The 48,865-nt window shown below is 74.1% G+C and carries 51 protein-coding genes and 1 pseudogene; 27 read left to right on the top strand and 25 right to left on the bottom strand.

Annotated elements, in window-relative coordinates:
* The 8 genes from VGL20_06230 to VGL20_06195 form a co-directional block, all read left to right on the top strand.
* On the top strand, window positions 1-258 hold a 258-nt coding region (locus tag VGL20_06230; GenBank protein ID HEY2703270.1), incomplete at its 5' end, for an amidohydrolase family protein.
* 10 nt (window positions 259-268) lie between these two features.
* Complete coding sequence (locus tag VGL20_06225; GenBank protein ID HEY2703269.1) at window positions 269-967, top strand: iron-sulfur cluster assembly protein; 699 nt, start codon at window positions 269-271, stop codon at window positions 965-967.
* Window positions 964-2,052, top strand: coding sequence for an NAD(P)-dependent alcohol dehydrogenase (locus VGL20_06220; protein ID HEY2703268.1), 1,089 nt, complete (start codon window positions 964-966; stop codon window positions 2,050-2,052). Before VGL20_06225 ends, VGL20_06220 begins: the two co-directional genes overlap by 4 nt.
* A 64-nt stretch (window positions 2,053-2,116) precedes the next feature.
* Window positions 2,117-3,007, top strand: a complete 891-nt coding sequence (locus VGL20_06215; protein HEY2703267.1) for a methane monooxygenase/ammonia monooxygenase subunit C — start codon at window positions 2,117-2,119, stop codon at window positions 3,005-3,007.
* Window positions 3,008-3,010: 3 nt separating this feature from the next.
* Entirely contained in the window at window positions 3,011-3,784 is a 774-nt protein-coding gene (locus VGL20_06210; GenBank protein ID HEY2703266.1) for a methane monooxygenase/ammonia monooxygenase subunit A, read from the top strand.
* Between the two features lie 16 nt (window positions 3,785-3,800).
* A complete protein-coding gene (locus VGL20_06205) occupies window positions 3,801-5,045 on the top strand; it encodes a methane monooxygenase/ammonia monooxygenase subunit B (protein HEY2703265.1) in 1,245 nt (414 codons plus the stop codon).
* Window positions 5,046-5,083: 38 nt separating this feature from the next.
* On the top strand, window positions 5,084-5,377 hold the full coding sequence (locus VGL20_06200; GenBank protein HEY2703264.1) for a hypothetical protein: 294 nt from the start codon (window positions 5,084-5,086) through the stop codon (window positions 5,375-5,377).
* A gap of 17 nt (window positions 5,378-5,394) precedes the next feature.
* Window positions 5,395-6,312 carry an alpha/beta hydrolase gene (locus VGL20_06195; protein HEY2703263.1) on the top strand — a complete coding sequence of 306 codons (918 nt, stop codon included), beginning with the start codon at window positions 5,395-5,397 and terminating at the stop codon, window positions 6,310-6,312.
* Window positions 6,313-6,319: 7 nt separating this feature from the next.
* On the opposite strand, the gene VGL20_06190 is transcribed toward VGL20_06195, so the two are convergent.
* From VGL20_06190 to VGL20_06170, 5 genes are read right to left on the bottom strand one after another with little or no spacing between them, the layout of a single operon-like run.
* The gene (locus VGL20_06190) at window positions 6,320-7,210 is read right to left on the bottom strand and encodes a DedA family protein (protein HEY2703262.1); all 891 of its coding nucleotides are present in this window, start codon (window positions 7,208-7,210) and stop codon (window positions 6,320-6,322) included.
* A 33-nt stretch (window positions 7,211-7,243) separates the two neighbouring features.
* Entirely contained in the window at window positions 7,244-9,904 is a 2,661-nt protein-coding gene (locus VGL20_06185) for an FtsX-like permease family protein (GenBank protein ID HEY2703261.1), read from the bottom strand.
* Window positions 9,904-10,584, bottom strand: coding sequence for an ABC transporter ATP-binding protein (locus tag VGL20_06180; GenBank protein HEY2703260.1), 681 nt, complete (start codon window positions 10,582-10,584; stop codon window positions 9,904-9,906). Before VGL20_06180 ends, VGL20_06185 begins: the two co-directional genes overlap by 1 nt.
* Window positions 10,581-11,246: an ATP-binding cassette domain-containing protein gene (locus VGL20_06175; protein HEY2703259.1), complete on the bottom strand. Its 666-nt coding sequence runs from the start codon at window positions 11,244-11,246 to the stop codon at window positions 10,581-10,583. Before VGL20_06175 ends, VGL20_06180 begins: the two co-directional genes overlap by 4 nt.
* Window positions 11,243-11,914: a hypothetical protein gene (locus tag VGL20_06170; GenBank protein HEY2703258.1), complete on the bottom strand. Its 672-nt coding sequence runs from the start codon at window positions 11,912-11,914 to the stop codon at window positions 11,243-11,245. The genes VGL20_06175 and VGL20_06170 overlap by 4 nt, the downstream gene beginning before the upstream one ends.
* 91 nt (window positions 11,915-12,005) lie before the next feature.
* Between VGL20_06170 and VGL20_06165 the strand changes: the two genes are divergently transcribed.
* Both VGL20_06165 and VGL20_06160 read left to right on the top strand, forming a co-directional pair.
* Complete coding sequence (locus tag VGL20_06165; protein HEY2703257.1) at window positions 12,006-12,689, top strand: response regulator transcription factor; 684 nt, start codon at window positions 12,006-12,008, stop codon at window positions 12,687-12,689.
* The gene (locus VGL20_06160) at window positions 12,686-13,969 is read left to right on the top strand and encodes a HAMP domain-containing sensor histidine kinase (GenBank protein HEY2703256.1); all 1,284 of its coding nucleotides are present in this window, start codon (window positions 12,686-12,688) and stop codon (window positions 13,967-13,969) included. The genes VGL20_06165 and VGL20_06160 overlap by 4 nt, the downstream gene beginning before the upstream one ends.
* Window positions 13,970-13,993: 24 nt before the next feature.
* On the opposite strand, the gene VGL20_06155 is transcribed toward VGL20_06160, so the two are convergent.
* Entirely contained in the window at window positions 13,994-15,598 is a 1,605-nt protein-coding gene (locus VGL20_06155; GenBank protein HEY2703255.1) for a universal stress protein, read from the bottom strand.
* A 102-nt stretch (window positions 15,599-15,700) separates the two neighbouring features.
* Here VGL20_06155 and VGL20_06150 point away from each other — a divergent pair, with 102 nt between their 5' ends.
* Entirely contained in the window at window positions 15,701-17,842 is a 2,142-nt protein-coding gene (locus VGL20_06150) for an APC family permease (protein ID HEY2703254.1), read from the top strand.
* Between the two features lie 11 nt (window positions 17,843-17,853).
* Window positions 17,854-19,002 (top strand): HAMP domain-containing sensor histidine kinase, encoded by a 1,149-nt coding sequence (locus VGL20_06145; GenBank protein HEY2703253.1) that lies wholly within the window; start codon window positions 17,854-17,856, stop codon window positions 19,000-19,002.
* On the opposite strand, the gene VGL20_06140 is transcribed toward VGL20_06145, so the two are convergent.
* Window positions 18,980-19,780, bottom strand: coding sequence for a response regulator transcription factor (locus VGL20_06140; protein HEY2703252.1), 801 nt, complete (start codon window positions 19,778-19,780; stop codon window positions 18,980-18,982). The genes VGL20_06145 and VGL20_06140 overlap by 23 nt on opposite strands.
* 230 nt (window positions 19,781-20,010) lie before the next feature.
* Complete coding sequence (locus tag VGL20_06135) at window positions 20,011-20,247, bottom strand: hypothetical protein (protein HEY2703251.1); 237 nt, start codon at window positions 20,245-20,247, stop codon at window positions 20,011-20,013.
* On the opposite strand from VGL20_06135, the gene VGL20_06130 reads away from it, so the two are divergent.
* From VGL20_06130 to VGL20_06115, 4 genes are all read left to right on the top strand, one after another.
* Window positions 20,237-21,232, top strand: a complete 996-nt coding sequence (locus VGL20_06130; GenBank protein HEY2703250.1) for a S8 family serine peptidase — start codon at window positions 20,237-20,239, stop codon at window positions 21,230-21,232. The genes VGL20_06135 and VGL20_06130 overlap by 11 nt on opposite strands.
* A 95-nt stretch (window positions 21,233-21,327) precedes the next feature.
* Window positions 21,328-21,534: a hypothetical protein gene (locus tag VGL20_06125; GenBank protein HEY2703249.1), complete on the top strand. Its 207-nt coding sequence runs from the start codon at window positions 21,328-21,330 to the stop codon at window positions 21,532-21,534.
* A 43-nt stretch (window positions 21,535-21,577) separates the two neighbouring features.
* Window positions 21,578-25,252, top strand: a complete 3,675-nt coding sequence (locus VGL20_06120) for a DNA polymerase III subunit alpha (GenBank protein ID HEY2703248.1) — start codon at window positions 21,578-21,580, stop codon at window positions 25,250-25,252.
* Window positions 25,252-26,166 (top strand): HAD family hydrolase, encoded by a 915-nt coding sequence (locus VGL20_06115; GenBank protein HEY2703247.1) that lies wholly within the window; start codon window positions 25,252-25,254, stop codon window positions 26,164-26,166. Before VGL20_06120 ends, VGL20_06115 begins: the two co-directional genes overlap by 1 nt.
* Window positions 26,167-26,227: 61 nt before the next feature.
* Here the strand turns inward: VGL20_06115 and VGL20_06110 are convergent, their stop codons facing one another.
* Window positions 26,228-26,809, bottom strand: coding sequence for a YggT family protein (locus tag VGL20_06110; GenBank protein HEY2703246.1), 582 nt, complete (start codon window positions 26,807-26,809; stop codon window positions 26,228-26,230).
* Window positions 26,810-26,849: 40 nt separating this feature from the next.
* Window positions 26,850-27,749, bottom strand: coding sequence for a prolipoprotein diacylglyceryl transferase (gene lgt, locus VGL20_06105; GenBank protein ID HEY2703245.1), 900 nt, complete (start codon window positions 27,747-27,749; stop codon window positions 26,850-26,852).
* A gap of 119 nt (window positions 27,750-27,868) precedes the next feature.
* On the opposite strand from lgt, the gene VGL20_06100 reads away from it, so the two are divergent.
* Window positions 27,869-28,300 carry a hypothetical protein gene (locus VGL20_06100; protein HEY2703244.1) on the top strand — a complete coding sequence of 144 codons (432 nt, stop codon included), beginning with the start codon at window positions 27,869-27,871 and terminating at the stop codon, window positions 28,298-28,300.
* A 6-nt stretch (window positions 28,301-28,306) separates the two neighbouring features.
* On the opposite strand, the gene VGL20_06095 is transcribed toward VGL20_06100, so the two are convergent.
* Window positions 28,307-29,266 (bottom strand): DedA family protein, encoded by a 960-nt coding sequence (locus VGL20_06095; protein ID HEY2703243.1) that lies wholly within the window; start codon window positions 29,264-29,266, stop codon window positions 28,307-28,309.
* Window positions 29,267-29,459: 193 nt separating this feature from the next.
* Here VGL20_06095 and VGL20_06090 point away from each other — a divergent pair, with 193 nt between their 5' ends.
* Window positions 29,460-31,214: a DUF4214 domain-containing protein gene (locus VGL20_06090; protein ID HEY2703242.1), complete on the top strand. Its 1,755-nt coding sequence runs from the start codon at window positions 29,460-29,462 to the stop codon at window positions 31,212-31,214.
* A 122-nt stretch (window positions 31,215-31,336) separates the two neighbouring features.
* On the opposite strand, the gene VGL20_06085 is transcribed toward VGL20_06090, so the two are convergent.
* The 6 genes from VGL20_06085 to VGL20_06060 all read right to left on the bottom strand — a co-directional run bounded on the left by VGL20_06085 (window position 31,337) and on the right by VGL20_06060 (window position 35,837).
* Complete coding sequence (locus VGL20_06085) at window positions 31,337-32,020, bottom strand: 7-carboxy-7-deazaguanine synthase QueE (protein ID HEY2703241.1); 684 nt, start codon at window positions 32,018-32,020, stop codon at window positions 31,337-31,339.
* A 2-nt stretch (window positions 32,021-32,022) separates the two neighbouring features.
* Window positions 32,023-32,748 (bottom strand): 7-cyano-7-deazaguanine synthase QueC, encoded by a 726-nt coding sequence (gene queC, locus VGL20_06080; protein ID HEY2703240.1) that lies wholly within the window; start codon window positions 32,746-32,748, stop codon window positions 32,023-32,025.
* On the bottom strand, window positions 32,745-33,578 hold the full coding sequence (locus VGL20_06075) for a site-specific DNA-methyltransferase (protein HEY2703239.1): 834 nt from the start codon (window positions 33,576-33,578) through the stop codon (window positions 32,745-32,747). The genes queC and VGL20_06075 overlap by 4 nt, the downstream gene beginning before the upstream one ends.
* A 74-nt stretch (window positions 33,579-33,652) precedes the next feature.
* On the bottom strand, window positions 33,653-34,660 hold the full coding sequence (locus VGL20_06070; GenBank protein HEY2703238.1) for a 2-hydroxyacid dehydrogenase: 1,008 nt from the start codon (window positions 34,658-34,660) through the stop codon (window positions 33,653-33,655).
* A 36-nt stretch (window positions 34,661-34,696) separates the two neighbouring features.
* Window positions 34,697-35,512, bottom strand: a complete 816-nt coding sequence (locus tag VGL20_06065; protein HEY2703237.1) for an alpha/beta hydrolase — start codon at window positions 35,510-35,512, stop codon at window positions 34,697-34,699.
* Between the two features lie 13 nt (window positions 35,513-35,525).
* Window positions 35,526-35,837 (bottom strand): SHOCT domain-containing protein, encoded by a 312-nt coding sequence (locus VGL20_06060; protein ID HEY2703236.1) that lies wholly within the window; start codon window positions 35,835-35,837, stop codon window positions 35,526-35,528.
* Between the two features lie 277 nt (window positions 35,838-36,114).
* Here VGL20_06060 and VGL20_06055 point away from each other — a divergent pair.
* From VGL20_06055 to VGL20_06045, 3 genes and pseudogenes are all read left to right on the top strand, one after another.
* Window positions 36,115-36,927: pseudogene (locus tag VGL20_06055) on the top strand (alpha/beta hydrolase).
* A 69-nt stretch (window positions 36,928-36,996) separates the two neighbouring features.
* Window positions 36,997-38,529: an NAD(P)/FAD-dependent oxidoreductase gene (locus tag VGL20_06050; GenBank protein ID HEY2703235.1), complete on the top strand. Its 1,533-nt coding sequence runs from the start codon at window positions 36,997-36,999 to the stop codon at window positions 38,527-38,529.
* On the top strand, window positions 38,526-39,401 hold the full coding sequence (locus VGL20_06045) for a short-chain dehydrogenase/reductase (GenBank protein HEY2703234.1): 876 nt from the start codon (window positions 38,526-38,528) through the stop codon (window positions 39,399-39,401). The genes VGL20_06050 and VGL20_06045 overlap by 4 nt, the downstream gene beginning before the upstream one ends.
* Window positions 39,402-39,408: 7 nt before the next feature.
* On the opposite strand, the gene VGL20_06040 is transcribed toward VGL20_06045, so the two are convergent.
* A complete protein-coding gene (locus VGL20_06040; protein ID HEY2703233.1) occupies window positions 39,409-39,690 on the bottom strand; it encodes a hypothetical protein in 282 nt (93 codons plus the stop codon).
* Between the two features lie 60 nt (window positions 39,691-39,750).
* Here VGL20_06040 and upp point away from each other — a divergent pair, with 60 nt between their 5' ends.
* On the top strand, window positions 39,751-40,377 hold the full coding sequence (gene upp, locus VGL20_06035) for a uracil phosphoribosyltransferase (protein HEY2703232.1): 627 nt from the start codon (window positions 39,751-39,753) through the stop codon (window positions 40,375-40,377).
* Here upp and VGL20_06030 read toward each other — a convergent pair.
* Entirely contained in the window at window positions 40,317-40,964 is a 648-nt protein-coding gene (locus VGL20_06030; GenBank protein HEY2703231.1) for a TetR/AcrR family transcriptional regulator, read from the bottom strand. The two genes, upp and VGL20_06030, sit on opposite strands and share 61 nt — an antisense overlap.
* A gap of 45 nt (window positions 40,965-41,009) precedes the next feature.
* Here VGL20_06030 and VGL20_06025 point away from each other — a divergent pair, with 45 nt between their 5' ends.
* From VGL20_06025 to VGL20_06005, 5 genes are all read left to right on the top strand, one after another.
* A complete protein-coding gene (locus tag VGL20_06025) occupies window positions 41,010-41,582 on the top strand; it encodes a class I SAM-dependent methyltransferase (protein ID HEY2703230.1) in 573 nt (190 codons plus the stop codon).
* 94 nt (window positions 41,583-41,676) lie between these two features.
* Window positions 41,677-42,036: a metalloregulator ArsR/SmtB family transcription factor gene (locus VGL20_06020; protein HEY2703229.1), complete on the top strand. Its 360-nt coding sequence runs from the start codon at window positions 41,677-41,679 to the stop codon at window positions 42,034-42,036.
* On the top strand, window positions 42,017-42,493 hold the full coding sequence (locus VGL20_06015) for an SRPBCC domain-containing protein (protein ID HEY2703228.1): 477 nt from the start codon (window positions 42,017-42,019) through the stop codon (window positions 42,491-42,493). Before VGL20_06020 ends, VGL20_06015 begins: the two co-directional genes overlap by 20 nt.
* Window positions 42,490-43,209 carry a thioredoxin family protein gene (locus VGL20_06010; protein ID HEY2703227.1) on the top strand — a complete coding sequence of 240 codons (720 nt, stop codon included), beginning with the start codon at window positions 42,490-42,492 and terminating at the stop codon, window positions 43,207-43,209. Before VGL20_06015 ends, VGL20_06010 begins: the two co-directional genes overlap by 4 nt.
* Before the next feature lie 93 nt (window positions 43,210-43,302).
* On the top strand, window positions 43,303-44,124 hold the full coding sequence (locus VGL20_06005; GenBank protein ID HEY2703226.1) for an LLM class flavin-dependent oxidoreductase: 822 nt from the start codon (window positions 43,303-43,305) through the stop codon (window positions 44,122-44,124).
* 4 nt (window positions 44,125-44,128) lie between these two features.
* Here VGL20_06005 and VGL20_06000 read toward each other — a convergent pair whose 3' ends face one another.
* From VGL20_06000 to VGL20_05975, 6 genes are all read right to left on the bottom strand, one after another.
* Window positions 44,129-45,373 (bottom strand): sugar ABC transporter permease, encoded by a 1,245-nt coding sequence (locus VGL20_06000; GenBank protein HEY2703225.1) that lies wholly within the window; start codon window positions 45,371-45,373, stop codon window positions 44,129-44,131.
* Complete coding sequence (locus tag VGL20_05995) at window positions 45,370-46,218, bottom strand: ATP-binding cassette domain-containing protein (GenBank protein HEY2703224.1); 849 nt, start codon at window positions 46,216-46,218, stop codon at window positions 45,370-45,372. The genes VGL20_06000 and VGL20_05995 overlap by 4 nt, the downstream gene beginning before the upstream one ends.
* Before the next feature lie 5 nt (window positions 46,219-46,223).
* The gene (locus tag VGL20_05990; GenBank protein ID HEY2703223.1) at window positions 46,224-47,333 is read right to left on the bottom strand and encodes a sugar ABC transporter substrate-binding protein; all 1,110 of its coding nucleotides are present in this window, start codon (window positions 47,331-47,333) and stop codon (window positions 46,224-46,226) included.
* Between the two features lie 234 nt (window positions 47,334-47,567).
* The gene (locus tag VGL20_05985) at window positions 47,568-47,747 is read right to left on the bottom strand and encodes a hypothetical protein (GenBank protein HEY2703222.1); all 180 of its coding nucleotides are present in this window, start codon (window positions 47,745-47,747) and stop codon (window positions 47,568-47,570) included.
* Complete coding sequence (locus tag VGL20_05980; protein HEY2703221.1) at window positions 47,744-48,517, bottom strand: hypothetical protein; 774 nt, start codon at window positions 48,515-48,517, stop codon at window positions 47,744-47,746. Before VGL20_05980 ends, VGL20_05985 begins: the two co-directional genes overlap by 4 nt.
* Window positions 48,514-48,865, bottom strand: a 352-nt coding sequence (locus tag VGL20_05975; GenBank protein ID HEY2703220.1) for a hypothetical protein, incomplete at its 5' end; no start/stop codon positions are given. The genes VGL20_05980 and VGL20_05975, both read right to left, overlap by 4 nt.

The following is a 48,865-nucleotide window of genomic DNA, read 5'->3' as shown; positions in this document are numbered from 1 at the left end:
GAGGTGCTGAGCGAGCTGCTCTGGTGGGTCGGCGAGGACCGGCTGACCTTCGCCTCCGACTACGCCCTGTGGAGCCCGCGCTGGATCGTCGAGAAGTTCGTCGACTTCCAGATGCCCGAGGACATCAAGGAGCAGAAGGGGGTCGACCTGACCATCGAGGGCAAGCGCAAGATCCTCGGCCTCAACGCCGCCAAGCTCTACGACCTCGAGGTCCCGGCCGACCTGCAGCTGGCCGCCGCGGCGCCGGCTGCGGTGTGAGGACACGGGGGTGGCCAGCGACCTGACGGCGAGCGTCACCGGGGCGCTCGACTCTGTCACCGACCCCGAGCTCGACCGGTCGGTGGTCGAGCTCGGATTCGCCCGGGCGGCCGTCGACGACGCCGGCCGCGCCCTGGTGGAGCTGCGCCTGCCCACCTTCTGGTGTGCGGCCAACTTCGCCTACCTGATGGCGGCGGACGCCCGCGACGCCGTCGCCGCGGTGCCCGGGGTGCGCTCGGTCACCGTCCGCCTCGTCGACCACTTCGTCGCCGACGAGGTGACCGCCAGCGTCAACGCCGGGCGCTCCTTCGACGAGGCCTTTCCCGAGCACACCGACGGCGCCGGGCTCGAGGCGCTGCGGCGCTTCTTCTGGGTCAAGGCCTTCACCGCCCGCCAGGAGGTGCTGCTCCACCGGCTGCTCGCCGAGGGGCGCTCCGACGGCGACGTGTGCGCGCTGCGGGTCGGCGACCTCGACACCGCCGACCCCGAGACCGGGGCGTACCTGGAGCGGCGGGTGCGGCTCGGCATCTCCACCGCGGCGGAGGCGCCGGTCGCCGTCCATCCCAACGGCCAGCCGATCGCGGTGGAGCGGCTCGACTCGTATCTCACCCGTGCCCGCATGACCCGGGTGTGCATGGAGGCCAACGGCAGCCTGTGCGGAGGCCTCCACGCCACCCGCTACCCCCGACACGAGGAGACCCCGGTATGAGGGCGGCCCGGCTCCACGCCTACAACCAGCCACTCCAGGTCGACGAGGTGGCGGCGCCCGAGCTCAGCGGGCCCCACGACGTGATCGTCCGGATCGGCGGCGCCGGGCTGTGCCGGACCGACCTCCACATCATCGAGGGCATCTGGCAGCGCAAGGTCGAGGTCGAGCTGCCCTACACCCTCGGCCACGAGAACGCCGGCTGGGTGGAGGCGATCGGCAGTGCCGTCACCAGCGTGCGCGAGGGCGAGGCGGTCATCGTCCACCCGCTCGTCACCTGCGGGTACTGCGAGGCCTGCCGCCGGGGCGAGGACATGTACTGCGCCAGCGGCAGCTTCCCCGGGATCAACGCCGAGGGCGGCTTCGCCGACTACCTGCGCACCTCCGACCGCGCTCTCGTCAAGCTGGCCGAGGGCATCGACCCGATCGACGTCGCCCCCTACGCCGACGCCGGCATCACCGCGTTCCGGGCGGCGAGGAAGGCGGCCGGGCTGCTGCGCCCCGGCAACTGGGCGGTGGTGATCGGCATCGGCGGGCTCGGTCACATCGCCATGCAGTGCGTCCAGAACCTCTGCGCCGCCGGTGTCATCGCCGTCGATCCCTCCCCCACCGCCCAGGCGCTGGCGCGCGAGCTGGGGGCCGACGAGGTGGTGGGGGCGGTCGGCGCGGAGGCGGTGGAGGCGGTCCACGAGCTCACCGGCGGCGGCGCCCACGTCGTCCTCGACTTCGTCGGGGAGCGTGGCGCCGAGAGGGACGCGGTGGCGATGCTGCGGCAGGGCGGCACCAACATCGTGATCGGCTACGGCGGCCGGGTGGAGGTGCCGACCATCGACGTGATCTTCTCGGAGATCGCGATCGTCGGCAGCCTGGTGGGCAACCACACCGAGCTGTCCGAGCTGATGACCCTCCAGGCGCAGGGCAGGGTGAAGCTGCACACGCAGCGGTACGCCCTCGATGACATCGGCACCGCGATCGACGACCTCGACCACGGCCGCATCGCCGGCCGCGGCGTGGTGCTGCCGGCGGCGAACGGCGCCGCCTCGACCGCGGCGGCCGGGTCCACCGAGTACAGCACGGCGATGCCGTGAGCACGGCGACGGCACAGGGGGGCGGTGACCGCCTCACGGAGGAGAGGTACTTGGAGATGGAGACGTGACCGAGCAAGTGGCAACACCCGAATTGCACGGGGCGCCGGAGCGCGTCGCCCCCGCCGTCTACGACCCGCCGGACATCCCGGGCAGGGGCCCGATCGATTGGCTGGGGGGGTGGAAGTGGGGCCTCATCTCCCCGCTGATCCTGCTGGGACTGGCCATCGCCATCCGCATCTATCAGGCGTTCGCCGTCTTCCCCTGGGGGCTCGACTCCTCGACCACCCAGTTCTTCTGGATGTGGCGGATGCTGGTCGTCGCCTTCCTGCTGGGGGTCGGCATCTTCACCGTGCTGTGGTGGCGATGGATCCTCCAGAGCGCGAGGAGCCTACCCCAGCGCATCAGCCGCCGCGAGGAGGTACGGCGCATCGCCGTCTTCTGGGGGTTGATCGGCGCCACCAGCGTCAACCTGTACATCGAGGCCAGCTTCTGGCCCAACCAGGACGGCGCCTTCCACCAGACCCTGGTGCGGGACACCGCGTTCACCGTCTCGCACATCCCGATGTTCTACCTGTTCTTCCCGCTGGGGGTCACCCTCGCGGTCGGCACCTACCTCTACGGGCGCACCCGGATCCCCGCGGTCTACGGCCCCGACAAGGGCTTCCCGTGGTCGTTCTTCCTGCTCATCTCCGCGACCGTCACCGAGGTGGCGCAGGTGGCGATGAACGAGTGGGGCCACAGCGTGAACCTGGGCAACGCCGGCGCCGAGGAGTTCTTCGCGGTCTGGTTCCACTGGCCGTTCGTGCTCTACGGCTGGCTGGCCAGCGGCATCTTCGCCCTCTGGGGGGAGACGATCCTGCGTCTCTACCAGATCGAGGACGAGGAGGCGGCCGATGCGCGCGACACCGCGCCCGCGGCCGTGCCCACCAGCGGCGCGCCGGTCGGCGGGGGCTGACCAATGGCAACCGCGACCATCGACCTCGAGGCGCTGCGGCTCCGGGAGATCGCCGAGCGCAGGTACAAGTTCATCGACCGCAAGTGGGACCTGATGTTCTGGGTGACCGCCGGCTTCGTGGTCGGCGCCGCCGCCAACATCACCCACCTGCTCTTCGCTGGTGACTGGGACTTCTGGACCGACTGGAAGGACCGTCAGTGGTGGATGACGATCACGCCGTTCGCCACCATCATCATCCCCTCCGCCCTGCAGTACATCCAGTGGAGAGCGTGGAGGTTCCCCACCGGGGCCACCTACACGGCGGTCTGTCTCTTCTTCTGCACCTGGATCGGCCGGCTGCTGCAGTGGAAGTACTTCATCAACATGCCGATCAACTTCGTCTGGTCGGCGACCTGGATCCCCGCGGGCATCCTCACCGACTACGTGCTGCTGAAGTCGCGGAGCTTCATCCTCACCTCGCTGATCGGCTCCGCGGTCTGGACGATGGGCTTCTGGATGTCCAACTACATCATGCAGCTGCCCTACCTCCAGCCGACCCGGTTCATGGGGCACACCCTGACCGTTGCCGACGTCCAGGGCATCGGCTACATCCGGGCGCAGACCCCCGAGTACCTCCGCATCATCGAGCACGGCTCGCTGCGCACCTTCCTGCAGGAGACCCAGTACGTGTCGCTCGCGTTCGGCACCACCCTCTGTGTCTTCGGCTACTGGGTGGGGCAGTTCCTGGGGAGACGGCTGGCGGTGTGGCCGATCTTCAAATACCTCAAGCAGTACTGAGGAGGGGAGAGCAGCGATGAGACGGTTCATCCTCATTGCCCTCGTCGCCCTCCTCGGAGCGGCGGCGATGACCGGGCTGCGCACCACCTCGGTGTCCGCCCACGGCGAGATCGCCCAGGAGGGGTTCGTCCGCATGGAGGCGGTCGGCTGGTGGGACGTCAAGTTCTCGAAGTCCGACCTCACCCAGAACGACAACATGGTCATCAGCGGCACCACCAAGCTGCTGGAGACCTGGCCGTCGAACATGAGCAACGGCAACCCCGAGGTCTGCTACCTCACGGTGGTCGAGCCGGGGGCGCGGTTCGTGCTCGTCGACCGCAAGATCAACGGCATGGAGTCGCCGCAGTCCTTCTTCTGCAGCAAGGGCAGCGTCTACAACTTCTCGATGACCCTCCGCGCCCGTGACCCGGGGAACTGGCACGTCCACCCGGCGCTCGCGGTCAAGGAGTCGGGCACCCTCATCGGCCCCGGCCAGTACGTCAACATCAGCTCGAGCCCGTCCGGGTTCAGCTTCCCGATCACCCTGCTGAACGGCAAGAACATCGACGTCGAGGGCTACGGCACCTGGCTGGTGCTCGGCTTCTCGGCGGTCACGCTGGTGCTGGGGATGTGGTGGATGCTGTACTGGACGGTGCCGGGCGGCATCAAGCGCACCATCACCCGGCTGCGGGTCGCCAACGAGCTGCCGCTCAACCAGGACGGCGGCCCCGCGGTGGGCATCATCACCCGTCGCGACCACCGCCACATGGCCTACATCACCGGCGCGACGGTGGTGCTGGTGGGGGTGGGCTTCGTCTGGGCCTCGAGCCACTACTCGGGGAACATCCCGCTGCAGGTGCAGTGGGTGAAGCCGCCGGCCCCGCCGGTGGAGGCGCAGCTCGCCGTCGCGCAGGCCACCGACGCCATCTACAACCCGGCCACCGACACCCTCGACATCGTCACCACGGTGACCAACACCGCCAAGACCCCGCTCACGGTGCGCGCCTTCAGGACCGGCAACCTCACCTTCCTCAACCCGCTCGCCGGGCTGCCGCACGGCGACTACGAGTACCAGATGAAGGTGAACCCCGAGGCCGCCATCGACCCCGGCCAGACCGCGAAGGTCACCCTCAGCATCCCCGGATCGGTGCTCAAGCAACAGGAGCTGCTCCCGCTGGGCCAGGCGCAGTACGTCGTCGCCGGCGTGGTGGAGCTCACCGACACGGAGGGCAACCGCAACTTCGACACCATCAACACGTCGCTCAACCCGACGTCCACGTGAGCTGACATGACACGGCCGCCGGATCGCCGGAGAACGTGATGCAGGAGGTCCTGGCGCGAGCCGTCCTCGCGCACAGCATGGCGCAGAGCATCTGGGAGATCCTCGCGCTCATCGGGCCCTTCGCCATCGTCTTCGGCGCCGGCGCCGTGCTCGTCATCGGGCCGATCGTGCGCACCCAGGGTGAGCGGTACCAGCACCACCCCATCCGCGGCGACGAGACCCGGGCGAACACCAACGGCAGCACCAAACCCTCCCGGGCGGCGGCCTCCTCCGGGCCCCCTGAGAGCCAGGCCGCCGCCTCCACCGGGACTCCGCCCGAGGAGCCCGACTAGACCCGCAGCCACCCCGCATGGCCCACGACGCATTTCTCGACCTGCCCCCGAGTGACCCGGCCTGGGGTCACGGGCTCTGCACCGACCGGCAGGGCCACCGGGTGCACTACGTCCGCAGCGGCGGCGGTGCCCCGGTGGTGCTCCTCCACGGGTGGCCGGGGTTCTGGTACGACAACCGGCGCGTCATTCCCACACTCGGCGCCGAGGTCGACGTGGTCGCTCCCGACCTGCGCGGCTTCGGCGCCTCCGACGCCCCCGACCTGCCCGCCGCGACCGGCTACGGCCGCGAGGCCCAGGCCCGGGTGGTGCTCGACCTCATGGACGCGCTCGACCTCGAGCGCGCCGTCCTCGCCGGCTATGACGTCGGCTCCGCGGTCGCCCAGACGGTGGCCCGGCTCGCCCCCGGGCGGGTCCGCGGCCTCGTGCTCGGCGCCCCGCTGCACCCCGGCTCGGGCGCCCGCGCGCTGCTGCCCGTCCACCAGCGGGAGTTCTGGTACCAGGACTTCCACCGCCTCCCCCTCGCGGTCGAGCTCGCCGGCCGCGACCGCACCTCGGTGGAGACCTATCTCCGCCACTTCTACCGGCACTGGACCGGACGCCAGGAGGCGGTGCGCGAGGCCGAGCTCGCCGCCATCGTCGACGTCTACGCGGTGCCGGGCGCGCTCGACGCCAGCCTGAACTGGTACCGGTCGGGCGCCGGAACCCTGGAGACGGCACGCCACGCCGCCGCCGAGCCCGCACCCGCCCCGCCGCCGCTGCCGCACCCCACCGAGGTGCTCTGGGGCGAGGCCGACCCGCTCTTCCCCCCCGACTGGGCGGAGGGGCTGGACCGCACCCTCGGCGCCCACCGGCTGCGGGTGCTGCCGGGGGTGGGCCACTTCATCCCCCTCGAGGCGCCCGGGGCGCTGGTGGACGCGGTGCGCTCGCTGCTCTAATCGCCGGCTACCCGGCGCGAAGCCGCGGGCTCCGCCGCGCCCGGTAGGTGACCCGGAAGAGCGCCTCGCCGAGGGTGGTGCGGCTCAGGGTGCGGGAGAGGGCGAGGTAGACGGCCACCGAGACCGCCACCTGGACGCTGAGCAGGACCGACTCGTTGACCTGCCTGCCGGCGCCGAGGACCCCGTCGACGATGCTGTCGAGCCCGTTGACGATGAGCGCGATCGCCGACAGGTCGACGACCACGGCGAGCACGAGCCGGAGCGCGTGGAAGCGGCGCGGCGGCGGCGCCTCCTCGCCGGGGGCGTCGGGGATGGGGATGTGGCGCACCGCCAGGTAGCCGGCGAGGCCGATGAGGATGAACACGGCGCCGCGCAGCATCAGGTGCTCGAGGCGGCCGAGGTAGTGCTCGACGGGCGTGCCGACGGCGGCGCCGAGGCCGACGAACACCACCTCCCAGATGAGGATCGACGGGATCAGGCCGGCGAGGAAGGTGCGCCGCGGCACCTGGAGCGCACCCGCCATGAGGTTGGTGTTGATCCGCAGGCCGGGGATGAGGCGGGCGACCAGGATCGTCCAGGGGCCGGCGTTGCGCAGCCGTTCGGCGGCCCGCTCGAGGTGCCGGCCGGCGCCCAGCCGCTCGGCGAGCGACGAGAGCGCCCGGGCGCCGAGGGCGCGGGTCCAGGTGTAGGCGACCATCGCCCCGCTCAGCGACGCGAGGAAGGCGAGGGGGAGGAAGGTGACCGGGTCGAGGCCGCCGGTGGAGATCAGCACCCCGGCGCCGACCAGCAGCAGGTCGCCGGGGGCCATCGGCAGGGGCACCCCCGCCTCCTCCACGAAGATGAGGCTGCACAGCACGATCAGCGCGGACCAGCCGTGGACGGCGTTGAGCAGGCTCACCTGGCAAGCCTACGGCGGCCGCACCGGGGTGGCTCAGAGCTCGCGGAGCATCGCCCCGGTGAGCCGGGTCAGCCGGCGGCTGAACACCAGCACCACCGCGGCCACGGCGAGCACCGCCACCGCGGTCGCCGACCCCAGGTAGAGCCCGGGGACGCGCAGCGCCGCCGGCGGCGGGTCGAACACCCCGGAGAGCACCGCCACGAGCATCCGCGAGAGCGCCCACCCGGCGAGCGCGCCGGCGGCGAGACCGCCGGCCACGACGATGCCCGCCTCCGCCCAGAGGAAGGCGGCGAGCTGCCGGGGCCTCGCCCCCAGCGCGGCGGCGAGGGCGAAGGTGCGCCGCCGCTCGATCACCCCGAGGGCGAGCAGCAGCCCGGTCGAGGCGGCGCCGAAGATCAGCGCGAAGGCGAGCTCGACTCGGGTGAGGCCGTCGAGGTCGACGGCGGTGAGGCTGGAGCCGACCACCCGGCGGGTGGTGGTGATGTCGGTGACCACCGGTCCCACCCCGAGCACCCCGCGGGCCGCCGCCGCCACCCCGGCGGGCGGGGTGCCGGTGGTGTCGACCAGGTAGGTGGAGGCCGACGGGTCGCCGGTCATCGCCCCGATGTACGAGGCGTTGGCGACGAGGAAGCTGTCCCGCGGGGCGGTGGGGAACTCGGAGGCGATCCCGGCATACCGGAACGTGACCGGGACGAGCGCCTGGCTGCGCCGGTCCTGGAGGCGCAGGGTGAGGTGGTCGCCGGGCTGGAGCTGGAAGTCCTTCACGGTCTCGGCGCTGACCAGGATGGCGTCCTGCTGGGCGGCGAGCCGCCCCATCAGCTGGGCGGCGGTGGCACCCATGAAGTAGGCGTCCTGGAGGCTGGCGGCGGCGGTGATCGTCCCCGGGCGGACCCCGAAGATGTCCTGGAGGTCGGCGCCCACGTAGGCGAAGCGGTGCACCAGGGGCTCGACCGCCCGCACCCCGGCGAGGGCGGCGAGGCGGGCCTCCGTGCCGTTCGCGGCGGGTGCGCCCGGGGGCTCGGTGACGGTGACGTCGGCGCCGTTGGTGAGCCGGGCGTCGACCTCGGCCTGCTGGGCATAGGTGGCGTTGAAGACCGAGGTGGAGGCGGCGAAGGCGGCGGTCAGGCCGACCAGCACCAGCCCGGGCGCGAGCAGGCGGCGCTGCCGGCTCAGCGATGCGGACACGCTGGAGGCGAGCGGGCCGGCGAGCGGCCGCACCGCCCGGGTGAGGAGGCCGCGGCCGCGGCGCAGCAGCAGCTCGGCGAGGCTCCAGGTGATCAGCGCGGTGGCCAGCCAGAGGCTGGCGGGCCCGGCGAGGGCGAGGTGGTCGACGGAGATGCTCGGCACCCCCTCGGGCGCGAGCACCAGGGTGTAGCCCTGCCGGCTGGTGACCAGGTACGTCGCCACCGCGATTCCGAGCAGGACCACGCCGGCGGCCGCGGGCGGCCAGATCGGGCGGTCGCGGCGGCCCTCGACCCGGCGGGCGCCGGCGACGCTGAGGCGGCGGGCGTCGCGCATCGCCGGGACCGCGACCACCAGGGCGGCGATGAGCAGGCCGGCGCCCACCGCGAGCGCGTCCCACAGCGCGGTGGCGGCGTCGCCGCCGAACCCGGCGCCGCCGAAGGCCAGCCGGCCGGTGAGCGCGGCGAGCAGCAGCCCGGCGGCCCCCCCCACCGCGCCCGCCGCCAGCGCCTCGAGCAGCGCCAGCGCGACCAGGGTGCGGGTGCCGGCGCCGCGGGCGCGGAGCAGCGCCTGGTCGCGGCGGCGGCGGTCGGCGCCGGTGCCGGCCACCACCGCGGTGAGCAGGCCGGCGAGCACCGCCCCGGGGAGGCCGAGGAAGAGGAAGAGCACGGTGGCGTAGGCGGCGTCGCCGCGGGCGGCGTCGAGGGCGGCGCCGAGGTTGTCGCCGACCAGGCCGGCGCCGGTCAGCCGGCTCTCGAGGTTGCGGGCCAGGCCGGTGACCCGGTCGAAGGCGTCGCCGGGGGCGGCGGGGAGGGCGCGGTCGAGGTGGACGTGCACCTGCTGGCGCACCTGCTCGGGCCGGGCGGCGGCGACCGGGTCGAAGAGCTGGTGCCAGGTGGCCAGCGGCACCAGCAGGACGTTGTCCGGCGGTGCGCTCGGCTGCGAGCCGCGGGCCGCGCCCACCTTCTGGAACAGGCTGTCGGCGTGGGGCAGGTCGACCACTCCGTCCACGGTCAGGGTGGCCGCGGGCGAGCCGGCGCGCCCGACGCTCACGGTGTCACCGGGGCGGACGTGGAGGTTGGCGGCGGTCTGCTGGGCGACCAGCACCCCGGTCGCCGCGCCCACCAGCGGGCGGATCTCGCCGCCGAACCGGGCCGCGTAGCCGTCCGGGAGGCCCACCGCGACCCCGGCGCCGGTGGTCTGGGTGGTGCCGCCGGTCTCGGCGGTGAGGCCGGTCGTGGTCGCCATCCCCACCGGCAGCGCGACCGTCACCGTCGGGGTGGCCCGCACCGCGGCGAGCACCGCGGCGGGGTCGGCGCCGGGCTGGGTCTCGACCTGCCAGTCGACGGGGACGTTGGCGGCGGTGCGCCGGGTCATCGTCGCCGACGAGCTGCTGAGGAATGCGCCGATCGAGGCGAGCAGGGCCACCGCCATGGCGATGCCCGTGGCGGTGGCGAGGAGCCGGCCGCGGCGGCGGGCGAGCAGCCCGCGCATCCAGAGCACGCCGAGCATCACGCCGCCCCGGTCAGGCGGCCGTCGGCCATCGTCCAGGCGGTGTCGAAGCGGGCGGCGACGCGGCGGTCGTGGGTGGTGAGCACGAGCGCCGCCCCGAGGCGGGCGACCGCCTCGTCGAGCACGTCGAGCATCTGGGTCCCGGTGGCGCCGTCGAGCTGGCCGGTGGGCTCGTCGGCGAGCACCAGCCGGGGGGAGCCGGCGAGCACCCTGGCAACCGCCACCCGCTGCGCCTGGCCGCCGGAGATCTCCTCGGGGAGGCGGCCGGAGAGCGACCCGAGCCCCAGGGCCTCGAGCGCGGCGGCGGCGGCGGCGAGCGCCCGGGCCTCGGCCATGCCGCCGAGCATCAGCGGCAGGGCCACGTTCTCGAGCACGTCGAGCGGCGGCAGCAGGCTGGGACCCTGGAGGATGGTGGCGACGGCGAGCGGCCGGAGCCGGTCCCGCGGCCCGATGGCAGGCCAGTCGACGACCCCTTCGGAGGGGGTCTCCAGGCCGGCGAGGAGGTGGAGCAGGGTCGACTTCCCCGAGCCGGAGGGCCCGGTGACGACGATCCGCTCGCCGGCGCGCACGGCGCACGAGGCCCGCTGCAGCGCCACCACGGCGCCGGCGCCGGAGCCGTAGCAGCGGCCGGCGGCCTCGCAGCGCGCCACGACCTCGGCGCCCACCCCGGGCGCGCTCACCCGACCACCCGGCCGTCGGCGAGGGCGACCACCCGGTCCGCGGCCGCCGCCACCACCTCGCTGTGGGTGACCACCACCACCGCGACGCCGCGGCGGGCGCGGTCCTCGAGCAGGTCGAGCACCCGCTGGCCGGTCACCGAGTCGACCTCGCCGGTGGGCTCGTCGGCGAGCAGCACGGTGGGATCGTTGGCGACCGCGACCGCGATCCCGGCGCGGCAGAGCTCGCCGCCGCTCAGCCGGCCGGGGAGGGCGCCGGCGCGGGCGGTGAGGCCGAGCTCCTCGAGCACGGCGGCGGCCCGGCGCGGGTCGCGGCGCCCGGCGAGGCGCTGGGCGAGGTCGACGTTCTCGGTCACGGTGAGGTGGTCGAGGAGGTTGCCGCTCTGGAAGAGCATGCCGATGTGACGGCCGCGCAGCGCCCGCCGCTCCCGCTCGGGGCGGCGGGAGAGCCGCTCGCCGCCGACGTGGACGGTGCCGCCGTCGGGGTCGTCCATCCCCGCCAGGCAGGCGAGCAGGGTCGACTTGCCGGACCCGGAGGGCCCGACCACCGCCACGATCTCGCCGGCCTCGACCCGCAGCGACACGCCCTGCAGGGCGAGGGTCTCGTCGTCGCCGGCGTGGAAGAAGCGGTAGAGGCTGCGGGCGTCGAGGGCGGGCTCGCTCACGACCAGCGGAAGCCGTTGGTGACCGTCTTCCAGGGGTCGACGTTGTCGGATCCCACCGGGGCCGAGAGGGTGAGGACGGCCTCCGAGCCGTTCCGCCAGAACTCGTAGCGCTCGACCGCCAGCCGCGCCACCTTGCCGGTGACCGGGTTGGGGGCCGAGGTCGCCTGGTAGGTGATCAGCACCGCGGTCCCGGCGGTGCGGGTCACGGTGCTCACCGCCTCGTTGCTCACCCCCGAGGCCTGCTGGCGGATGGCGGGGAGCTCGTTCTGCCGCGCCGAGTCGACGGTGGGCGCCGCCGCCGCGGGGACGGTCTCCAGGCGGATGCTGTTGTAGTGGTCGGTGAAGGTCACCGCACCGCCGCCGCCCGCCTGGGCCCAGCCCTCGGGGACGCGGACGCTGAAGGCGCCGGAGGGGAGGCTGTAGGCGACGTACGCCTGGTTGTCGGGGATGTCGCCGGCGGGGTTGACCTCGAGCGCCGGGCTCGGCGCCGCCGAGGTGGAGGCGGCGGCGCCGGGGCTCGCCGAGGTGACCGGCGCGGGCGATCCCGCGGCGGTCGAGGCGGACGGGGCGGTGGCCGAGCCGCAGCCGGCGGCGAGCAGCCCGGTGAGCCCGGTGAGCGCGGTGAGCGCGGTGAGCGCGGTGAGGAGTGCGAGGCGGCGGGGGGTCATCACCGCGCCAGCCTACGTGGGGCCAGGTCAGGGGACGGTCAAGACCGGGTCAGCGGGCGGTGGGGCGGAGGTGGAGTAGGCTCGCCGCCACATGGGCACGCGGATCCTCCTCATCGAGGACGACGAGGGCATCGGCAGGAGCCTGGCCGGCGTGCTCGAGGGCCAGGGCCACGCGGTGCGCTGGAGCCGGGGCGGCCGCGACGGGCTCGCGGCCGCCGACGAGGAGGCGCCCGAGGTGGTGCTCCTCGACCTCGGGCTGCCCGACCTCGACGGGGTCGAGGTCTGCCGCCGGCTGCGCGGCGCCCATCCGGGGGTCGCGATCATCGTGGTCACCGCCCGGGACGCCGAGGTCGACGTGGTCGTCGGGCTCGACGCCGGCGCCGACGACTACGTCACCAAGCCCTTCCGGCTCGCCGAGCTGCTCGCCCGGCTCCGCGCCCAGGAGCGACGCCTCGGCGCCCGCCGCGACCAGGGGCCGCTGCGCGCCGGCGGCATCGAGCTCGACGTCGAGGCGCGGCGGGCGACGGCGACCGGCGGCGAGCTGGCCCTCAGCCCCAAGGAGTTCGACCTCCTCTCCCTGCTGGTGGCCGAGTGCGGGCGGGCGGTCACCCGCGAGCGGATCATCGAGCTGGTCTGGGACGAGCACTGGTACGGGTCGACCAAGACCCTCGACATGCACATCGTCGCGCTCCGCAGGAAGCTCGCCGCCGCCGGCGAGACCACCGCGCGGATCACCACCCTGCGCGGGGTCGGATACCGCCTCGACGCCGGATGAGAGGGCGCATCCTCCGCGCCATCGTCGGCGTGACCGCGCTCGCGGTGGTGGTGCTCTCGGTGCCGCTGGGCCTCGCCGTGGCCAGCGTCTACCGCGACGAGGCGGTGCGCCGGCTGGTCGACGATGCCACCCAGGCGGCCACCCTGGTCCCCGCCCCGCTCACCGCCGCCGACCCCGCCGAGCTGCCCAGCCCGGAGGACGGCGCCCGGCTCTCCCTCTACGCCGCCGATGGCCACCGGCTCTCCGGACCCGGGCCCGCCGCCGCCGACCCGGTCACCCGGATGGCCCTGGGCGGCCATGTCGGCGCCGCCTCGGTGGGGGCGGAGGTGGTGGCCGCGGTGCCGGTGGGGTCGCAGGAGCAGGTGGTCGGGGCGGTGCGCTCGGCGCTCGCCCAGGCGACCGTCGACGGCAGGGTCCACCGCGCCTGGCTGATCCTCGGCGGGCTGGGGCTGGCGGCGGTCGGCCTCGCCGCCGCGGTCGCCGTCCTCCAGGCGCGCCGGCTCAGCCGTCCCCTCGACGCCCTCGGCGCCGCGGCGGTACGGCTCGGCGGCGGCGACTTCTCGGTGCAGGTGCCGCCCAGCGGGGTGGCCGAGATCGACACCGTGGCGGGGTCGCTGAACGCCACCGCGGCCCGCCTCGCCGTGGTCCTCGAACGCGAGCGCGCCTTCAGCGCCGACGCCTCCCACCAGCTGCGCACCCCGCTCACCGCGCTCCGGCTGCGTCTCGAGGGCGGCCTCCTCGCCGGTGACGGGCTGGCCCCCGCGGTGGCCGCGGCCCTCGAGGAGATCGACCGGCTGCAGGGCACCGTCGAGGAGCTCCTCGAGCTCGCCCGCGACGCCCCCGGCGACCGCCGGCCTCTCGACCTCGCCGCCCTCTGCGCCGAGCAGGAGGGCCGCTGGCGGGCGGCGCTCGCCGCCGTTCACCGGCCGCTGCGGCTCGAGCTCCCGTCCGCGCTGCCGCCGGTGCCGGCCTCGGCCTCGGCGATGCGCCAGATCCTCGACGTGCTCCTCGACAACGCCGCCGTCCACGGCGCCGGGGCGGTGCGGGTGGTGGCCGGCGAGCTCCCCGGGGGCGTCCACGTCGACGTCGGCGACGAGGGCGACGGGGTGCTCGACCCCGCCCTCGTGTTCGCCCGCCGCGCCTCCGGCGGCGGGGGCAGGGGGATCGGGCTGGCGCTGGCGCGCTCCCTCGCCGAGGCCGAGGGCGGCCGGCTGCTGCTGCAGCGCGCCGGACCCGGGCCGGTGTTCCGCCTGGTGCTGGCGCGGCGCGACCCGCCGTGACCGGCGGGTCGCGCGCTCAGCCGCTCAGGAGCGCGCCGGCGCCCCGGGGTGGTGGTGGTCCGAGACCTGCTGCCAGGAGGACGCGTTGCTGCCCCCGGGAAGCGGGGTGCTGCCGTCGAAGTAGCGCACCGCGCCGGTCTCGCAGTTGCGGTACTCGCCGGGACTGACCATGGTGCCGGCGGGGAAGCGCACCGGCCGCGACGCGGTGTCGGGCATCGAGTGCCGCTGCTCGGGCTGGTGCCCCGCGCTCGAGGGGTGCTGGTGGTCGGACACCTGCTGCCAGGAGGCCGAGTTGGCGCTTCCGGGGAGCGGGGTGGTGCCGTCGAAGTAGCGCACCGCCCCGGTGTCGCAGTTGCGGTACTCGCCCGGGCTCACCATCGCGCCGGCGGCGAACCGCACCGGGTGGGCGGCGGTCTCCGGCATCGTGCCGCGGGAGGGACGGGCGGCGGCCGAGGGATGGTGGTGGTCGCTCACCTGCTGCCAGGAGGCGGAGTTCACGCCGCCGGGGAGCGGGGTGTGGCCGTCGAAGTACCGCACCGTGCCGGTGTCGCAGTTGCGGTACTCGCCCGGGCTCACCACCGTGCCCGCGGCGAAGCGGACGCCGCGGGGGCGCTGGGTCTCGGTGCTCATGTCGTCTGTTCTCCGTGAGGATCCGTTCTCGGTGGATGCGGCGCCGGAGGCCACCAGCGCCACGGGGCAGGGAGCGCTGCGCGTCAGCCGGGACACCACCGCCCCGGCTCGCAGCCACGAGGGCCGGCGGCCCTCCTCGACGCCGAGCACCACCAGGCCGGCGGTCTCGGACTCGGCGAGGGCCAGGAGCATCGCCGGGGCGTCGCCCACCAGCACCGCGGTCCGGCGACGAGGTCGTACCCCGGAGCCGAGGGCGGCAAACTCCTGCTCGAGGGTGGCGGTGACGTCGTCGACGACCCGCGGCCGCCGGGCCGTGCCCGCCGCCGGCTGGGGAGGGGCGTCGCCGGCGGCGATCACCCGCGCCACCACCATCTCGGCGTCGAGGTCGGCGGCCAGGCCGGCGGCCCAGCCCAGCGCGGCGGCGGCGGCGGCCCCCCCGTCGGAGCCGACCAGGATCCGCTCCAGCGGCGGCGCGACGGGGCCGGTGTCCTCGAGCCCGGCGGGGGCCTCGGGCACCACCACGACGGGGCAGGGCGACCGCCGCGGGAGCCGGCGCGACACCCCCGGACGGAGCGCCTCGACCAGCGTGCCCCGGGGGCGGCAGCCCACCACCGCGAGGTCGGCGTCGTGGCGCCGCGCCGCCCGGGCCAGCACCTCCCAGGGGCGGCCGTCGCCGACCACGATGCGGCGGCGCACCCCGGGAAGGTGCAGCGGCGCGCACCACTCCAGGTCGATGCGGGCGCGGATCTCGTCCCGCCAGCCGGCGTGGGTGCGGTCGGCGGCGCGGGGCAGCCGGTGGTGGAAGTGGGGCGGGTAGCTCCGCTCCTCGAGCGCGTACACCGCAACCACCTCGAGATCGGCGACGGCGGCGAGCGAGGCGCACCAGCGCAGCACCCGGTCGGAGAGTGGCGAGCCGTCCACCCCCGCGATCACGCAGAGCCGCCGGAGCGGCTGCGGGCGCTCCCGCGGCAGCACCTCGAGGCGGGGACGGGCATCCATTCCCGCGAGGCTACGGGGGGAACCGTCAACGAACGATCAACAGCCGTGCCGGTGGCGGCGTTGATGCTCCGTTGACGCTCCGGTGAGTACTCTCTGGTGTTCGTGGATGCGGCACCCGGCGCCACCCCCGAGGCTCGCCTCGACGCGGCGGAGGCGCACGCCCTCCGCGAGGCGGGACGTGCCTGGAGCGACTTCCCCGCCGCCGACTCGGTCGACCCCGACCTGCGCGGCCACGAGCGCCGCGGCACCCTCCCCGGCGACAGGTACGTGCGTGGGGTGCGTCCCCGGCGGCAGGGGTTCCAGCCGGTGGCGCCCGGGGTGCTCCAGGCCACCGCCGAGGCGAGCGCGCCCCCCACCGGCCTCGCCCACGTGATGCACCGGGTCCGCCATGCCCTGATCGGGGCGCCGCTCGCCTCCTCGCAGGCGGTGCACGAGCGCCTCACCCGGGTGAAGGCGCTTGCCGTGCTCTCCTCCGACGCGCTCTCCTCGGTGGCCTACGCGACCGAGCAGATCCTGGTGGTCCTGGTGACCGCGGGCGCGGTCGCCTACGGCGCCCTGCTGCCGATCATGGGCGCCACCCTGGCGCTGCTCGCGGTGGTGGTGCTCAGCTACCGGCAGACGATCAAGGCGTATCCGCACGGCGGCGGCTCGTACATCGTCGCCAGCGACAACCTGGGCCATCTCGCGGGCCTGGTGGCGGGATGCGCGCTGATGACCTCGTACACGCTGACGGTGGCGGTCTCGGTGGCCAGCGGCGTCGACGCCATCATCAGCGCCGCCCCCGGCCTGGAGGCGTTCCGGGTGCAGCTCTGCGTCGGCTTCACCCTGGTGCTGCTGGTCGGCAACCTGCGCGGCATCCGCGAGTCGGGGAGCCTCTTCGCCGCCCCCACCTACCTGTTCATCGCCGGGATGCTGGTGATGGTGGTGACGATGGGCGTGCGCCTCGCCACCGGCTCGCTCCACGGGGCGCCGCCGCACATCGAGCACGCCACCCAGAGCCTGGGCCTGTTCCTGGTGCTGCGCGCCTTCGCCTCGGGGGCGACCGCGCTCACCGGGGTGGAGGCGATCAGCGACGGGGTGCCCGCGTTCAAGCCGCCGGAGTGGGTGAACGCGCGCACCACCCTGACCACCATGGGGGTGCTGCTCGGGCTGATGTTCCTCGGCATCACCCTCTGCACCCACGTGCTCGGGGTGGTGCCCGAGGACCCCGCCAGGGCCGGCTACCAGACCGTCATCTCCCAGCTCGCCCACTCCGCCTTCGGCTCCGGCGCCGCCTACCTCTACATCGCCGTGACCACCACCGGCATCCTCGTGCTCGCCGGCAACACCGCCTTCTCGGACTTCCCCCGGCTGCTCTTCTTCATGGCCCGGGACGACTTCGCGCCCCACCAGTTCGCCCGCCTCGGCGACCGGCTCGCGTACAGCAACGGCATCGTCCTCCTGGCGGCGCTGGCGGTGCTGCTGCTGGTGGGCTTCCACGGCGACGTGTCGCGGCTGATCCCGCTCTACGCGGTCGGGGTCTTCACCGCCTTCACCATGTCCCAGGCGGGGATGGTGGCGCGCTGGCTGCGGCGGCGCGAGCCGGGCTGGCATCGGGGGCTGCCGCTGAACATCCTCGGCACCGTCACCTGCGCCACCGTGCTGCTGGTGACCGGCGCCTCGAACCTCACCCGCGGGGCGTGGATCATCGTCGTCATCGTGCCCCTGCTGGTGCTCACCTGCCGCGCCGTCAACCGCCACTACCGCGAGGTGGGCTCGTACATCAAGACGGAGACGCCGATGGCGCCGGGCGACGTGCACATCGTGTGCGTGGTGCCGATCGCCGGCCTGAACTCGGTGGCGCTGCAGAGCCTGGCGCTGGCCCGGGGCATCTCCGACTCGGTCATCGCCGTGCACGTCAGCGACAACCTCCAGGAGATCGCCGACCTCCGGGCGCGCTGGCAGGCCTGGGGCAACCGGGTGCCCTTGGAGATCATCGACTCCCCCTACCGCTCGCTGGTGCGCCCGCTGCTCACCTACGTCGCCGCCATCCAGCGGCAGCGTCACGACGCCACCGTGGTGGTGGTGCTCCCCGAGCTGGTGGCGACCCGCTGGTGGCACCAGGTGCTGCACAACCAGAGCGCGCTGCGCCTCAAGGCGGCGCTGCTCTTCCGCCCCGGGATCGTGACCGTCAACGTCCCCTACCACCTCCGCCCGCTCGAGCCGGTGCGCCACCGCACCCACCACGAGGACGAGGCGCTCTGAGGAGGAGGGTGATGCCGGGCTCGGGGCGGCGCCGCGCGGTCCGGGCGGTGCTCGCGATCGCCGCCGCGGTCGGCGGACCGGTGGCGCTCACCGGCCCGCTGCTGTCGATCTCCAGCCGCCCCCGCGAGTACGTGTTCGTCTACCTCGCGTACGTCGCGGTCATCGGCGTGCTCGGAGGGCTCTGGCCGGCGCTGCTCGCCGCGGGGGCCGGCTTCCTGCTCGCGGACTACTACTTCGTCCCGCCGGTCCGCACCCTGACCCTGTTCGACGAGTTCGACCTCGTCAACCTCACCATGCTCGCCGGGACCGCCCTCCTGGTCGGCGGCCTGGTCTCGCGCCGGCGCCGGGCGCAGCGGCGCGCGGTGGCGCTGGCCGGGGAGCTCAGCCTCGCCAACGCGGAGCTGGTGCGGCGCAACCGCGACCAGGAGGAGGCGGCGCGGGTGGCGCTGGAGCTGGAGCGCACCCAGCGCCAGGTGCACATCCTCGAGGAGACCGACCGCGCCCGGCAGGACCTGCTCGCCAACGTGTCCCACGAGCTGCGCACCCCGCTGGCCAGCATCCTCACCGGCAGCACCGCGCTGCTCGGCCGCGCCGACCTGGCGCCGGCGCGCGACGAGCTCGCCTCCATCGCCGCCGAGGCACGGCGGCTGGGCCGGCTGGTCGGCGACATGCTCGACATGGCGCGGATCGAGGGGGGCGCGCTCGACCTCCAGCGCGAGCCCACCGACGCCGCCGAGGCGGTGCAGGCGGCGGTCGACCGCCTCCACCGGCACAGCCCGGGGCGGCCGGTCGCCTGGGACGGGGAGGGCGCCGCCGGGGTGCGGGTCCTCGCCGACTGGGACCGGCTGGCGCAGATCCTCGACAACCTCCTCGGCAACGCCGACCGCCTGGCGCCGCCGGGGACGCCGCTGACCGTCGACGTCGGCGCCGGCGGCGGCGCGGTGGTGATCGGCGTCGCCGACCACGGCCCGGGGGTGCCGGCCGAGCACCGCGAGCGCATCTTCGACCGCTTCGTCCGCGGCGACGGCGCCGCCCCCGGCACCGGGTTGGGGCTGGCCATCGTCCGGGGCCTGGTGGAGGCGCAGGGGGGCCGGGTCTGGTTCGAGGACGCACCCGGTGGCGGGGCCCGGTTCGCCTTCAGCCTCCCGGTGCCGGGGTAGTCCGGGGCGGGAGCGGCGCGGGCGTTCCGAAGCGGTAGCCCTCGCGGTCGACGGTGACGATGAGCCGCGGCTCGGCGGGGTCGGCCTCGAGCTTGAGGCGCAGCCGCTGGACGAAGGTGCGCAGGTAGTTCCGCTCGCCCGCGTACTCAGGCCCCCAGACCCGGCGCAGCAGGCTGCGGTGGTCGACGACGCGGCCGGCGTGGCGCGCCAGCTCCACGATCAGCGCCCGCTCGGTGGGCGTGAGGCGCACCTCGGCGCCGGCGCGGACGACGGTGCGTGCTCCGAGGTCGACGGTGACGTCGCCGGCGTGGACGAGCCGCGACGGCTCCGCGGGCGGGCGGGCGCGCCGGAGCACGGCGCGCAGCCGCGCCAGCAGCTCCTCGGACCCGAACGGCTTGGCCAGGTAGTCGTCGGCGCCGAGGTCGAGGGCGCGCACCTTGTCGCGCTCCTCGCCGCGGGCGCTGATGACGATCACCGGCGGGATGCCGCGGCCCTCCAGATCGGTGAGGATGTGCCAGCCGTCGACCAGGGGGAGGCCGATGTCGAGCAGCACCGCGTCGAAGAGGCGGGTGCGCAGCTCGCGGCCGGCGGCGAGGCCGTCGCCGACGGCGACCACGGCGTAGCCGGCCCCCTCGGCGGCGGAGACGAGCATGCCGCGGAGGGCGCGGTCGTCCTCGACCACGAGGATGCGCAGCGGCTCCACGGCGGGCGCGGTGTCCATGGCCGCATTGTCGGACGCCGCCGGGGCGGCGATCGCGACGAACGCCAGATCGCGCACGGTTCCGCCCGCTCGTCCGTCATATCAGAGGTCGCGGGTTGATGCCGCGGGGAAGGGAGGGGACGCCGGATGCGCGGAGCACGGGCACTGAGCGTTGCGATCGCGACGCTGACGCTGGCGCTGGCCGTGTGCGGGTGTGGCGCGCCGGTGGCCGTCACCAGCCCCTCGCTCGCCGCCGCCGCGCCCCCGGCCGACGTGTTCCAGGCCGCGTGCCCGGTCGCCAGCCCCGGTCAGGCCCGCTGCCTGGCGCTCTTCAGCACCCAGGCCGAGCCGCTGGCCAAGAAGAAGAAGCCGAAGGCCAGTCCGACGCCGAAGCCGAGCCGGACACCCAGGCCGAGCCCGACCGCGAAGCCGAGCCGGACGCCGAAGCCGTCGCCGTCCGCGACCGCGACCCCGAGCCCGACCGCCTCCCCCAGCCCCGCGCCCACCGCGTCGCCGGTGACCACGCCGGCGCCGATGCCCGCCACCGACCCGGCGCCGCAGGTGCCCGGCCTCCACCCGTTCGACCTCCACTCCGCCTACGGCCTGCCCGCCGGCGGATCCGGCGGACGCACCGTCGCCGTGGTCGACGCCATGGACGACCCCAACGCCGAGGCCGACCTGGCGGTCTACCGCTCCACCTTCGGCCTGCCCGCGTGCACCACCGCCAACGGCTGCTTCCACAAGATCGCCGGCACCGGCGGCACCGCCTATCCGCCGCCGGACGCCGGCTGGTCGAAGGAGGTCTCGGTCGACCTCGACATGATCTCGGCGGCCTGCCCCGACTGCCACATCCTGCTGGTCGAGGCGGCGACGCCCGACCTGCCGGTGCTCGCCGCCGCCGAGGACACCGCCGCCGCCTGGCCGGGGGTGGTGGCGATCAGCAACAGCTTCGGCGTCGGCGAGCAGTCCGCCGAGCTGGGCTGGGACGCGCACTTCCACCACCCCGGCATCGCGATCGTCGCCGCCTCGGGCGACAGCGGCTTCGGCACCGTCTACCCGGCGACGTCGCCGTACGTCACCGCCGTGGGCGGCACCACCCTGCAGCGGGCATCGAGCTCGCGCGGCTGGAGCGAGACCGCGTGGTCGGGGTCGGGAAGCGGCTGCAGCGCCTACGAGCCCAAGCCCGCCTGGCAGCACGACCCCGGCTGCTCGAACCGCACCACCGCCGACGTCGCCGCGGTCGCCGACCCGGCCACCGGGGTGAGCGTGTACGACACCTACCAGTCGAGCGGCTGGTCGGTCGCGGGCGGCACCAGCGCGGCCGCCCCGGTCATCGCGGGCGCCTTCGTTCTCGCCGGGAACGCGACCACCGCGGGCCCCGGCTACCCCTACGCCCACAGCGGCGGGCTGAACGACGTCACCTCGGGGACGAACACCCTCCTCTGCTTCTCCGGCTACCAGTGCGCCGCCGGCCCCGGCTACGACGGCCCCACCGGGATGGGGACGCCGAACGGCACCACGGCGTTCTAGAGATGCGCGGCTGATCTGACACGGGCGCTGCTGTGCTCGGGCATCTCCAACCGCCCCCCCGGGGAGAGGGACAATGGGACCGGGAGGTGACGGCCGTGGAGAGACTGGTGCTGGGGCGGCGTGAGAACAGCATGGTGAGGTTCCGCTGGAGCGGGAACGAACCCAAGGACCTGAACGACGTGGAGCTGGCCGAGGAGATGGGGGCGATCTGGGAGGGGGACGAGCTGGTCACCTACGACCTCCCCGCCCTGGTCTGGCAGATGGACCACCTCCACGACGAGTTCATGATCGACGAGGACTGACCACCGCCCTTGCCGGAGCCCACGCCGGCTCGCTACCGTACACATGTTCGCCTCCGCCGGCGCCCGCCCCCCCTTCCGAGGACCCATCATCGCCACCCATCCTCACCCCGCGCCCGCCGCGCCGACCGGCGCGGGCGACCCGTCCGAGCCGTTCGTCCACCTCCACACCCACACCGAGTACTCGCTGCTCGACGGCGCGGCGCGGATCGGCGAGCTGGTCGACACGGCGAAGCGGATGGGCCAGCCGGCGGTGGCGATCACCGACCACGGGGTGCTCTACGGCGCGGTCGAGTTCACCACCGCGGCGCGCAGGGCCGGGATCAAGCCGATCATCGGCTGCGAGATGTACATGGCGCCGCGGTCGCGCCACGACAAGGAGGGCAAGGCCGACCGCGATCCCAACCACCTGGTGCTGATCGCGCGCGACCTCACCGGCTACCGCAACCTGGTCCGGCTGGTGAGCCGCTCCCACCTCGAGGGCCACTACTACAAGCCGCGCATCGACAAGGAGCTGCTCGCCCAGCACGCCGAGGGGCTGATCTGCCTCAGCGCCTGCATCGGCGGTGAGCTGCCCCAGGCGATCCTCCGCGGCGACATGGACGCCGCCGAGTCGGTGGCCCGGCAGCACATGGAGATCTTCGGCCCGGACAACTACCTGCTCGAGCTCCAGGACCACGGCATCCCCGAGGAGGTGGAGATCCGCGCCGGGCTGGTGGAGATGGCGCGGCGCACCGGGCTGCCGCTTGTCTGCACCAACGACTCCCACTACGTCCGGGCCGAGGACGCCGAGGCCCACGACATCCTCCTCTGCCTCCAGACCGGCGCCCGGCGGCAGGAGGAGAAGCGCTTCCGCTTCCACGGGCCCCAGTTCTACATGGCCGGCGGCGCCGAGATGACGCAGCGCTTCGCCGCCTACAGCGAGGCGGCGTCGAACACCCTGGCGGTGGCGGCGCGCTGCAGCCTCGAGCTGCCCATGGGCAGGACCCTGCTGCCCCGCTACTCGCCCATCCCCGAGGGCCTCGACGCCGACTCCTACCTGCGCGAGCTCTGCGAGCAGGGCCTGCGCGAGCGCTATCCCGAGCCCACCCGCGAGGCCCGCGAGCGGCTCGCCATGGAGCTCGACGTCATCCGCGAGACCGGCTTCGCCGCCTACTTCCTCATCGTCTGGGACTTCATCCGCGCCGCCCGCTGCGACGGCGTCAAGGTGGGGCCGGGCCGGGGCAGCGCGGCCGGCTCGCTGGTCGCCTACGTACTGCGCATCACCAACATCTGCCCGCTGAGGTACGGGCTGATCTTCGAGCGCTTCCTCAACCGCGAGCGGGTGTCGATGCCCGACATCGACATCGACTTCGACGACCGCCGCCGTGACCGCGTCATCGAGTACGTGCAGGAGAAGTACGGGCGCGACCGGGTCGCCCAGATCATCACCTTCGGCACGATGGCGGCCCGCGCCGCCATCCGCGACGTCGGCCGCGTCCTCGACGTACCGCTCGCCGACGTCGACCGCCTCGCCAAGCTGGTGCCCGCGCAGATCGGCATCACCCTGGAGAAGGCCCTCGAGAACCGCGAGCTGCGCGAGGTGTACGACAACGAGCCCTGGGCGAAGTCGATCATCGACAACGCCCGGCGCCTCGAGGGCATCTGCCGCAACGCCAGCACCCACGCCGCCGGGGTGGTGATCGCCCCCGAGCCGCTGGAGAACATCGTCCCGCTGCAGCGATCCACCAACGATCGCGACGCCATGGTCACCCAGTTCGACATGAACGGGGTGCAGACCATCGGCCTGCTGAAGATGGACTTCCTCGGCCTCACCAACCTCAGCGTCATCGAGTCGGCGGTCGAGAACATCAGGCACACGACCGGCATCGAGCTCGACATCGACACCCTGCCCCTCGACGATCCGGCGACGTACGCCCTGCTGGGGAGGGCCGACACCCTCGGGGTCTTCCAGCTGGAGGCGGTGGGCGGGAAGAAGATCCTGCTCGACATGCAGCCGCAGACCCTCGACGACATCAGCGCCGCATCGGCGCTGAACCGGCCGGGCCCGATCGAGGGCGGCCTCATCGACCTGTACATGAAGCGCAAGCGCGGCGAGGAGCCGGTCGAGTACGTGCTTCCCGAGCTCGAGCCGATCCTGTCCAGCACGTACGGCGTGATCGTGTACCAGGACCAGGTGATGAAGATCGCCTCCGCCGTGGCCGGCTTCACCCTCGGCGAGGCCGACATCCTCCGCGCCGCGATGGGCAAGAAGGACAAGGCGAAGATGGCGCTGCAGCGGGAGAAGTTCCTCGCGGGCGCAGCCGGTCGCGGTGTCGACGCGCGCAGGGCCGAGGAGCTCTTCGACCTGATGGCGTACTTCGCGGGGTACGGGTTCAACGCCGCGCACAGCTTCAGCTACGCGCTCATCTCGTACCAGACCGCCTACCTGAAGGCGAATCATCCGCTCGAGTACATGACCGCCCTGCTCAACAGCAAGGCGGGCGACTTCGACAAGCTCAAGCAGGCCATCCTCGACTCCCATGCGCGGGGACTGGTGGTGCGTCCCCCGGACATCAACCGCAGCGGCACCGGGTTCGTGGTCGGCGAGACCGACAAGCGCGAGATCCTCTACGGGCTCTCCCACATCAAGAACGTCGGCGAGAAGGTGGTCGAGACCCTGCTCGTCGCCCGCGACGAGGGCGGGCCGTTCACCTCGCTGCTCGACCTCTGCCTCCGCGCCGGCGGACGCGACCTCAACCGGCGGGTGCTCGAGGCGCTGGTGCGCAGCGGCGCCTGCGACAGCCTCGGCGACCGCGCCACCCTGCTCGCCGTCATCGACCGTGCCATGGACCGCGCCGCGCAGGTGCGGCGCGAGCGCGAGCAGGGGCAGACCTCGCTGTTCGGCATGCCCTCCGATGGCGACGGCGGCGGTGACGGCCCCGCCCCGCTGCCGGTGGAGGACCTCACCCCGGTCGGGGTGGTGCCCGCCGCCGAGGAGGACCGGCTGCGCTGGGAGCGCGAGCTGCTCGGCATGTACCTCAGCGACCATCCGCTGCGGCGCATCAACGACACCCTGCGCACCCGTTGCGACACCACGATCGGCGAGCTGGGGCCGCACCTCGACGGCCTCATGGTGCAGATCGGCGGGGCGGTGCGCGAGCTGCGCACCGTGGTGCCGCGGCGCAGCTCGACCGGGCAGCGGATGGCCTTCCTTCAGATCGAGGACATGAGCGGCAGCTGCGAGGTGGTGGTGTTCGCACGCACCTTCGAGGAGTGCGCGTCGCTGCTCACCCCGGACAGCGTGGTGGTGGTGCGGGGCAAGGTGGAGGCGCAGTCGCGCGGCGACGACGACGAGCGTGGCGGCGAGCCCGAGCCCGCCAAGATCATCGCCGAGGCGGTGTTCGGGCTCGAGGACCCGCGGCTGCTCACCTGGCGGCGCAACGCCACCGTGCACCTTGCGCTCGGCGCCGCCCACGTCCCGCTGCTGGGACCATTGCGCGAGGCGCTCGAGCTGCACCGCGGGGACGCCCCGGTGGTGCTCCACGTCGAGCTTCCCGAGAAGGTCGACCAGGTCAGCCTGGCCGAGGGCTTCGGCGTCGACCCCGGTCCGCCGCTGGAGCGGGCGGTGACCGCGCTGCTCGGCGAGGGCTCCTACCGGCTGGAGCTGCGCCGGGACCGCGCCGCCCCCCGCGATCCCCGACGCGTCCGCGGCCGCAACGGCGGGGCACCTCCCCCCTGATGGGGGCGGCGGCCCTCCCTCCGGGAGCCCGGCTCACCGCGGCGGCGGCCATGCCGTTCCACCCCGATACCGTGGCGCTCGACGTCGACGGCGTCCTCGTCGACGTCGAGCCCTCCTTCCGCGAGGCGGTGCGGCACACCGTGGCCGCGCTGCAGCGGCTGATGGGCGTGGAGCGGCCGTGGACGCCCAGCCACGCCGAGATCGCGCAGCTCAAGCGGGCCGGCGGCTTCAACGACGACATCCACAGCAGCATCGCCCTCGCCGCGGTCGGCGCCGGCGGGGCGGCCGGCCGCCTCGAGGCGCTGCTCTCCGCGGTCGAGGCCGCCGGGGGCGGGCTCGCCGGGCTCCGCGCCGCGGCGCCGGAGCTGCCCCGGGTGGACGGCGGCCTCTGCGTCCGTGTCTTCGACGAGCACTACTGGGGCGCCGACCGCTTCCGCGCCGTCTTCGGCGAGGATCCGCGGCACGTCACCACCGCCGCCGGGCTGGTCGACGCCGAGCGCCCGCTGGTCGCCGCCGACCTGCCCCGGCGGCTGCGCGAGACCGCGCAGGTCGCCCGGGTGGCGCTGATCACCGGCCGCACCCCGCCCGAGCTCGAGGCGGCGCTCGAGCTGCTCGGCTGGTCGCTCGCCGACGTCGACGCGGTGGTCACCGGGGACCAGCTGCGCAAGCCCGACCCCGCCTGCCTCGAGCGGGTGCTCGACGCCTGCGGCTCGAGCGCCGCCGTGTACGCCGGGGACGTGCGCGACGACTGGGAGCTGGTGCGCCGTCACCGCGCCGAGCGTCCCGGCGGTCCTCCGGTGCGCGGCGTCATCGTCGGCGGCGAGGCCGAGGCGCTGCGCCCCCTCGGCGTCGACGTCACCCTCCGCGAGGCCGGTGACCTCGTCCCCCTGCTGCGCTGGTGGGCGGCCGCCTGACCGGACCCGGCACGGCCGGCCCGGGCGCACCCGTCCGGCCACGAGGTGCCGACCCCCGGGCTCAGCCGACGATGACGGTCTGCCCGGCGATGCTCAGCACCAGCTGGTCGAGCAGGCGGCCGGCGACGATGAGCAGGATCACGTAGACCGCGAGGGCGACGAGCGCGGGGACGTCGGCGGCGGCGCTGCGCGCGCCCACCCCGGCGAAGGGCCGCACCAGGGGTGACGACATGTCCCGGATCAGCCGCACCGCGGGATGGAAGGGGCTCACCTTCATGAAGGAGATCACCACCCGGAGCAGCACGATGATCACCAGCACGAGCAGGACGGTGTGGACCACGTCGCGCAGCGCGATGGCGAGCGAGAGCGCGAGCGATCCGCCGCGCGGCTCGATCAGGTCGACGAGGAACCCGCCCACCACCTGCAGCGCCACGATCGCGACGATCGGCGAGAAGTCGAGCCCGCCGATGCTGGGCAGCATCCGCCGGAAGGGCATCAGGATCGGATCGGTGACGGCGCTGAGGAGGCGCACCGCCGGGTGCCAGGGAGGGATCCCCGGGAACCATGAGAGCAGCACCCGGGCGAAGATCAGGATGATCTCGATCCGGACGAGGAGGGCGACGATCTGGGCGAGCTCATGCATGGTCCGCGATCCTACCCTGCGACGATGACGCGGCCGGGGCTCATGCCACCGGCTCCGCCGGCTGGGTCGACTCCGTCACCGGCCGGCCGCCGCGGACCTCGGCGTCGCCCCGGCTGCGGCGGCGGAGCAGCAGCAGCAGCGGCACCCCGACCACGAGCACGACGATGGCGGTGAGCTGCGCCTGCTTGAGGCCGAGGGCGATCACCGGCTCGCTCTCCCGCCAGCGGAAGATGACGATCTGGCTGACCGCGTACAGAGCCACGTAGGTGATCGCGAGGACGCCGTCCCTGACCCCCCGGCGCAGCAGTGCCAGCAGCACCAGGCCGATGAGGATGGTGCCGATCGCCTCGTACGCCGCCGCCGGCTGGTAGGCGGTGCAGACCACCGCGTTGGGGTCGCAGAACCTGAAGCCCTGCTGAGTCTGGAGGATGGCGTCGGGGTTGGTGTAGGCGGTCGCCCAGGGCAGGGTGCTGGGGCCCCCGAGGATGTCGCCGTTGATCAGGTTGCCGATGCGGCCGATCGGCTGCCCCACCACCCCGAAGAGCACCGCGGCGTCGGCCAGCACCCAGAAGGAGATGTGGTAGCGCCGGCCGAGCACCGCGAGGGTGGCGAAGGCGCCGAGGATGGCCCCGAAGAAGGCCATCCCCCCCTCCCAGAAGGCGAGGATGTGCTGGGGGTGGCTGAGGTAGTAGCCGAGGCCGCTCTGCACCACGTAGTAGAGGCGGGCGCCGAGCAGCCCCATGATGATCGTCCACGTGATCAGCCGGTCGATGGTCGGCCGGTCGACCCCGCGGCGGGTGAGGTAGGGGACCACCGCCACCCGGTAGCCCACGTAGAAGGCAACCGCGTACATGACGCCGTACCAGTGGATCGCCGCCGGGCCGATGTGGAAGACCGGGTCGATGCCGATGCGGATGACCGCGAGCGGGGCGCTGCTCACGGCGCCATGATGCACCGGCGCGGCGGGCTCGCGCGGAGGCCCCCAGCGGGCCGCCCGCGGTGTGGTGATCCGGTGACGGTGGCTTCACGGGCCGGACACGGCCGTACCATGGGAGCGTCATGGACGCCTCCGAGCACCGCCGGCGCCGCCTTCTCACCCTGGTCACCGGGCTGATCGCCGTGGCCGTGGTCGCGGTGGTGATGGTCGCCTCGGCGAGGGCGTCCGCCGCCGGTCCCGGCCCTCTGCCGGCCGCGGTCAGGGTGCCCGCGGTCTCCGGCCATGCCGTCTCCGCACCGCTCGCCGCCGCCGCCAACGCCGGTGACCCCGGCGCCATCGGCGCCCCCGGGACCGAGGGGAGCGACGGCACCACCGCGGGCGGCGACCCCGGCGTCGACGGCACCTCGGCCTCCGACGGCATCACCGCCCCCACCACCGACCCCAACGCCGCCGACGACCCCGAGGGTCAGTTCGGCCCCACCGACAGCTCGGGCACGGTGCTCGCCCCCAACCAGCCGGGCAGCACCGATCCGTCCCTCGGGATGACGCCCTAGGCGCGGCTAGCGGCTCGCCGCCTCCCGCGGCTCCGAGGGGCTGGGGTCCGCGTCCTCCGGCGGTGTCGCCGGCGCCGCGCGACCGCGCCGCTCCCGGCGCGACCGGCGGAGGCGCACCCGGTAGGTCACCTTGACCAGGCGCTCGCCCGCGGTGCCGCCCGGGCCCCGCCGGGTGATCACCACGTAGACGACGATCACCGCGCCGATCAGCACCAGGAAGTCGCGGAGGCCGACGTGGTGGAAGTGGGCCGCCGCCCGGATGATGCGATCGGCGCCGCTCACGATGGTGGCCACCACGCCGAAGTCGAGGATGAGGGCGAGGGCCAGCCGGCCGGCGCTCGGCACCCGGGAGATCATCCCCTCGATCTCCTCGTCCGCGCTCGGGACCCTGCGGATGGCCAGGTAGGCCCCGGCTCCCGCGGCCATCAGGAGCAGGCCGCTGGTGGCGAGGCGCTCGAAGTGGCTGAGGAAGAGCTCGACCGGGGCGCCCACCGCGACCCCGAGCCCGACCCACACCGCGACCCAGACCACCAGGGCGGGGATCGCGCCGGTGGCGAAGACCCGCACCGGCAGGCCGCTGGCGCCGGCCACCAGGGTGGCGTAGGTGCGGACCCCGGGGATCAGGCGGGTGACCGCGATCGAGCGGGCGCTGGCCTGCTGGACCCGGCGGGTGGCGCGGTCGTACGCCCTCTCGGCGTGGAGCTTCTCGGCGACGGCACGCAGCCGCTCGGCGCCGAGGGCGCGCGCCCAGCCGAAGCCGCTGAGCGACCCCGCGACCATGACGATCAGCGCCATCGGGAGAAAGATCCAGGGCGACACCGCGCCGGTCCCGATCAGCAGGCCGGCGAGCACCAGCAGCACCTCGTTCGGCGCGAAGGGCAGGGGCACCCCCACCTCGTCGAGGTAGAGGAGGGCACAGAGAAGCAGGGTGGCGACGGTGCCGTTCAGCCCGTTGAGGAAGTTCACCGGGACCTCGTGTCGTGTGCGGTGGACGGGCCGTGGCCCGCCCCAGGATACGAGCAGGGACGGGGGACGGAGGAGTGCCGAGAAGCGCGTCGGTACGCAAGATCGCCACCAACGCCACGTTGAATCGAGTGCGGAGGGGAACCGGGCACCGGTCTCCCGTGACGGATTTTTCAGGAAGGGAGCACGAACGCTCATGAGACTGTCCGGTTCCAGGTTCACCATGGGGCTCACGGCGCTGCTGATCAGCGCCGCGTCCGTGGTGTCGGCCATCGGGAGCGACGGCGCCTCGGTGCGAGCCGCCACCCCGGTGGCGTCCAACACCAGCGCCCCATACGACGTCGTCGTCCAGACCATGGACTCCTGCAGGACGCCCCTCGACGGCGCCAGGTACGTCCTCACCACCGCGACCGGCACCGCGCTCCCGACGACCGCGGTCACCTTCCCGTCGGGCACGGGCGGTCTGGTCGGGACCTGCGTGCTGCAGCAGGGCAACTGCGCCACGGTCAGCAAGGGCTGCCTGGTGTTCAAGGGCGTGCCCGCCGGCGACTACCGGCTGAAGCAGACCCAGACCCCGGCCGGCAACAACACCAACCCGGACGGCTACGCCCCCTGCAACAGCGGCAGCGCCTGCCAGTGGCAGACCGCCGACGTCACCGTCAACAACGACGGCACCGTCGCCGCCCAGGTCACCAACATGGCCCCCACCGGGAAGGCCGCGCAGTTCCCCAACGATCCCAACCACGCCAAGTACTTCTCGGCGACCGCCGCCGACCCGATCGTCTTCCACGACTTCGGCCTGGCCCATCCCGGGTACGCCCCGGCCGGCGGCGTGGCCAGCACCCCGTGCGACAGCGCCGGCGCCAGCGCCCCCGACGGGACTCCCGCTGACGCCGACGACTGGTCGACGGGCACCCCGAGCAGCTCCTGCCGCGAGACCCCGGCGAACGAGGGCAAGTGCACGAGCCCGATCGCGTTCACCCAGAACCCCGCCTGGAATGGCGTGGGCTTCCCCTGGCAGTGCGACACCAACCCCGTCGCCGTGCCGGCGCACCTGATCTCCATCTCGCTGACCCCGTCGACGTCCTCGCCGGGCGCCTTCGAGCCCTTCACCATCAGCCTGTCCAGCGGCGGCGCCGCCCAGTCGCTGACCAGCACCTACGTGGACGCCAGCAGCAACCCCCAGCCCGAGAACCTGATGACCGTGCTCGGTGGCCCCAACAGCTTCACCGTCGTGCTCGGCCATCCCGGCACCCAGACCATCAGGGCGATGAGCGGCTCCACCGTCATCGCGGTGGGCAGCGTCGTCGTCCCCGCCGGCAACGGCAGCTTCGTCGGCAACCTCTACCACGACGTCCTCGGCCGCAACGGTGACGCCGCCGGCATCACCTACTGGACCCAGAAGCTGGACGGCGGCGCCAGCCGCGCCAGCGTCGCCAACTTCTTCGTGGACTCGACCGAGGCCCACGGCCACATCGTCGACGCCGACTACCAGCTGGTGCTGGGCCGGCCCGCGGACCCCGGGGGCCGCGCCTACTGGATCGGCCGGCTGAACGCCGGAGACTACAACGAGGCCCTGCTCGGCCTCATCGGCGGCAGCACCGAGTTCTACAACGCGGCCAACCGGGGCCAGGGCAACGACACCGCCTTCGTCAATGCCCTGTACCAGGTCTTCCTCAACCGCGGCCCGAAGCAGCCCGAGACCGACTACTGGGTCCACGCCATCGCCACCGGCACCCCGCGCTCGGCGATGGGCAACAACTTCGCCTACTCCCACGAGTTCCACGGCACGGTGGCGAACGGCTGGTACTCCAAGTACCTCCACCGCACCGCCGACGCCCCCGGGCTCGCGTACTGGACCGGCAACCTCGACCACGGTCAGAGCGACGACGTGGGCGCGGTGAACCTGCTCAGCTGCGACGAGTACTTCTTCGCGAACGCCCGGTACTAGATCCTCCGCAAGGTGCGGTGGTGGCCCCGGCCGGCGTGGCCGCCGGTCACCGCCGCACCGAACGGCACGACCTCGAGGGGAGGGGGCCCACCGCGGGCCCCCTCCCTTCGCCGCGTCCGGGGTCAGCGGCCCCGCCGGTCGCCCCACAGCAGGATGTGCAGCCGCGGGGTGAGGTGGAAGCCGCGCTCGAGCGCCGGCCCGGCGAGCTCGCGCATCCGCGCCACCACCACCTCGGCGGTGGTCCCCTCGGGCATCACGAACACCGGCTCCAGGCGGTGCGCCGCGGCCACCGCCGCGACCTCGTCGAGCTCGGACGCGGTCGTGACCACGAACTTGAACACCGCCCGGCCGGTGCCGCGCAGCGCCGCGAGCGCCGCCGGGCGGATGCGCACCGCCTCGGCGATCCCCGAGTTGGCGAGCTTGGGGGAGACGTTGAAGGCGGTCACCCCCGCGGCGAGCTCCGGCGGGGGGGCGACGGTGCCGTTGGTCTCCACCTCGACCCGCCATCCCCGCTCCCCGGCTCCGGTCAGCAGGGGGAGCAGCGCCCGCGCCTGCAGCAGCGGCTCGCCGCCGGTCACCACCAGCATGTCGACGGCCATCGCCTCGACCGCGCTCAGCACCGCGGCGGTGTCGAGGCGGCGCAGCTCCCGCTCCGGGCGGAACCGGCTCCAGTCCCAGGTGTAGGGGGTGTCGCACCAGGAGCAGTCGAGGTTGCAGCCGCCCAGCCGCACGAAGGCGCAGCGGCGCCCCAGCGACGGCCCCTCGCCCTGGAGGGTCGGCCCGAAGACCTCCGCGACGGTGAGCACGCTCAGCCCCCGGGGGCGGTCTCGTACGCGGTGGGGTCGGCCACGCCGGCGAGGGTGAAGGCCTCGCGCCGCTCCACGCAGGTGCCGCAGCGCCCGCAGTGGCGCTCGCCCCCGCGGTAGCACGACCAGGTGCGCTCGAAGGGCACGCCGAGCCGGTGGCCGGCGCGCACGATCGCCGCCTTGTCGAGGTGGAGGAAGGGGGTGACCAGCATGTCCGCGGGGGCGAAGCCCTCGGTGGCCAGGGTCTGCATCCGCCGGTAGGCGTCGACGAAGGCGGGGCGGCAGTCGGGGTACACGGGGTGATCGCCGGCGTGGAAGGCCGCGGCCACCGTCGCGGCGCCCCCGGCGACGGCGACGGCGTGGGCGACGGTGAGCATCACCGCGTTGCGGTTGGGCACGACCGTGATTCGCATGGTCTGGTCGGCGTAGTGGCCGTCGGGCACCTCGACCGCGGCATCGGTGAGCGCCGACCCGCCGAGCAGCACCCCGAGGGAGCCGAGGTCGACGCAGTCCCAGCGCGCCCCCAGCCGCTCCGCGCAGGCGCGGGCGTCGTCGAGCTCGCGGCGGTGGCGCTGGCCGTAGTCGATGGAGACGAGGTGGAGCGGCGCGTGGCCACGGTGGTGGAGGAGGTGGGCGAGGGTCACCGAGTCGAGACCCCCGGAGACCAGCGCCACCGCACCGCCCGCCCGGGCCCCCGCCTCCGTCGTGGCGCCCGGCTCTCCGGTCATGGGTCCTCCCCCGCCTCGCCCACCGGGTCCGATCCTCGCACATAGTCGATGTCCGTGCCCCCCAGCCGATCGCGCATCACCTCGAACGCCTCGGGGTTGCAGTCGACGAGGACGAAGCGGCGTCCCAGCCGGCGGGCGACGGCGCCGGTGGTGCCGCTGCCGGCGAAGAAGTCGAGCACGCAGTCGCCGGCGCGGGTCGAGGCGGTGACGATGCGGCGCAGCACCGCCTCCGGCTTCTGGGTGGGGTAGCCGGTCTTCTCCCGCCCGGTCGGCGAGACGATGGTGTGCCACCAGACGTCGGTGGGCAGCTTGCCCAGCTCCGCCTTCGCCGCGGTCACCAGCCCGGGCGCCATGTAGGGCTCGCGGTCGACCGCCGTGCTGTCGAACCAGTACGCGTCCGGGTCCTTCACGTAGACGAGGATGTTGTCGTGCTTGGCCGGCCACCGCCGCCGGCTGCGGGCCCCGTAGTCGTAGGCCCAGATGATCTCGTTGAGGAAGCGGTCACGGCCGACCAGACCGTCGAGGAGCACCTTGACGTGGTGCACCTCGCGGTAGTCGAGGTGCACGTAGAGGGTGCCGGCGGGGCCCAGCACCCGCCACGCCTCGCGCAGCCGGGGCTCGAGGAACGCGAGGTAGTCGTCGTGGGCGTCGGTGTACGCGCGGGTGCCGGTGGTCTCGGTGCGGTAGCGGCGGCCTCCGAAGCCGGTCCGGTCGCCGCCGGCCTCGCTCTGCACGGTGCGCATCGACGTGCGCCGCTGCACCCGCCCGGTGTTGAACGGCGGGTCGATGTAGACGAGCGCGATCTCGGCGTCGGGCAGCCGCCGCAGCACCTCGAGGTTGTCGGCGAGATGGACGCGGCCGCGGCCGGGGCCGGGGAGCGCGAGCGGCGGTGCGGGGAGGGCGCTCAGCTGCGCCAGCGCACCTGCGGGGAGGCGCCGTTCACCACCCCCTGCAGCGGCTCTCCCTGCATCGCCCGGGTCAGGTTGCCGGCGATCATCGAGAAGATGCGCATCCGCGACTCGGCGGTGGCGCCGCCGATGTGCGGCGAGAGCAGCACCCGGTCGCTGTGCCGCAGCGGCGAGTCCGCGGCGAGCGGCTCGGTGGCGAAGACGTCGAGCGCGGCGCCGCCCAGGGCGCCGGAGTCGAGCGCGGCGATCAGCGCCCCCTCGTCGACCAGCCCGCCGCGGCCGCCGTTGACGACCACCGCCCCGCGGGGCATCCGCGCCAGCCGGCCGGCATCGAGCAGCCCGCGGGTCTCCGCGGTGAGCGGGACGACGAGCACCAGCACGTCGCTGCCGCGGACCAGGTCGTCGAGCTCGCGCCAGGTGGCGCCGTGCTCCTCCTCGGGGGGACGGCGGCGCCGCGACCAGTACGAGACGTCGCACCCGAAGGCGCCGAAGCGCACCGCGCAGCGGCTGCCGATATCGCCGAAGCCGACGATCCCGACCCGCTGGGCGCCGAGCTCGCGGCAGCCGCGCTCCGCCGCCTCCAGCTGTGGCCACCGCCCGGCGCGCACCTCGGCGTCCGCCCAGGTCATCGAGCGGAGCACCGACAGCGCGGCGGCGACGCACCACTCGGCGACGCCGGTGGCGTTCGCCCCCGGGGTGCTCGCCACCGGCACGCCCGCCGCGGCCCAGGCGGCGAGGTCGATCGAGTCGGTCCCCGCCCCGGCGTTCTGGATGTAGCCGATGCCGGAGGCGAGCGCGGCCTCCGCCGCTCCCAGCCGCAGCGTGCCGCTCCAGTCGGCGAGCACCACGTCGGCGCCGCCGAGCACGGCGCGCACCCCGTCCTGGTCGCGGCTCGGCGGCAGGGCCACGTCGATGCCGGCGCCGTCGAGCAGGGTGATCATCTCGGGAGGGACGGCGGGGGCCAGCGCCGCGAGCCTCAACCGCCGGCCGTCGCCACCCGCCATGTCGCACCTCCTGGTCGTGAGCCCGCCGGGCCCATGTTAAAGAGCCAGCCGGTCGAGCCAGGCGAGCAGCGCGGCGAAGCGGGTGCGCAGCAGCAGCTGGTGGCCGCCCGCCGCGCCCTGCCGCCCGGCCCGCGGCAGCAGCGCCGCCCAGCGGTCGGCGTCGGCGGCGGCGACGCTGCGGTCCTCGGGGGAGGTGAGGATCAGGGCCGGCGATCCCGGCCAGGCCGCCAGGCCGGCGAGCTCGGCCTCGGTGGACGGGTCCCAGAGGACGGCGCCGGCGGTGCCCCAGTAGCTGGGCAGGGTGTGGCGCAGGTAGTCGGCGATGACGGCGCGTGGGAAGGTGCGCGAGCGCACCGGCAGGGTGATCACCGGCCAGGCCGCCTGGAGCGCGCCGTACACCAGCCGGCGGCCGGGACGCCGGTCGGCGGCGTGGGTGCGCCGGCTCGCCGCCGGCATGCCCCTCCCGGTGGCGGGGAAGGGGGTGGCGACGAGGGCGAGCGCGGCCACCCGCTCCGGCCGGCGCGCCGTCCAGAGGGCGGCGAGCACCCCGCCGAGCGAGTGGCCCACCACCACCACCCGCCCGCCGGGGGCGGCCTCGTCGACGACGGCGTCGAGGTTGTCGAGGTGGAAGCGGCGGCCGTAGTCGACCGCGGGCTTGTCGGAGTGGCCGAAGCCGCCGAGGTCGGGGGCGACCACGGTGAACCGGTCGCGGGCCAGGGCGGCGAGGCCGTCGAAGTACCGGCCCGAGCCGCCCAGGCCGTGGACGGCGACGACCACGGGTCCGGAGCCCCCGCTCCAGACCCGCAGCCGTCCCCAGGGGCGCTGCAGGGAGTGACCCCGCAGCGCCGTCACCCGGCGGCCCCGGTCAGGCCACCGGCGGCGGAGGCGGAGGCGCGGTCCCGCCGAGGTCGCCGCGGCGCTCGAGATACTCGGAGCGGGTCACCTCGCCGCGGGCGTAGCGCATGTCGAGCTCGTCGAGCCCCGGCGAGCGGGGCGGCGGCGGGGTGTGGTGGGGCGTCTGCGCGCGGGCCTGCAGGAACGAGCGCGCCACGTAGACGGCGGCCGCGATCACCAGCAGGACGGCGACGAAGCGCAGCACCGTGGCCAGCACCAGCTGCCACTCGCTGACCTGATGGAACCCTGGGCCCGAGCCCCGGAAGGCCGGCCTGGTGAACATCGACGTGCTTCTCCTCTCGATCGGGGCGGGACGCTTTCGACCAGTCTGGGCCGTTCGGCATAACCACCGTGTAACCTCCGCGGCGACCGTGTCCGAGAGCCTGCGCCCCGCGGGCCCCGCGCCACCCTAGCCGACGTCCCGCGGCGGGGTGTGGACGGCTCTGGCCGGTGACCCGCCGACCCGGCGGCCGCCGACCCGAGGCGGCGAGGCGGTCGCGTGCCCGGCAGCACCTAGACTTGGACGCGACCGTCGGGCCGTGCGGGAGGGAGTGAGGTTGATGCGGGTGACCATCCCCGCGCCGGTGCTGCGGGCCGTGGTGCGCACCACGTTCCGCCCGGTGCTGAGCGTCGCCGTGCCGCCGCGGGTGCAGCGGCCGGTCACCGAGGCGCTGCTCCGCCCGCTGGCGGTCACCCTGGGCGCGCGGATCCGGTCGGTCGACCTCGGCGGGGTTTCCACCGAGGTGGTCGAGCACGACGGCGCCGACCGCTCCGCGGCGATCCTCTACCTCCACGGCGGCGGCTTCACCACGCTCTCGCCGGTCACCCACCGCAGCCTCGCCGCCCATCTCGCGCTCGCAGCCGGGTGTCCCGTCTACGTGCCGCGCTACCGGCTGGCCCCCGAGCATCCCTGCCCCGCGGCCCTCGAGGACGCGCTCGCCGCCCACCGCGCGCTGCTCGCCTCCGGCCTGCGCCCGGAGCGGGTCGCCCTCGCCGGCGACTCCGCGGGCGCCAACCTGGTCATGGCCGCGGCGCTGCGCCTGCGTGACACCGGCGCGCCACCGCCCCCGGCGCTCGGCCTGATCTCCCCATGGCTCGACCTCACCCTGAGCGGCCGGTCGGTGGTCGCGGAGGCCTCGGGCGACCCCCTGCTCCAGCCCTCCTGGCTGCGCCTGTGCGCCCGCCGCTACGCGGGCGACCGCGCCCTCGACGACCCCACGGTGTCGCCGCTCTTCGCCGACCTCCGCGGGCTGCCGCCCGTCATGGTCCAGGGCGGCGCCAACGACGTCCTGGTCAGCGACGCCGACCGCTTCGTCGATCGCGCCCGGGCCGCCGGGGTGAGCGTCGACCACGACCGGGTCGAGGGGATGTGGCACGACTTCCAGGTGCTCGCCGGGCTGCTCGCCGCCGCCGGCCCCGCGATCACCCGGCTGGGGACGTTCCTGCGCACCCGCATCGAGGGCTCGCCCCGGCCGCCCCGCGTCGCCATCGTCGGCGGCGGCTTCGCCGGCGTGGGGATGGCGATCCAGCTCAAGCAGAGCGGCCTCGCCGACTTCACCCTCTTCGAGAAGGCGGGCAGCGTCGGCGGGGTCTGGCGCGAGAACACCTACCCGGGGGCGGCCTGCGACGTCGCCTCCCACCTCTACTCGTACTCGTTCGAGCGCAGCCGCGACTGGTCGCGCCGCTTCTCGCCCCAGCGCGACATCCTCGCCTACCTCGACGGCTGCGTCCGCCGGTACCGGCTCGGGCCCCACCTGCGGCTCGGCACCGAGATCGCCTCCGCCGACTTCGACGAGCCGACCCGGCGCTGGCGGCTGCGCACCACCGCCGGCGAGACCGTCGAGGTGGACGTGCTGGTGACCGCCTGCGGCCAGCTGAGCCGGCCCGCCCTGCCCGCCATCCCCGGCATCGAGCGCTTCGCCGGCACCGCCTTCCACTCCGCGCGGTGGGATCACTCCTATGACATGACCGGGAAGCGGGTGGCGGTGATCGGCACCGGCGCGAGCGCGATCCAGTTCGTGCCCGAGATCGCCCAGCGGGTCGAGCGGCTGCACCTCTTCCAGCGCAGCGCGCCGTGGGTGATCCCCAAGCTCGACGCGCCCTACCGGGCGAGGCACCGGCGCCTCTTCCGGTGGCTGCCGCTGTGGCCGCTGGCGGCCCGCGCCGGCTGGTTCCTCTTCTTCGAGACGGCCGCCCTCGGCTTCACCCGGGCCCGCTGGATGGTCACCCCGCTGCGGCTGACGTCGCGCGCGATGCTGCGGCTGCAGGTGCGCGACCGGGCGGTGCGCTCCCGGCTCGTCCCCGACTACGAGATGGGCTGCAAGCGGGTGCTGATCTCCTCCCACTACTACCGGGCGATGGCGCGGAGCAACCTCGAGGTGGTCACCGACACGGTCCGCGAGGTCACCCGCGACGGCGTGGTCACCGCCGACGGTACCGAGCGCAGGGTCGACGCCATCGTCTACGGCACCGGGTTCACCGCCAACGCCTTCCTTGCGCCGATCCGGATCCGCGGGCTCGGCGGCGGCTCGCTCGACGACGTCTGGCGTGACGGCGCCGAGGCGTACCTGGGGCTGAGCGTCACCGGCTTCCCCAACCTCTTCATCCTCTACGGGCCCAACACCAACCTCGGGTCGGGGTCGATCATCCACATGCTCGAGAGCCAGATCAGCTGGGTGCTGGGAGCGCTGCGGGAGATGACCCGCCGCCCCGGCGTGTCCCTCGACCTCCGCGACAGCGTCCAGGACGCCTTCGGCCGCGAGGTGCAGGAGCGGCTGCGCACCTCGGTGTGGCAGAGCGGGTGCACCAGCTGGTACCGCACCCCGTCCGGGCGCGTCGTCAACAACTGGCCGGGGCTGATGTCCGAGTACCGCCGCCGCACCCGGCGATTCGACCCCGCCGTCTACCGGGTGCTTGCCCCCGATCCCGCCGCGACCGCGGTGGCGCAGCCCGAATCGGCGGGGGCCGCGGGATGAGGCGCCCGGCCCTCGACGTCGCCGGACGGGTGGTGCTGGTCACCGGCGGCGCCCGCGGCATCGGCCTCGACACCGCCCGGCGGCTGGCGGCGCGGGGCGCGCGGCTGGCGCTGCTCGACATCGACGGCGCCGAGGCCGAGCGCGCCGCCGCGGAGCTGGGCGGCGGCGCCATCGCCGGCACCGTCGACGTCACCGACGCCGAGGCGCTCACCGCCGCGGTGGAGCGGGTGGTCGAGCGCCTCGGCGGCATCGACGTGGTCATCGCCAACGCCGGCATCGAGCCGCCGCCGGCGACGATGCTCTCGGTCGACCGGGCCGACTTCGACCGGGTGCTGGCGGTCAACCTCCACGGGGTCTGGCACACCGTGAAGGCCGCGCTCTCCCATGTCGTCGAACGCCGCGGACACGTGGTGGTGGTGGCCTCCGCCTACGCGTTCATGAACGGGACCATGGCGGCGCCGTACGCGGCCAGCAAGGCGGCGGTCGAGCAGCTGGGGCGGGCGCTGCGCACCGAGCTGGCGCCCCACGGCGCGACCGCCGGGGTGGCCTACTTCGGCTTCGTCGACACCGACCTGGTGCGCCGCGCCTTCGCGTCGGAGACGGTCGGGGCGGTCCGGAAGGCGCTGCCCGGCTGGCTCACCAGGCCGGTCGAGGTGGGACTCGCCGGCGAGGCGATCGCCCGCGGGGTCGAGCGCCGCGCCGCCCGGATGACCGCGCCGGGGTGGGTGGCGCCGGCGCTGGTGCTCCGCGGGGTCATCGCCGGCCTCGACGGGATGCTCGCTCGCGATCGGCGCCTGCACGAGGCCATCCGCCTGGCGGAGTCGCCGCCGCCGGCTGCGGTCGAGCCGGCCAGGACCGCGGAGGGCGGCTAGACCTCGCTCACGGCGTCGGCAGCGGGGTCGGCGTGGGGCGGTGGGTGGGCCGGTGGGTGGCCCCCGGGACCGGGGTGGCGCCGGCGGTCGCCGGCCCCGTCCCGGCGATGTGCGACGCGTGCGGAGCCGAGGGGCTGTGCGGCGCCGACGGCGTGCTCGCCGGCACCCCGGGCCCGGCGCTGCGTCCCGACGCGTCGACCACGGCGCCGACCGCCCCGCCGATCGCGACCGTCGCGGTCACCGCCCCAGCGATGCGCTTCACCACCCTGATGCGCTGGGTTCGAGTCACGCGCGCAGTGTACTCCCGAGGAACGGCTGTTCGGGGCGGCCGTGTGCTAAGCATCCCGCGATGCCGCTCCACGTCAGCACCCACCCGGTGGTGCTCGACTGCCTCGCCGGGCTCCGCGACCACCGCACCGGTCCCGAGGAGTTCCGCAGCCTGGCGCGCAAGATCATGACCCTGCTGCTCTACGAGGCGACCGCCGGGCTGCCCACCCGCGAGGCGACGGTGACCACGCCGATGACCGAGGCGGCGGCGTCGTACCTCGACGGCGAGGTGGTCGCCATCCCGGTGCTGCGCGCCGGCCTCGGACTGCTGCCGCCGGTGCTCGACCTGCTGCCCCGGGTGAGCGTCGGCTACCTCGGCCTCGAGCGTGACGAGACCACCGCGGTGGCACGCATCTACTACCGCAAGCTGCCGCCGATGGCGGGCAAGCTGCCGCTCCTTCTCGACCCCATGCTCGCCACCGGCGGCTCCGCCGCCCAGGCGCTCGACCTCATCACCGCGGCCGGGGGGCTCGGCACCCGGCTGGTCTGCGTGGTGGCAGCCCCGGAGGGGGTCCGCCGGCTCGAGGAGGCGCATCCCGACGTGAGCGTCTTCACCGCCGCCCTCGACGACGGGCTGAACAGCAGCGCCTACATCGTCCCCGGCCTCGGCGACTTCGGCGACCGGCTCTTCGGCACCACCGGCGCCTGATCCGCGACCACGCCGTGCAGCACCAGGCCGAGCACACTGCGGCGGGCGCGCTCCGGTGACCAGCGGTGGCGTGCGCGCAGGTGCACGTGGGTCCAGCACACCGCGTTGAAGAGCACCGAGGCGGTCTCCTCCGGGCTCGAGCCCGGGCGCAGCGTGCCGTCGGCGACACCGTCGCGGAGGATGCGCTCGAGCGGGCGGCTGAACTCGCCGCGCGGCACCAGCCCCGCCGTCTCGGCGTCGTGGAACGCGGTGTCGCAGCCGGAGAGGAGGACGAGGTTGTCGTCGGCCACCCGGCAGAGCGCCGCCAGCGCGTCCTCCAGCCGTGCTCGCGGCGTACCGGTCGAGGTCACCACCGGCCAGAGCGCCTGGCGGTGGGAGGCGGCGAGGCGCAGCAGCAGCCCCGCGGAGATGCCGTCCCGCCGCACCCCCTGACGCCACAGCGTGACCCGCGACCGGCCCGCCTCGGAGGCGATGCGGTCGAGGGTCATCCCCTCCCATCCCCAGGCTGCCAGGGCACGCAGCGCGGCGTCGAGCAGGAGGGGATCGTCGACGGCCCCACCGGCCGCCTCGTCCTCGGTGCTATGCAACGTTGGCGTTTCACCCATGCATCTGTGATGCTACCATCGGCGGCCGTGAACCTCCTCCATCGACGCTACTGCCGCTCCGAGCGCTGGGCGCGGACCGTCGCCGGCCGGGTGATCCCACCGGCGCTCGAGAGCGTCGACCTCGGTGACGACGTGCTCGAGGTCGGGCCGGGACCTGGCCGCACCACCGACCTGCTGCGTCGGCGCGTCCCCCGGCTCACCTCGCTGGAGATCGACGCGCGGCTCGCCGCCGCGCTGGCGCTGAGGATGCGCGGCACCGGCGTCGAGGTGGTGCACGGCGACGGCACAGCGATGCCCTTTCCCGACGGCCGCTTCTCGGCGGTGGTCTGCTTCACCATGCTCCACCACGTCCCCTCCGCGGCGCTGCAGGACCGGCTGCTCGCGGAGACGTGCCGGGTGCTCCGCCCCGGCGGGGTGCTCGCCGGCAGCGACAGCGTCGGTGGCACCCTGGTGTTCCGCCTGCTCCACGTGCGCGACACCATGGTGCTGGTGGACGCGGCCGGGCTTCCGGAGCGGCTGCGCCGGGCCGGCTTCGAGCAGGTCAGCGTGGTGCGGGACGGGCGGCTGCGCTTCCGTGCGGTGCGTCCCGCCGGCGGCTGAGAGCCGCCTGCTCCATCGGCGGAGGCCCTTGACATGCCGTCCTGGGTGCTGTATTAAACCATCTAGTTATTTAACCGAGTAGTTCACAATGGATATGTCGCCCGATCAGCTCAGCTCCACCTTCGCGGCCCTCGCCGACCCCACCCGGCGCGCCATCCTGGCTCGTCTCGCCGGCGGCGAGGCCCCCGTGACGGAGCTGGCGAAGCCGTTCGCGATGAGCCTTCCCGCCATCTCCAAGCACCTCAAGGTGCTGGAGCGCGCCGGTCTCATCGCGCGCGGTCGCGAGGCCCAGTGGCGGCCCTGCCGGCTGGAGGCGGGGCCGCTGAAGGACGCCTCCGACTGGCTGGACGGCTACCGTGAGTTCTGGGAGCAGAGCCTCGGTCGCCTGGACGACTACCTGCGTGAGCTGCAGAGCACGACGAAGGAGGAGACCCATGGCCCCGACGACCAGTGAGAGCACGACCTCGGCAGACCGGGAGCTGCTGCTCACCCGCGTCCTCGATGCCCCCCGCGCGCTCGTCTTCCGCGCCTGGACCGACCCCGAGCACCTGGTCCGCTGGTGGGGTCCGAAGGGCTTCACCACCCCCTCGTGCACCATGGACGTCCGTCCCGGCGGCGCCTGGCGCATCTGCATGCGCGGACCCGACGGCGTCGATCACTGGGTGTGGGGCGTCTACCGCGAGGTCGTGGAGCCGGAGCGGCTGGTGACCACCTGGGCCTGGGAGGAGCCCGACGGCAGTTCCGGCCGCGAGACCGTGCTCACCGTGACCTTCGAGGAGCAGGGCACCCGGACTGCGCTCACTCTGCACCACGCGCGCTTCGGCGACGCGGTCGAGTGTGAGAACCATCGGAACGGCTGGTCGCAGATCCTGGACCGCCTCGCCGCCGAGATCGTGGAGGCGACGGCGTGAAGCACGCGGTGGTGTCGCGGGACGAGTGGCTGGCGGCGCGCACGGAGCACCTCCGTCGCGAGAAGGAGTTCTCGAAGCTCCGTGATCAGCTGAGCGCGGAGCGGCGCGCGCTGCCCTGGGTGCGGGTCGACACGACCTACACCTTCGACACCCCGGACGGCCCCCGGACGCTCGCCGACCTCTTCGACGGTCGCGGTCAGCTGATCGTCTACCACTTCATGTTCGGACCGGGCTGGGAGGAGGGGTGCCGGAGCTGTTCGCTGGTCTCCGACCACTTCGACGGCGCGACCGTCCACCTCGCCCAGCGCGACATCACCCTGGTGGCGGTCTCCCGCGCCCCCCTCGACCAGATCGAGGCGTTCAGGGGGCGGATGGGCTGGCGCTTCCGGTGGGTGTCGTCGTACGGGAGCGACTTCAACCACGACCACCACGTGTCGTTCACCGACCAGGATCGGGCCGCGGGCGAGGTCGACTACAACTTCGGCCGGCGGCGGTTCACGAGCGACGAGCTTCCCGGTCTGAGCGTCTTCACCCGCGACGAGAACGGCGACGTCCTCCACACCTATTCCACCTACGCGCGCGGCCTCGACATGCTGGTCGGCGCGTACAACCTGATGGACCTCGTCCCGAAGGGTCGCGACGAGGACGCCCTCGACTTCACCATGGCCTGGGTGCGCCACCACGATCGCTACCCCACCGCCCCGGCGACGCCCTGACCCCAGACGCACGGGCTCCGGGTCGAGCCGGCCGCCGGCTCGACCCGGGGTCAGTTCCACCTGCTCGTCCGACCCTGAACGGAGGGTGACCGAATGCCCGACCGGCGGTTTCGCTTCGGAGTGGTTGCGGCCCCGCGCGGCGGCGGCGAGGACTGGCTGTCCACGGCGCGGCGGGTGGCGGAGCTCGGCTACTCGACCCTCCTGATGCCCGACGTCCCGCAGCTGCTCGCGCCCTTCCCGTCCCTCGCGATGGCCGCCGCGGTGGCCGATCTGCGGGTCGGGACGTTCGTGCTGGCCGGTCCGCTGCGCCCGCCGCGCTCGGCGGCCTGGGAGGCGCACAGCCTGTCGGTGCTGACCGGCGGCCGCTTCGAGCTCGGGATCGGCACCGGGCGGCCCGACGTGCGCCCGTTCACGGAGGAGCTCGGCCTGCCCTACGGGTCGGCCGTCGAGCGCCTCGCCCAGGTGGCCGAGACCATCGAGCACCTGCGTGTCCTCGACGGTGACGGGCACACCCCCGTGCTGATCGCCGCCGGCGGCCCCAGGGCACGTGCGCTCGCCGCCGCCCACGCGGACATCATCACCCTGGCCGCCGATCCGCTCGCCACCCGCGACGAGGTGGCCCGGATGGCCGCCGAGGTCCGCGACCTGGCCGGGCCCCGGGTCGATGCGATCGAGCTGGCGATGAACCTGTTCGTGGTGGGTGACCAGCTCGCTCCGGGGACCGAGCGGTTCTTCCCGGTGGACGCGGCCACGCTGATCGAGCGCGACTCCCTGACCATGCTCCGGGGCACCACCCAGGAGATGGCCGACGAGCTGCAACGCCGCCGCGAGATCCTCGGCGTGTCCTACATCAGCGTCAACGGCGCCTTCCTCGAGCAGATGGCACCGGTGGTGGAGATGCTCGCAGGCCGCTGACCGGCTACACCCGCCCCGCGGCCTGCCTCCCCCGCCTCGACACCGCGTCGATGGTGACCGCGACCAGCAGCACGCCGCCCTCGATCATGAACTTCACCGACGACGGCAGCGCCAGGAGATCCATGCCGTTGGCGATGGAGCCGATCACCAGGGCGCCGAGGAGCGCCGACCACACGCTGCCGCGGCCGCCGAAGAGGCTGGTGCCGCCGATCACCGCGCAGGCGATCGCGTCGAGGGTGAAGTTGCCCCCGCCCGAGCCCTGGTTCACCGCGAAGAGGCGCGAGGCGGCGAGCACTCCGCCGCACGCGGCGAGGGTGGACGAGAGCACGAACACGACCACCCGGATGCGGTCGACGGGGATGCCGGCGCGCTTGGCCGCCTCCGCGTTGCCCCCGGTGGCGTAGAGGTGGCGGCCGAAGGTCGTCCGCCCGCAGATGACGTCGAACAGCACCACCAGGCCGAGCAGGATCACGACGCCCAGGGGCACGCCGGACACCGGGATCACCCCGCGGCCGCGGTTGGTGCTCATCAGCCCGACCACCGCGAGCACGGGCAGGGCGATCACCGCCTGCCGGACGGCGAACAGGCTGATCGGCGGCACCAGCAGGCCGGCCCGCAGCCGCCGCCGGCGGTTCCACAGCCCGCCCAGCGCGTAGGCGGCGACGAAGGCGAGGCCCACCACCCATCCCAGCCACACCGGCAGCAGCCGGTTCATGAGCGCCAGGATGAAGCTGTCGTTGAGGTTGATCGTGCCGCTGGTGCCGAGCACGTAGAGCAGCGCGCCCTGGAAGCCGATGAACCCCGCCAGGCTCACGATGAACGACGGCACCTGCAGCTTGGTGCGGATCAGGCCGATGCACAGGCCCACCACCGCACCGACCGCGAGCGCGGCGAGCACCGCCACCGGACCGGGCACTCCGTGGTTCACCGACAGCACCGCGAGCACGCCCCCGCAGAACCCGCTCAGGGGGCCGATCGAGAGGTCGATCTCGCCGAGCAGCAGCACCGGGACCACCCCGACGGCGAGCACGCCGACGGGAACGATCTGCTGCAGCAGGTTGGTGAGGTTCAGCGCCGTCAGGTAGTTCGGGTTCTGCAGCTGGAAGACCGCGGCGATGACCACCAGCCCGACGATCACCGGGACGGGTCCGAGCTCGCCCTGACGCAGGCGGCGAAGTCCGAGCCTCACCAGGCCCGCCCAGCCGCCCCGCTCCAGTGCCAGGCGGGGGTCGTCGACCATCGTGCTCATGACGCCGCGTCCGTGCCCGCGGCCGGCCCGTCCGCCGCGGCCGCTCCATCGGTGCCTGCGCCGGTGATCGCGGCGACCACCTCGTCGCGCCGCACCGTCGGGGCGTCGAACGAGGCGATGCGGCGGCCCAGGCGCAGCACGACGATGCGGTCGGCGACCTCGAAGACGTCCGCGAGGTTGTGGCTGATCACCACCACACCGAGACCCTGCTCGCGCAGTCGCATGATCAGGTCGAGCACCTGGCGGGTCTGCGCCACCCCGAGCGCCGCGGTGGGCTCGTCGAGCAGCACCACCCGGGCATCGCCCATCACCGCGCGGGCCACCGCCACCGACTGGCGCTGGCCGCCGGACAGGGAGGCGACCTGGGTGCGCACCGAGGGGATCTTCACCGACAGATCGCGGAGCACCTCGATGGCGCGCCGCTCCATGGGAACCTCGTCGACGACGCCCAGCGGCCCGCGGCCGATCTCCTCCTCGCGGCCCAGGTACAGGTTCGCGACGACGTCGAGGTTGTCGCACAGCGCGAGGTCCTGGTAGACGGTGGCGATCCCCAGATCGGTGACGCTGCGTGGCCCGCGCACGGTGACCGGCCGCCCGTCGAAGATGTACTCGCCCTCATCGGCCCGGTAGACACCGGCGATGATCTTGACGAGCGTGGACTTGCCGGCGCCGTTGTCACCGACGAGGGCGACCACCTCCGCCGGGAACACCTCGAAGTCGACACCCGACAGCGCCTGCACCGCCCCGAACGTCTTCGAGGTGCGCCGCAGCTCGAGGAGCGGCGAGCGCCGCGCCGGGTCGGACGCGGCTGCCGCCGCGGGGGATCTCCCCGCGGCGGCACCCACCTCGGTCACTGGATGCCCGCAGCCTTGCACGCCGCCGCGTACTGCGCGGTGCAGATCTCGGCGACGCTGTGGAACTGGTCGGCGATGATCGTGTCCTTCACGTTGCTCTTGGTGACGGCCACCGGATTGAGCAGGTGCGAGGGCACGTCGATGCTGTCGTTGTTGGTCTTGCTGTCGAAGCCGCTCAGCGTCCTGCCGCCGAGCAGGTCGAGAGCCGCCTGGGCGGCGAGCTCGGCCTCCGGCCGCACCGCCTTGTAGATGGTCATGTACTGCTCGCCGGCGAGCACGCGCTGGACCCCGGCGACCTCGGCGTCCTGTCCCGTCACCGGCGGGAGCGGGCTGACGTTCGCCGCCTTGAGGGCGGCGATGGCGCCGCCGGCGGTGCCGTCGTTCGCGCAGTACACGCCGTCGACCTTGCCCGCGAGCGCGGTCAGCGCCTGCTGCATCTCGTTCTGCGCCTGGTCGGGGCTCCAGTCGGGGGTGTCGTACTCCTTGTCGATGGTCAGCTTGCCGCTGGCCACGAGCGGGTCGAACACGTTGTGCGCGCCCTTCTTGAACGAGGCCGCATTGGCATCGGTGGGCGAGCCGTTGATCATCACGATGTGCGGGCTGGTCTTCCCCGCCGCCGTCAGCGCGCTCATCAGGCTCTGCGCCTGGAGCTCGCCGACCTTGACGTTGTCGAAGGAGACGTATGCGGTGACGCCGGCCGAGCCCTTGATGAGCCGGTCGTATGCGATCACCGGAACGCCCGCCGCCTGTGCCTTGGTGGCGATCGCACCGGCCGCCTTGGAGTCGACGGGGTCGAGGATGAGGACCTTGGCGCCGTTGGTGATCGCCGCGTCCGCCTGGTTCTGCTGGGTGGCGGCGTCCTGGTTCGCATTGCTGTAGATGAGCTGGCTGGTGTCGTAGCCGAGCGCCCTCAGCCGCGCGGTGATGTCGGGCCGGTCGGAGGCCTCGTAGCGGGCGGTCTTCGTCTCGGGCAGGAGCAGCGCGATCTTTCCAGTCGGGGCCGAGCTGCCGCCCGCGCCGGGGGTGCCGCCGGTCGAGCCGGAGGACCCACAGGCCGCCACGACGGTGAGCGCTCCCACCCCGGCGAGTAGACGCACGAACTTCATCGGTGCTCCCCCTGTCGAGACGCATGGCTGCACAGAGCCGTGCATGCCCCACACATACGAATCTGCCTCGCTGACTGTCGCGGGCTCGATCGTACCTCCGAATGCGCCAAGACGTACAGGAATGTTGTAGAGCAGGCGAGGGATGGCGTGCACGTGCTCGTCACCGGCGGTCGCGCAGTGAATGCGGCGCGCAGACCGGAAAGCGATCGCAGGAATCCGGGGGGAAGCCCCTCCTCAGCCGGGCGACGCGTGCTCGAGCACGAGGGCCGCCACCCGGTGCCCGAGCCGAAGGCCCGCCTCGTGGTCGATCCGGGTGTGCACGCCGGCGAGGATGCGGCTGACCCCTGCCTCGATGGCCGCCTCGTGGAACCCCGGGAAGCTGCGGGTCACGCCGGGAAGCAGCTCGGAGCTCACCGTGATCGCGGTGTGATCGCCGAAGAACTCCAGATCGGCGCGCTCCAGAACCGGGCGGCCACGGTCTGGTCGGCCGTCCGGATGGTGCTGGAGTCGCGACCGAGGTCCCGCACCTCGGTGATGGCGGCGATGTACTCGGGGCTGGTCACGTCGGGCGGAGGCTCGGGACGGAACTGCGCGGCGTCCTCGAGCACGAACGGGGTCACCCCCGCCCAGTGGGTGAACGCCGCCCTGGCCAGGCCCGGCGGCGTGGGTCGGTACTCGCCGGGTGCGGTGCCCGCCGGGAGCGCTGGGGGCGGGTTCGCCGACCCGTCGCCCGCGCGGGACCCCAGCAGCCGCCGGGCGGCGCGGCGGCCGCCGTCGACGCCCCGCTGCCGTGCGGCGCCGTCGGGGATCGCGCCGAGCTCGGCGGCCAGCCGGCGGTCCAGCTCCTCCCGCCGGGCCGGGTACAGCCCGAGGAGCGCGTCGTGGCCAGCCTCGGCCGCGGCCGCGTCGAGCCGCGCGTCCCGGCCGGCGTGGAGCACGGCGTCCTCGATGGCGGCGTGCAGGATGGCGAAATTGCGGGTGGGTTGCACGGTCGCCGGCTGCGCGCCGGGCGTGCGCACGATCCGCAGCAGCTCCCGGTTCCAGTCGACGACGACGGCGCCCGAGCCCACCGGTGCCGCGGCGGCCGCGGGAGCCGTCCCACCCGTGCGTGCGATCACCGAGCCGCCGATCGCGGCGACCACCGACGCGGTCACCGCCAGTGCGGTCGTGGCCCTTCTGGTCATCTGGTGATCTCCCCGTGGCGGGTCCTGGTCAGCGAGCGGACCGGCGCCGGGCGCTGATCCGCGGCGACCACGGCGTGGAGGTGCGCGCCGCGGCGCACGCTGGAGATCGCCGCCACCGCGGTGGCGCCGCTGAGACCGGCCAGCAGGTACTCGAGGGCGACGCCGCTGCCGAAGGGATCGCCGAGGGTCCAGGGGGCGGGGTCGCCGGCCAGCAGCGCGAGGTTGAGCGCGAACCCGACCCCGAGCAGGGAGGCGACCGCGGCCGCCACGAGGACCTGGCGCGGCACCCGGGGTCCCAGGCGCAGCACCGCGAGCGCCGCCACCGTGAAGGTGACGGCGAGCCCGAGC

The organism is Candidatus Dormiibacterota bacterium (assembly GCA_036495095.1).
Taxonomy (GTDB): domain Bacteria; phylum Chloroflexota; class Dormibacteria; order Aeolococcales; family Aeolococcaceae; genus CF-96.
This window is presented reverse-complemented; position numbering and strand designations above follow the sequence as displayed.

Bases quoted from the DNA above. Each gene is read 5' to 3' on its own strand.
- VGL20_06220 (HEY2703268.1), top strand. From the start codon at position 964: ATGAGGGCGGCCCGGCTCCACGCCTACAACCAGCCACTCCAGGTCGAC.
- VGL20_06210 (HEY2703266.1), top strand. From the start codon at position 3,011: ATGGCAACCGCGACCATCGACCTCGAGGCGCTGCGGCTCCGGGAGATC.
- VGL20_06205 (HEY2703265.1), top strand. From the start codon at position 3,801: ATGAGACGGTTCATCCTCATTGCCCTCGTCGCCCTCCTCGGAGCGGCG.
- VGL20_06200 (HEY2703264.1), top strand. From the start codon at position 5,084: ATGCAGGAGGTCCTGGCGCGAGCCGTCCTCGCGCACAGCATGGCGCAG.
- VGL20_06195 (HEY2703263.1), top strand. From the start codon at position 5,395: ATGGCCCACGACGCATTTCTCGACCTGCCCCCGAGTGACCCGGCCTGG.
- VGL20_06185 (HEY2703261.1), bottom strand. From the start codon at position 9,904: ATGCTCGGCGTGCTCTGGATGCGCGGGCTGCTCGCCCGCCGCCGCGGC.
- VGL20_06170 (HEY2703258.1), bottom strand. From the start codon at position 11,914: ATGACCCCCCGCCGCCTCGCACTCCTCACCGCGCTCACCGCGCTCACC.
- VGL20_06165 (HEY2703257.1), top strand. From the start codon at position 12,006: ATGGGCACGCGGATCCTCCTCATCGAGGACGACGAGGGCATCGGCAGG.
- VGL20_06160 (HEY2703256.1), top strand. From the start codon at position 12,686: ATGAGAGGGCGCATCCTCCGCGCCATCGTCGGCGTGACCGCGCTCGCG.
- VGL20_06155 (HEY2703255.1), bottom strand. From the start codon at position 15,598: ATGGATGCCCGTCCCCGCCTCGAGGTGCTGCCGCGGGAGCGCCCGCAG.
- VGL20_06145 (HEY2703253.1), top strand. From the start codon at position 17,854: ATGCCGGGCTCGGGGCGGCGCCGCGCGGTCCGGGCGGTGCTCGCGATC.
- VGL20_06130 (HEY2703250.1), top strand. From the start codon at position 20,237: ATGCCCGCCACCGACCCGGCGCCGCAGGTGCCCGGCCTCCACCCGTTC.
- VGL20_06120 (HEY2703248.1), top strand. From the start codon at position 21,578: ATGTTCGCCTCCGCCGGCGCCCGCCCCCCCTTCCGAGGACCCATCATC.
- VGL20_06115 (HEY2703247.1), top strand. From the start codon at position 25,252: ATGGGGGCGGCGGCCCTCCCTCCGGGAGCCCGGCTCACCGCGGCGGCG.
- VGL20_06110 (HEY2703246.1), bottom strand. From the start codon at position 26,809: ATGCATGAGCTCGCCCAGATCGTCGCCCTCCTCGTCCGGATCGAGATC.
- VGL20_06100 (HEY2703244.1), top strand. From the start codon at position 27,869: ATGGACGCCTCCGAGCACCGCCGGCGCCGCCTTCTCACCCTGGTCACC.
- VGL20_06090 (HEY2703242.1), top strand. From the start codon at position 29,460: ATGAGACTGTCCGGTTCCAGGTTCACCATGGGGCTCACGGCGCTGCTG.
- queC (HEY2703240.1), bottom strand. From the start codon at position 32,748: ATGACCGGAGAGCCGGGCGCCACGACGGAGGCGGGGGCCCGGGCGGGC.
- VGL20_06070 (HEY2703238.1), bottom strand. From the start codon at position 34,660: ATGGCGGGTGGCGACGGCCGGCGGTTGAGGCTCGCGGCGCTGGCCCCC.
- VGL20_06060 (HEY2703236.1), bottom strand. From the start codon at position 35,837: ATGTTCACCAGGCCGGCCTTCCGGGGCTCGGGCCCAGGGTTCCATCAG.
- VGL20_06045 (HEY2703234.1), top strand. From the start codon at position 38,526: ATGAGGCGCCCGGCCCTCGACGTCGCCGGACGGGTGGTGCTGGTCACC.
- upp (HEY2703232.1), top strand. From the start codon at position 39,751: ATGCCGCTCCACGTCAGCACCCACCCGGTGGTGCTCGACTGCCTCGCC.
- VGL20_06020 (HEY2703229.1), top strand. From the start codon at position 41,677: ATGTCGCCCGATCAGCTCAGCTCCACCTTCGCGGCCCTCGCCGACCCC.
- VGL20_06015 (HEY2703228.1), top strand. From the start codon at position 42,017: ATGGCCCCGACGACCAGTGAGAGCACGACCTCGGCAGACCGGGAGCTG.
- VGL20_06005 (HEY2703226.1), top strand. From the start codon at position 43,303: ATGCCCGACCGGCGGTTTCGCTTCGGAGTGGTTGCGGCCCCGCGCGGC.
- VGL20_06000 (HEY2703225.1), bottom strand. From the start codon at position 45,373: ATGAGCACGATGGTCGACGACCCCCGCCTGGCACTGGAGCGGGGCGGC.
- VGL20_05990 (HEY2703223.1), bottom strand. From the start codon at position 47,333: ATGAAGTTCGTGCGTCTACTCGCCGGGGTGGGAGCGCTCACCGTCGTG.
- VGL20_05980 (HEY2703221.1), bottom strand. From the start codon at position 48,517: ATGACCAGAAGGGCCACGACCGCACTGGCGGTGACCGCGTCGGTGGTC.